This is a genomic window from Brachyspira pilosicoli (genome assembly GCF_036997485.1).
In the GTDB taxonomy this organism is placed as follows: domain Bacteria; phylum Spirochaetota; class Brachyspiria; order Brachyspirales; family Brachyspiraceae; genus Brachyspira; species Brachyspira pilosicoli_C.
In genome coordinates, this window is record NZ_JAWLPU010000001.1 from 461374 (window position 1) to 519044 (window position 57671).

Sequence of the window (57671 nt, forward strand, 5' to 3'; positions counted from 1 at the left end):
AGCAGCTAAGTTGTTTATTAATATGTTTGAAGCACTCATAAGTATGTTATTAATGGAAACAGGTATTCCTATAGAAAATACATTGATAAGTATATCTTTATGCAAAGTAAATTCTTTAAAATGTATTGATAGGAAAGATTTTTTTCTTAGAATATGATAAATGTAGTAAAGAGTAGAACAAGCATTACCTATTATTGTAGCCAAAGCAGCACCAGCAACACCCATATTCATATAAAGAATCATTATAGGGTCTAATACTATATTAACTACTGTACCAATCATCATACCAATCATAGCCTCTTTTGAAGAACCCTCAGCCCTTACAATCTGACCCATAGCCATCTGATTAACTACAAAAGGAGCTCCAAATGCCACTATAATTAAATAATCCTTAGAAAATTGATAAGTATTGCTGCTTGCACCTGATATTTTTAATATGTCTTTCATAAATATCAAGTATACAGCCATAGAAATAAATCCTACTATAATGCTTGCATAAAAAGCAAATGCGGATATCTTTTTTACAGATTCATAATCTTTAGAACCTAATTTTCTGGATATGTAAGAACCGCCTCCTATACCAAATATATTACCGAAAGCCATAAGAAGCAAATATATAGGCATACATAATGATACAGCAGCAACCTGATTAGGGTCCCCAGTTTGTCCTACAAAGAAAGTATCTACCATATTATAAAAAACATTGACTAACATTCCTAATATTGTTGGAAGTGCTAGCGTAATTAGAGCTTTATGTACGGGATAATTTTCAAACAATTCGATTTTTTTATCTGTCATACGTCTGACCTCCTATTATTGATTGTTAAATTATAGATTATACCAAATAAAAAAATATATCAAGCGATAAAAAATGAGATTTTTTAATTTTTTTTGATATTATCATGGTATATTTATATGTAAATTTATAAAATACAAAAAATTATAAAAACTTTAATATAATTAGTATTCTATTAAATTAAAAGTTATTTTTTATATTTTTTTATAAAATTTTCAACTATATCAAACATATCTTTAGTCCAAAACTGCCAACCGCTATGCTCAGCATTTTTTACAGTACAAAATTCATAAACTCTATTTTCTTCTTTTAACTTATCAGCTAAAATTTTACTCTGGCTAAATGGAACAACACTGTCAGTATCCCCATGTGCTAAAAATATTGGCGGCAAATTATTAACTTTTGAAATCTCATAATAAGGGCTTGCCTTTTTTGCTATTTCAGGAAAATCATAAACATTTTTTCTCCCTATTAATATTCCCTCAGGGCTATCAGCATCTCCTGTAGTAGATTTTAAAGGGTCATTTCTCATTTCAAACAAATCTGTAGGAGGATAATATGCAATTATCGCATTCATATAAGGTATAGCATCATCATTATCATTTAAAGGAATTGCCATAAATAAAGCAGTATGTGCTCCTGATGAACTGCCCCAAACAAATGTATTATTAGTATCTACATTATATTTATCAGCATTATTTATCATAAAATTAAGAGCATCCCTCGCATCTTCAATTTGTGCTGGAAAAATAGCTTTATCGCTTGGTCTATATTCAACTATAGAAACAACATATCCTCTTCTAGCAAAATCTCCCATTACTACTAAATTCTGATAAACATTCTGCTTCATCCACCTTGAACCTTGTATAAATAAAACTAATGGATACTTTGAGTTTGTATCATTTCTTTTTAGTTTTGGTGTTAATATTTGAAGAGATAAATCAATTCCGTCTTTATTTGTATAAATAACATTAGGCGTATAATTAACATTAAAGATAGGATTTTTTTCTTCTAATACTATATTGCCTTCTTCATTTGTGTATATTGTAAAGTTATTCATACTATTATTTCCTTCATTTTTAGATGAATTATTACAAGAAACAAAAATTAAACAAAAAATAAAAATCATTAAAATTTTTTTCATTTCAGCTCCTTATGTATATATTTACATGTATATATTTAGATATTACTAAAAAATTTATATTATGTCAAATTTTTATTATATGTATATAATGTTTTAAGTAATATACTAAAAAAATAACTTTTTATTTAACCCTATAATTTTTATCTTTTTATTTCATTTAAAATTAAGAATTCAATTATACTCATTGATTAGTTAATAGATAAAAATGCCAACCCCAATTTTTTAAAAACTAAAAAATTACATACCGCACGCAGAATAAATTTTAAAATATAGATAAAATTATCATTTTCATTATTTTAGGTATAAAAATAAACATAACGTGCGGCAGAATAAATTTATTAATTAATATATTTAGCTAATTTATAATAAAATATAGATTTTGACAGTTTTTATATTTTTTAAAATTACACATTAATGCATTAATTTTTCAGATTAACTATATTATCTTGCAAATTATTCACAAATAAACCTATATGATAACCATCACAAACTCTATGATTAACTTGTATTGAAAGCGGCATTAATATTTTATTAGAATCATTATAATATTTTCCCATAGTAAATATCGGAGGCAAATAATCAAAACAATTATTGATGTTTAAATTAAAACCCTCAAAAGATACCCAAGGGATAGATGATATATTAAATAAATTTTTAATATTACAAGCTTTTGGAGAAAATGATATGCTTGTGCTATAAGTTTTTATATCTTCAATACAATTATTATAAAATAAATTAAAATCATCATTATACTCTGTGTATATAGATGAGAAAGTTTTAGCGTTATTATTAAATATAGTATAGCTTGGATTTACAACATCATAATAACCAAGTTTAGAATCCTCAAAAGACATCTTAAACTCTTTCATATCGTTTACAGTCTTTGATATTAAATATATCATTGTAGGATAAAACTTAAAAGAGCTATTTACTATATTTTGTACTTCCAATTTTACAGTAATACTGTAAGTACATTGGTTAATATTAGAATAATGATAATAATGCTCTTTTCTCTCCCAATTTTCAATATCAATTATATTAAACATTAATTACACATCTCTTTAATTTTTTTATAAAATTATTTTTAAACTATATCTAAAGGCATCTTTCTGTTAGGCTTAGGAAACTCTTTATTTAAAAGCTCTATATCTTCTTTATCTAATACAATATTTTGAGAATTAATATTTTCTAATATATGTTTTTCATTAGAGCTTTTCGGTATAGGCACTCTCTTATCAAAAGACATTATAAAAGCCAATGCTATTTGACTTGATGTAGCATTATGTTTTTTTGCTATATTTTTAATAACATTGTTGTTTAATATATTATTGCCTAAATTCCCAGCCTGTGCTAAAGGACAATAAGCCATTAACACTATATTTCTCTCAAGCATATAAGAAGCCAAATCAAAATCAATACCTCTTGAAGCTAAGTGATATAATACCTGATTAACAGCACATTTATCTGCGTTTTTTATACTCTCAAGCTCTTTCATATCATCAATATCAAAATTAGAGACACCCCAATCTTTTATAAGACCTTCTTTTTTAGCCTCTTCCATACATTCAACTGTCTCTCTTAAAGGAATCCTCCCCCTCCAATGAAGCAAATACATATCCAAATAATCAAGCCCCAAACGATTTAGAGATTTTTTTAAACTAATAAATAAATTATCTCTCCCCGCATTATGAGGATAAACTTTAGAAACTATAAAAAGCTCTTCTCTGTTTATGCTTGCTTTTTTTAAGGCTTCTCCAACTACTATCTCAGCTCCTCCATCTCCATACATCTCTGCAGTATCTATTAGCCTAACTCCGTTTTTTAAAGCATAATATACAGCATTAATTTCTATACTGCTTTTACTCTCGTTCTCTCCCATTTTCCAAGTGCCTATTCCAAATTTAGGCATTTTGTTTGATGATTTTAAAACATAACTCATAATAAAATCCTATATTATTTATATAAAAACCTTTTAATCTTTTTAGTAGGATTCTTTTCAAACTCTTCTTTTTGTATTTCAAAGCTTGATACTCTCGCAAAATCTGGAAGAAGTTTATTAAGATTATTTCTCACTTCCTCTAATTTTGTTTTTATATCTTCATCGTTTAAATCTTTTATTTGCTCAGCATCTAAATATACTAAACCATAAAGTTTATTTTCTCTTTGAACAATTAAAGATTCTAATATATAAGGCATACTATTTAATTTACTTTCAATCTCTTCAGGATAAATATTCTGTCCGCTTGGACCAAGAAGCATATTTTTACTTCTTCCTCTTATAAATATTCTATTTCCCTCTCCAAGTACACCCAAATCATTAGTTCTAAGCCAACCGTCACGGGATAAAACTTCTGCAGTAGCTTTAGGGTTTTTGTAGTACCCAAGCATAACATTTTCACCCTTAACCATAATGTCCCCAACTTCTTCAGGGCTGTTAGAATCAATTTTTATCTCTAATGTGTCTATTATGCATCCGCAGCTTCTTGCCACATGTTTATCCCAAGGAGAATAACTAATAAGAGGTCCGCATTCTGTCATACCATAACCAACAGTAAATTTAAAACCTATATCCATTAAAAACTTTTCAACTTCTTCGTTTAAAGCACTTCCTCCAACTATTACTACATGGAAATTGCCTCCAAATGACTGCGTAAGTTTTTCACAAATTTTATTTTTTAGTATCTTTGATATAAAAGGTAAATTTAATAGATTTTTCATAAGAGGTTTATCTATTGTAGGCTTTAATTTCTTGAAATAAATCTTTTCCAAAATTAAAGGAACCATAAGTATTAAATTTGGTTTTACCTCATCAAAAGCCTTAAGCAAAATATTAGGACTTGGTATGGCACTAAGCATATATATACAAGCCCCTTTAGAGAAAGGAAATAAAAAATCAAACAAACAGCCAAATACATGTGCTAAAGGCAAAAATGAAAGTATATGGTCATTTGATTTTATAGGCATATTCTCTATTGCAAATCTCACATTGGCAGCAAGTGAATTATGATTAAGCATAACACCTTTACTAAAACCTGTAGTACCAGAAGTGTATATTATAGTAGCTAAAGTATCATTTTCAAATATGTTTAATGAAAAAGTCTCTCTGCTGAAATTTTCTAATTGCACATCAAGAATCTCATTATACTCTTCTGTTAAATCATTTTTATGGTCAAATATAGTTAAATTATCCAAATAAAATATTCTATTTAAAAAGCTAAATTTTTCTTTGTCAATCTTTTCTATTATGTGTTTATCCATAAAAAGATATTTAGAGCCAGAATCATTTAGTATAGAAATAATATCATCTTTAGCAAAATCAACGAGTATAGGCACAACCACAGCCCCATAACTTACTATAGACAAATAAGTTAAAGCCCAATTTGCAGAATTAGCGCCGCATAATGCAATTTTATCTCCCTTATATATCTCCATTCTTTTAAATATGGTGTGCATTTTTAATATATGTTTAGCCACATCAGAATATTTTACAAAATTATCCTTACCATAATCACAAAAAGCATTAATATCCCAATTTTCTTTAATAGAGTTTAAAATATACTCAGACAATTTTTCATTAATCATAAACAAATCTCCTTAAAAAATATTAAACTATATTAGCAACATATCTGAACATAAAAACAGCATGACATATATTAGATAAAATTAAAAGAGAATAAAATAGCGGAAGAAATAAAGTATATCTTTTATTAACTTCATACATAGCAAGTCTATAAAACACCATAGCAATATTTAAAAGTAAAAAAGCAGTTAAATAAAGTATAGCCCCATACTCTCCAACCGCTAAAGCAATTTTTTGTATAGCAATAAGCCAAACCCAATTTAGAAGAAAGTAATATATAGTTTCTGTGAAACCTCTCCACCTATAGCTAAACACACTTCTTAAAGTAATTCCAAGTACGCAAAGCCCAGTAATCACTCCAAAAAAGCTCCAGCCCCAACCGTTTTGAAGCGATATTAAACAAGGCGGTATATAAACTCCCCATATCATCATAATAAAAAAAGCATGCGAAAGTATATAAAACACCTTTTTAGCCTTGTTGTTAAAAGGGAAAAAATGATATATAGAATTAATTATATAAAATATTATTAAAAAACTCGAATAAAGAGAAAAAGAAGTAGCTTCTATACCTGTCTCAGAGTTTATTAAAAGCCCTACTAAAACAGCAATAGCTGAGCTTGCACATATTATGCATATAATAGCACATATTCTTGAAACATTTTTTTTTATTAAAACACTCATAATATTCTATCTTATATTTTATTTAAATAAAGTAAATGGTAATTTTTAACTATTTGCTAAAATTGCATTATGTCATTCCAATACCTATCAAAGTATCTATGCATTCCTAATCCAGCAGAAAAATAATTATAAATTTTACTAAAATCTTTTGAAGCCTCTTTAAAAGAAGAATTATTAATATAGCCTTTCTTAGCCATATAAAGCAAACATATAGAAGGCGAACGTGACATACCAAAATTGCAATGAACCAAAACTTTTTTGTCTTTGATTTTTCTATCTATAAAATCTATAGCCCTTTTAATCATAGGAGAGGCATAATCATAAGAAAGACTCGATATATCAAGCAAGTTTAAATACAAATCATCATTGTTTTCATAAAAAGTTTTGTTTCCAACAGAACCATTAACACCTCTTACAAAACAGCTCTGACAAGCATGCACTATAGCACCCTCAAAAACGCTGCAATCATAGTCATTTCCCACATATAAATTATGACAAAGCTCAAACATAAAAATCTCCAATTGTTATACTATATTTTGTCATATAAGCTTTTTTATTCAACTTTTTCCCGCCGCAAAAAGTTGCAAAAAGTGCAATTATTAGAATTTTATATCCTAAAGATATATTATAATCACTTAGGTATATACTATACCAAAAATGAATATATGTCATTAACTTCTACTATATTGTTAACATTAACTATATCATATACATCTGTTTTTATTAGCAAAGTTTTTAAAAAAGGTATTTTTACTATATCGCTGTCTCTGTCACCTATCATAAAAGAAGAAGTTAAATCTATATTATATTTTTTGCAAGCTGTTAAATGCATAGCAGCCTCTGGTTTTCTTAGTACAGAGAGAAGTTTATATTCTTCAACGTTTCCTTTTATATGATATGGGCAGTAATAAAAATCATCTATAACAGCATCATGTTTTTTATATTCTTGATGCAAATAATTATGAACATTCCTCACATCATCATTAGTATAATAGTTGTAAGAAACTCCAGCCTGATTTGTAGTTACTATTGTAATATAATTTTTTTCGTTGGCATATTTTACTATATCTGTAAACTCTTTTTTTATTTTTACTCTCTCAACCTCTCCAATATAACCCACATCTTCCATAAGTACGCCATCTCTATCCAAAAATAAAGCCTTATTAATTTTTTTATTTGCATCTGGAATATATAAAGGTATGCCGTATAAATTATTATTATTAAATGCTTCATCTATAACCAAATTAAAACTTTCATTATACTCAAATACTTTATTATCATACACAATTAAATTTGATATAGAATATCCAGACAAAGGGTTTTGAATATTATCTTTTATTATCTTATAGTTATCGTCTATAGTATATAATTTATTTTCATTATTATTAAAATCAAATGTAAGCCCAACAACTACTGCTTTGCTATTATTTAAATTATTATAAAACGAAAGAAAAAAAGTTTTTATTCTATCATATACTATTTTATCAAAATTACTCATAGCTAATAATATATTATAGTTTAATCAATATTTCAAATTTTGACAAATGAAACAGTAAAATTTAAAAATTGGCTTTTTAAAATATTACTTTTTTTAGTATTTGTTTTAATAAAAATTGACAAGAATAAAAATAAAACTATACTATATATATAAGAAAAAATTTATTTTTTTATAAATCTAAGTAAAAAATCTATCAAAAATAACAATAGTAGGAGATTATCATGGCAACAAAAAAGATGGTTTACTTCTTTGGTAATGGTAAATCTGAAGGAGCTAAAGAGACAAAAGCTCTATTAGGCGGTAAAGGTTTAGGTCTTGCCCAAATGACAGAAAGTAAAGTACCTGTTCCAGCAGGTTTTACAATTACAACAGAAGTATGTGATTATTATTCAAAGAACAAATCATACCCTAAAGGATTAGAAAAAATAGTAGATGAGAACATCAAAAAATTAGAAAAGGCTATGGGAATGGAATTTGGTAATGCAGACAAGCCTCTCCTTGTATCTGTTCGTTCTGGTGCTGCTATATCTATGCCTGGTATGATGGATACAATACTTAATCTTGGTATAAACGAAAATGTGGTTAATGGAATTATTAAAAAAACTAATAATCCAAGATTTGCTTGGGACGCTTATAGAAGATTTATACAAATGTTCGGTGATGTAGCTATGGGTGTTGATCATGACAAATTCGAGGAAATTCTTGATGAGAGAAAAAAAGCTATAGCACCAAAAATCGGAAAAGCTGAAAAAGAAGTTAAAGATACTGATTTGGATGTTGAAGAGTTAAAAGTTGTAGTAGAAAAATATAAAGCTATGTATAAACAAGAAATGGGCGAAGCTTTCCCAGATGACCCTAAAGTACAATTATGGCATGCTATTAATGCTGTATTTAGAAGCTGGAACAACCCAAGAGCCGAAGCTTACAGGAAATTAAATGATATAAGAAATCTTTTAGGTACCGCTGTAAACGTTCAGGCTATGGTATTTGGTAATATGGGAGATACTTCTGCTACTGGTGTATGTTTCTCTCGTAACCCTGCCACTGGTGAAAACAAATTCTACGGAGAGTTTTTAATTAATGCACAAGGTGAAGACGTTGTTGCTGGTATTAGAACACCTCAAGAAATTACATTAGAAGGAAGTAAAGAATGGGCTAAAAATAATGGTATAAGTGAAGAAGATAGAAAAGCTAAATATCCTTCTCTTGAAGAGGTTATGCCTTCTGTTTATAAACAATTAGTAAGCTACAAAAACCAATTAGAAAAATATTACAGCGATATGCAGGATATGGAGTTTACAATACAAGAAGGCAAACTTTATATGCTTCAAACTCGTAATGGTAAGAGAACTGCTGCTGCTGCTGTAAGGATTGCTGTTGAGCTTGCTGAGGCTAAAATCATTTCTAAAGAAGAGGCTTTAATGAGAGTTAATCCTGCTGATTTGGATCAGTTGCTTCACCCTATGTTTGACCCTAATGCTAAAAAGACTGCTAAAGTACTTGCTAAGGGATTAAATGCTTCTCCTGGTGCTGCTGTTGGTAAGGCTGTATTTGCTGCTGAAAGGGCTGAGGCTATGAAAGAGGCTGGAGAATCTGTTGTACTTGTTCGTATAGAAACTAGCCCTGAAGACATTAAGGGAATGAATGCCGCTGAAGGTATATTAACTGCAAGAGGCGGAGCTACTTCACATGCTGCTGTTGTTGCTCGCGGTATGGGTAAATGCTGCGTTGCTGGATGTAGTGAATTAGATATTGATTACAGTCAAAAACTTATGAAAGTTAATGATACTGTAGTTCGTGAAGGCGATTATATTTCTATAGATGGTTCCACTGGTGAGGTAATGCTTGGACAGGTTACTACTAAAGAGGCAGATATGTCTGAAGACTTCAGAAAACTTATGCAGTGGGCTGATGAAATTAGATTAAAAAATAAATTTGAAGTTCATACTAATGCTGATACTCCTAATGATGCACAAATTGCTAGGAAATTCGGTGCTGAAGGTATTGGTTTGTGCCGTACTGAACACATGTTCTTCAATGCTGACAGAATTAAAAGTGTAAGACAGCTTATACTTGTTGCTGAAGAAGTTAAACAATTAAGAGAAAAATTAGAAGAAGCTAAAAAAATTGGCAAAGCTGATTTAGTTGAAGAATTAGAAAGACTTTATAAAGAACCAAGAAAACTTTATGATGATGCTTTAGATAGTTTATTCCCTATGCAAATGGAAGACTTTGTAGGTATATTTACTGCTATGGCTGGTTATCCTGTAACAGTAAGACTTCTTGACCCACCTTTGCATGAGTTTATTCCTCATGAAGATTCTCAATTACAAGAATTATCAAATGAAATGAATGTTCCTTTTGAAAAATTAAGAGCTATTAGAGATTCTCTACATGAGTTTAACCCAATGCTCGGACATAGAGGCTGTCGTCTTGGTATCACTTACCCAGAAATTTATGATATGCAAGCAAGAGCTATTATTGAAGCTGCTGTTAAAGTTAAGAAAAACGGCGTAGATGTTCACCCTGAAATAATGATTCCTCTTGTTGGTACTCTAAAAGAGCTTAAAATGATAAAAGAGAGAATTATCAAAATAGCTGATGAACTATTCTCTAAAGTGGGAGATAAAGTTGCTTATAAAGTTGGTACTATGATAGAAGTTCCAAGAGCTGCTTTGGTTGCTGATAAGATTGCCACAGAAGCTGAGTTCTTCTCATTTGGTACTAATGACTTAACTCAAATGGGCGGCGGTTTCTCAAGAGATGATGCTGGTAAGTTCTTAAAAGACTATGTTGATAAAGAAATATACGAAAAAGATCCTTTCCAATCTTTAGACCAAGAAGGTATTGGAGAATTATTAAAAATTGCTGTTACTAAAGGAAGGGCTGCTAACAAAAAACTTACTGTTGGTATATGCGGTGAGCATGGAGGTGACCCTGCTACTGTTATGTTCTGTTATGATATAGGACTTAACTATGTAAGCTGTTCTCCTTATAGAGTGCCTATTGCTAGACTTGCTGCTGCTCAAGGTATAATTAATGCTTCTGCAAAAAACAAAAAAGTAAGTGTTAAAAAAGAAGTGAAAAAAGCAGCTAAAGCTGTTAAAAAAGAGGTAAAGAAAGAGATTAAAAAAGATGCTAAAAAAGCAGCTTCTACAGTAAAAAAAGCTTCAAAAGATGTAAAAAAAGCAACTAAAGAAATGAAGAAAGTTGCTAAGGCTGTAAAAAATACTGTTAAAAAAGAAGTGAAAAAAGCAGTATCAAAAAAGACAAACTCTAAAAAATAATCTTTTATCTTTATAATTTGTAGCCTGTGTGCCTATAAGCATGCAGGCTTTTTTATTGTATACTAAAAAGTTTATCAATTTTTATTATTGTTCTTTTTCCCGCCTTCGCACCCACAGGCACTTCCTTCGGTCGCCCTGAAGGACTCCTTTCAGTAGCGGTGCGGACTTCGTCAAAGTTTTTGCCCTCGGGCACGCTTCGCGAAAGTGCAAGTACTATAGCTATTATTTTGGGAATATATATAGTTATAATACCTATATTTTGCTAAAAAATGCAGTCTTTTTGGTTCTTTTGGTCACAAAAAGAACTGGGGGCGTGTACCCCATACGGGCACGCTTCGCAGGGGGCAAAGCCGCCACAAATAAAAAATTTAAAATATATTTCATCTTAAAATTTTTCAGTGTATATTGAAACAATAATTTTCTATCAACTTTTTCCAGCCTTACGCGGTGCGGGCTTCGTCAAAGTTTTTGACATTCGGACACGCTTCGCAGGGGACAAAGCCCTGCAAATAACTAAAATAAAAAAGTTAAAAATTTTATTTACAAACGAAAAATATAAAATATAATAAAATAATGAATTATATATCAAACCTACACACACATACCACCTACTGCGATGGTAAAAACACTATAGAAGAAAATATATTATGCGCAATAGAAAAAAACTTTATAAGCTTAGGATTCTCTGGACATTCTTACTTACCGTTTGATAATGCTGCTATGTCTAAAGAAAATACAATTAAATATTTAGAAGACATAAAAAAATTTAAAAATATATATAAAGATAAAATACAAATATATTCTGGAATAGAAGCAGACTACTATTCAAACCTAAATAAAAAAACAGATAGAGAAATGATGTTAGATTATAGAATAGGTTCCGTGCATTTTATAAAAGATGATGACAATAATTATTTTTCTATAGATGCATCAAAACAACACTTTGAAAATACATTAAAACATTTTGGAAATATTAAAGAAATAATATTAAGATATTATAATAATGTAATTAATATGATAAATAATCAAAACCCAGATATTATAGGACATTTAGACTTAATTAGAAAATACAACTTTAATAAAGAATATTTTACAGAAAAAGAAGATTGGTACATAGAAAAGCTTAATGAAGTATTAGAAGTGATAAAAAAATCAAACTCTATAGTAGAAATAAATACGAGAAAAATGAATAAAGATAATTTAAACGCCCACTATCCAAACAGTGATACTATAAAAAAATTATTAAAATTAGATATACCTATTATAATAAATACAGATTCTCATTCTGCAAACGGTATAGATTATTTTTACTATGAAATGATAGAAAAATTAAAAAGTTTAGGCTATAGTAAAATAAAAATGCTTATAGATAATTCGTTTAAAGATATAAGCCTAAATTAATTAAACATATTTCTCCATTTGATTATAAATAATTTCTGCTAAACCAAATGTCTTAGTTTTAGAGAATTCTTTAGCATATTCATCATATAGCATATCTTCAAATATCTCTTCTGCCATACCTCCATCTACAAGTCCGCTTTTATTAACAGTCTTTCTCATCTCTTTAAGCATTTGATTAATCATTAAAGATTCAAAATCTTCAGAAACTTCTCTCAAACGTTTTTTTTGAAACTCTTTATCAGTAACATTTTCTTCAGAAGTATTTTCTACACTAAACTTTGTACCATAATTCTGATACTCTCTTTTAGTATTATTAAGTTTATTTAAATTAGCTGTTCCAATACTTAAATTATATTTATCAGTAATATTCATATACTAATACCTCTATAAAAAACATATACTATGTTATTACTATCGGAAAGTATAAAAATCTTATTAATACAATTTTTTATTACCAAGTTACAATATATTCTGTATAAATATAACCATTACTAATAGACTTAGAAATTTCAACTTTAGTAGAATTAGGATATTTATATCTAAATATATTATTAATTAACTCATCAAAATATATTTCCATCATAGAATCATAATTAGGGAAATAGTATAGATGATAAATAAGCTTTCGTTTCTCAGATTTTACAACTTCTATATTAATATTTTTAAATCTTTTATTACTAAATTTAATAAGCAAATCAGCTAAATTACGGCCCCTATAAAATTTTATTTTTAATTTATTTAAAACACTGCATTTTCTAAAACCATATTTAGCAACATCTCTTATACAATCTTCACTTCCATCATAAAATTCATTCATAATTATATTAATAGGCATAAAAAATGAACTAGATAATACGAATTTCTTTTTAAACTTCACTTTCTTTACATCGCTATATATAATTTTAGCATCTTCAGGCATTTTAGCAATTAAAGCTATAGTTTTTTCTTTACCAAAAGTATCTATCATGAATTTATAAAATCTTTTTACTAATGCATATTTAGCATACGCCCTTTCTCCATCATTAATACTTTTAATCTTTCCAGCAATAACCTCTTCAAAATCTTTAATTATGTATGAAGACATCTCTTTATCTAACGTATCAATAGAATCCCCAGAAATATTCGAAAGAACTTCTATCTCCTTAATCAAATTAAATACATCATTAATACGTTCACTCATATCCTGTGTTTTACTAACTATATCATCTGTATTTTTAGATACTAATTTCATAGCCTCATCATTTTTCTTAGAGAAATCTGATAAATTAACCAAATCATCTTTAGCTACAGATATTCTTCCATGTAAAGATGTATATTGTTCTTTAATATCTTTAATAGCATTAGTAAGACGTTCTATAGAAATATTCATATCTTTTGTACTTATATACTTATCATCTACAACTTTTTTTACTTTAGTCATAGTGTCTACAAAGTTATTTACTTTAGATATCATATTTTCTATAACATTCATTCTCTCTGCCATTTTCTCTATCATTAAGTTCATCTCTTTTTCTATCTCTCTAAGTATTCTATGAGCTTTCTCAGATTGAATATTTGTAGTAGTAGCCAACTTTCTTATCTCTTCAGCAACAACAGCAAAACCCTTTCCCTGTTCACCAGCATGTGCTGCTTCTATTGCTGCATTCATCGCAAGCATATTAGTCTGCTGAGAAATATCTATTGTAGAGTTAACAAACTCTGATATTCCTCTAATAGAAGAAACCAAATTTCTAGTAATATTTTCTGTTTTTAATATTTTATCTTTGCTGTCATTTGATAATGATAACATTACCTCAGATTCATCTTTAGCCTTAGCAACAGATTCTGATACCTCTTCCATATCTTTTTGTATAGATAATGTTAAAGAGTTAATTTGATTTAAACTTATAGCCTGCTCATCAATTTTTATTTGAAGGTCATTAGTCATCTGGTCTATGGATATAAGCTCAGAAAGGTTAGAAGCTATTATCTTATAAATTTCTAAATTACTGCTTTCAACCGCCTTAAACTCATTTTGCTGATAAGATATATTATTTACAATCAAGTTTACAGACTCGGTCATAGAACCAGCAACATTAGAAATATCTGAAGTTTTATTCTTTAATGATGTAATTTGTGCTTTAAATACTAATAAAGTTTTTGATACAGTAGAGAATACATGCTGAACCATATCAAAAAATATAATTATCCAATTGCTTAAATATCCCAAAGAATCTTTAGAGTTTATTTTGGTAATATTAATAAACATATTATTATTAAATACACCCTCTTCAAGTTCATGAGATATTCTATCTAAAGGTTTTAATGATATTGGTATGGTAATATTTAATATAATAATTATTACTACGATAGCAAATATCAATATAACAAAAATAGTATTGTTAGTTTGGTCTAAAACACTTGAGAAATATGAACTAGGTACAAACATAAATAAATTATATAAGCCGCTGCTGAACTGCCTAACAAATATATGATAAGGCACATCATCAATCATTACATTATTTTTTATAATTGTATTTGTAGATATATCCAAATTATTTATAGCGGCATTAAACCAGGTAAAATCATTTACATTACTCAATATATATTTTGGGTTATCATGATATACTATCTTATTATTTCTTGTATCATATATTATTGTATTAAAAGGTCCTGTTTTTACTATATTAGTTAAGACTTCATGTGCTATATCAAGTGAAACATCAGATAAAGACACCCCTATGAGTTTAGAATCATCTGTAGAATATATAGGAGAAGAAAATGATACTACTTTCTGAGGCTTATCCAAATTTTTTAAATATGGAGAAGAATAATAAACATTCTGAGGTCTTTTAGCTTCTCTATTCCAATTATTAGGGAGTGCCAAAGCATAAAACTCTTCATTTACATAATTATCCATAATAGTTCCAAATTGAGGCTCCATTGTGCCGGCATCAGGAACATCATATAGATATAAAGAGTATAAATTCCTTAAATTAGTATTTTCGGATATAACATTAGGTTCAAAATATATACCATTAGCTATAACATGATGCAAATTAAGCTGTGATTTATGAAATCTGTAAATTATATCTCTAAGACTATTTTGAGGATTTTCTACATTACCAACATCATATAACTCATAAGATACTGTAGCTATATCTGATAATGAAACTGTACCAACAGAAGTAGTAGCATATATATTATTAAATGTTGATACTATATCATAAAAATAATTTTGTGTAACTGTCATAGCATTATCATACAATGCTTTTCTATTTGTTGTGCTATTAATAAAAATAGTAGGAGATAGAGACAATGCAACTACTAATATAACAGAAAAAAGTACCTTATTTTTTAAACTCATATATAGAAACCTTATTTTTTTTACTTACAAAATTATTACTTAAATTGTCGGATATTGCAAGTATATTTTTGAGAGCCTTAAATATTTATTTTATATTAATATATATTAATATAAATATTATACCAATTTGTAAAAAACTTCTATTTTTTTACTATTCTCTTTTTAAATAAATTAAAAATAGAAATAAAATCTTCATTCTTTAAAACAACATTAACTATACTATAAATTATAACACCTATAATTATAACAACAAATACTTTTATTATAAAAATTATTCTCGTGCTATTTAAACTATCTCTCAAAATATAAAATCTAAGAGAATAAACTGCCATAGCCATAATAATACTTGAAAATAAAGTTTTAATAGTATTAATTTTACCTTTATTAAGCGAGAAAGACATATTCATTCTCTTCATAAGCAGTATATATAATATAATAAAAGAAACAATATTTGCTATTACGCTTGAAATTGAAATACCTATAATATCAAAATGAAATATATAAACACATAAATAATTGCTAATAGCATTAATAATAAAAGCAAAAAAAGCTATATATACAGGAGTTTTCATATCCTTCATAGCATAAAAAGACTGTACAACAATCCTATAACTAGCAACAAAAAAGAGTGAAATAGATAAATACCTTAAAGCATTAGACACAAGCAAAGTAGATTTTTCTGAAAAAGCACCATATTGAAAAATCATAGCAACAATTTCTTTTCCGAGTATTATAAATCCAAAAGTTGCAGGTATAGTTATTAATGCCACCAATCTCAAAGAATAAGAAAGTGTATCTTTTGCCTCATCATACTTCTCATTGACTATTAATTTGCTTAAAGTTGGAAGCATAACAGTAGCTATACTAACAGCAAAAACCCCCAAAACAAACTCATGTATTCTATTAGCAAAAGTAACAGCCGACACCCTACCCTCTCCAATAGCTCCAGCAAAAGCAGTAGATACAAGCAAATTAATCTGATAAATACTAGCTCCAAATATACCAGGGGCAAATAATTTAATCATCTTTAAAACATAACTATCTCTAAAATTAAAATTAGGCACAAAATTAAAGCCAAGTCTATTAACAAAAGGAATCTGATAAGCAAATTGCACCATTCCGCCAATAAGCACCGCTACAGCAAAAACATAAGACATATTATTAAAAACATTAGGAAGCAAAAAATAAAATATTAATGCCAAAGATATAATAACAATATTAAGAAGTATAGGACTCGCCGCAGATATAGAATAATATCCTCTCACATTCAAAACACCTTGCATCAAAGCGGCAAGTGAAATAAACAAAAGATAAGGAAACATTATTCTTGATAAATCGACAGCCAAACTATAAGCCTCATAACTTGCCGATTTATAAAGCAGCTTTACTAATAAAGGTGAAATTAATATGCCGACAAAAACTATAAATATTAATATCAATGATAATAACGTAAAAACTGCCCTAAAAAAAACTTTAGAAGCCTCTATACCTTTATTTTTTTCAAGGTCAGTAAAAACAGGTATGAAACTTGCAACCATATTGCCTTCAGCAAATAATCGCCTTAAAAGATTCGGAAGTATGAACCCTATAGCAAAAGCATCTGCTATAAATGTTGTACCGAGTAAAATAGCCTGTATCTGGTCGCGTACAAGTCCAAAAATCCTGCTTATAGTAGTTACTACAGACATCTTCAAACTTGACTTTACTATATTTTCTTTGGTATTTATTTTCTCATTTTTCTCTTGCATACAATTATCTCTTTTATCATTACTATCTATAATATAACTATTATTAATTAAAATAAGAAAAATACTGAATTTTTATTGATTAACTATTCTTTTTTATCTTCTTCTTTTTGCAAAGTTTTTTTATCTTTTTTTAAAGCTTTCTTTTCTTCTTTTAGAGCTTTTTTAGCTTCTTTAAAAGCCTGCTTCTCCTCTTTTTTTAATTCTTTAGCTCTAATTTTTTCTCGCTTAGCTTCCATCTTAGCTTCTTTTTTAGATTCTTTTAAGGATTTTTTTTCTTCTTTTTTTAATTCTTTAGCCCTAATTTTTTCTAACTTAGCTTCTCTCTTAGCTTCTTTTTTAGCATTTTTTATAATTCTTTTTTTATTTCTCTTTACAGAAACCTTTTCAAAAAATACTAATATCCAAAACTTTATATAATCAAAATATAAAAATATCCTAAAAATATTTCTTTTAAGATAAAAAGCTTCATCTTTATTTGCTTCAATTATTTTCATGCTTGGAGATTTTTTCTTTCCGCAAAAACAGTCCAAAGGTCTAGACATTGGTACACATAATTTCATACCTAATTTACCCTTGTTTTCATTAAACCAATATAAAGACTTTTTAAAAGGCATATATATAAAAAATACATCTGGATTCATTTTTTTAAACCCAATAAAAGCTTTATACAGTTCCGATTTATTTTTTGTATTTTGATAAGTTCCAAGTATACTAATATCAGGATATATTTTCTTCATTTTTTCGGTGATTGTAAAAAAATACTTCTCTTCATCACCAAATAAAAACATAGTCATTTTTTTTTGCTCTATATAAGACAATGTATCAGAAAATAAATTAAAGTCTTTAATATATTCTAATTCTTCTTTATATATAAATTTATATGCTTTAGAGATGGAAGGATGCGCAGCAATTACCAAAGAAGCATTTTCTATAATATTTTTTAATTTTTTATTAAAACGAACGCTCAATAATTGATGCACATCTAATGTTACTATAAGAACATCATTTCCATCTTTTAGTTGATCTAAAGCAGCATATAAATCATTGTTAAAGGTATCTATTCTAATACCTAACAAAGAATTTTTATTTATCATAAATTATTAAGCCCTAAAAATCATATAGCAAGAGTTCTGCATAACTCTAAATCTATAGGGTCAACTTTAGGAACTTTTTTAACAGCATCAGCTAAAGGAGTATAAGTGTACTCACCCTTCCATATACCAACAGCAACATTTCTCTTACCTTCTAATAATGCCTTAACTGCAATATAACCAAATCTTGCAGCCATAAGACGTTCACGAGAAGTAGGAGAACCGCCTCTTTGCATGTGTCCGAGTATAGTTACACGAGTATCAAAACCTGTTTTACCTTCTATCTGTTTAGCTACCTCCATAGCTCCGCCTGACTCATCACCCTCAGCAACTACTATTATAGAAGATTTTTTACCTCTCTTTTTTGCAGTTTGTAAGTTTTCTACTATTTTATCAATATCAGTAGTTGTCTCTGGAATAAGTATATCTTCAGCACCAGAAGCTATACCAACTTCCAAAGCAATATAACCAGCATGTCTTCCCATAACCTCAACTACAAAACATCTTCCATGGCTAGTAGCTGTATCTCTTAATTTATCTATAGCCTCCATTGCAACATTTACTGCTGTATCATATCCTATAGTATAATCAGTACCGAATATATCGTTATCTATAGTACCAGGTATACCAATAACAGGAAACTCTTCATGGTGATTAGCAAAATCTAATGCACCTTTATAAGTACCATCTCCACCTATAACAACTAAAGCATCTATTCCATTGTATTTCATATTATCAGCTGCTTTTTTCATACCTTCTTCTGTTTGAAACTCTGGAGATCTTGCAGAAAATAAAATTGTACCACCATGGTTAATAATGCCGCCAACAGAACCAGCATTCATTTGATAAACATTATTATACATCAAACCTTGATAACCCTCTCTTATACCAACTACCTCTAAACCATTAGCTATAGCTGTTCTAACAACGCTTCTTATAGCAGGGTTCATTCCTGAAGCATCGCCGCCGCTTGTTAATACCCCTATTTTCTTTATATCAGCCATATTGAAATAACTCCTTATAAAACATATAATATTTTTAACTATATTATTATTTATCTAATTTTTTGTTATATATATTATATATTAATAATAAAAGAATTGATACACAAAAAAAGAAAAAAATTAACATGATAAATTCACAGTACATTGAAATAATTAACATCATAGAAAATAAAAGATGGGATAAACTTAAATATCTACTAAATGATATGCACCCTATAGAAATAGTGGACATAATGCGTATATTAGAAAGCAATAAAGATAAAACTATTCTTTTTAGATTATTGTCCACAGAAAAGTCCGCTTTAGTATTTGCAGAGTTGGATGCTAATGAACAGGAAGAATTAATATCTTCTATGAATGATAAAGAAATAGAAGAATTAATGCATGAAATGAGTCCTGATGACAGAACTTCTCTTTTTGAAGAGCTCCCAGAAGAAATAAATAAAAAAATATTTTCTTTAATGGAAAAAGAAGATTTAGATATCACTAAAAAATTATTAGCATATCCAGAATATAGTGTCGGCCGTATAATGACTACAGAATATATATCTATATCTCCAAACTTCTCTGTAAGTGAAGCTTTAGAATATATTAGAAAATATGGTAAAGATTCTGAAACTTTTGAGGTTATATATATAGTTGATAATAAAAATATATTATTAGGATATATTTTATTAAAAGATTTATTATTTGCTAAAAAAACGGACATAATAGAAAACTTTATGCACACAGACATAATATATCTTTCTGCATATTCAGACCAAGAAGAGGCTGTACTTGTTGGAAGGAAATATGATTTATTATATATACCTGTAGTTGATTCAAAAAATGCTTTAATAGGGATTGTTACTATTGATGATATATTTGATGTCGCTGAAGAAGAAGAAACCGAAGACTTCCACAAATTAGGTGCTATAAGTATAGATGATGACTTTACAGGAAACATCAAACAAGCTCCAATACTAACTTTATACAAAAAAAGAATTACTTGGCTTTTTATATTAGTATTTATAAATATATTTTCTGGATATTTTATAGGTATATTTGAAGAGACTATAAGCAAATATGTTTCTTTAATATTCTTTTTACCCCTTTTAATAGATAGTGCTGGAAATGCGGGTGCTCAATCTTCAACTCTTATAATAAGAAGTTTATCACTTGGAGATGTAAAAAAAAGCGATTGGCTGTTTATGTTTTTTAAAGAGATTGCTATATCTTCTATACTTGGTATTACTATGAGTTTAGCTGTTTCACTTCTTGCTATATTTAGAGGCGGATTAATGATAGCTTTGGTGGTATCATTATCTATGATATGTGTTGTAGTGATAGGAAGTCTTATAGGATTATGTTTGCCTTTTATATTTGTAAAACTAAAAAAAGACCCTACTACAAGCAGTGTGCCTTTAGTAACTTCTATATGTGATATTACAGGTACTTCTATATATTTATTATTAGCAAGCATAATACTCACGAAAATGAATATATAAATACCATATCAAAACAATTTTAAAAATAAAAAAACGAATGTAATATTAAACTATTCCGATAATAATTAAAACTATTTTTAGGAATTTTTACTATGAAAAAATATATAGTTTTAATATTTATATTTGCTGTATGCTCCATATATGCAAACAATTATGACAGTATGATAAAATCAATGCAATTAGAAAATATAGAAGAATTATCAATATCTGACGAAAATTCAACAATTACATTCAATCAATTGGCAGAATATTATGCAAGCATAGTAACTGATAAAAATGCAACCCCTGAACAATTAGAAGCATTAGGAAATATTATAAAATTATGGACAGATACTATAAATCAAAACTTCTCTAAAGAAGAAATATTTACTAAATACAGCACAGTAACATCAACTCTATCATCTATGTCTATACTTTTAATATTAAGAATAGCAATAAAAGATAATAATATACCAACAGAAGAAATGCAAAAAAATATTTACGAATCAATTAATAATAAATTTATACCATCATTTGCGCAATTTAAAAATGACGGCTGGAAAACAGATTTTAATTTTTATGTAATAAATATGTCAGCTGCAGTTTGTAAATGGTATGAAGATAAATCTAAAAAGTTAGACTACCCCAAATTTAAAGTATGGAGAGACGGAGATTTTTAATTAATATATAAATAAAAAAATATTCATGGAGGAATAATATTTATGGAAGCACAAGTTCAAGAGAGAGAAGATGTAATGACTGTTACAGCTAAGGAAGATATTAAAACTTTAATTACAAAGTATAAAGAGCAAAATATTATAACTATCACAAGCAAAAAAATTAAAGCGTTATAAATAGGAAATAAAAGGCAATTATTAAAAATATGGTTGCCTTTTTTTAGTTAAAAACAATAAAATATAAATAATATATTAATAATTGTATTCTAAACTAATTTCAAATACATGCTCTAAAATTTCATTGCTCTTAAAAGGTGTGTAATAATTAAAAGTAAAGCTAAAATTATTATAGTTGATGAGAAACTTAGTATTTAAATCCATTTTATAATTAGGTGAATGAGAGAAATAAGTTATTATATTAAATAAATTATTAAGAAAAGATAAATAAAGCCCTATAGAATAAAATGAATGAATATCCTCATAAAAATATTCCACATAAGGACTAAGTATAAAATCATAACTATAGATAAAAGTATAATTAATTCCCAAAAGACTTTTTATATCATTAAGGCTTTTTCCAATATTATCACTGCTTAAAATATTGTAAGTAACATTTCCGTAAAATTTAAATCCTATATCAAATATATATGAAGCCTCAAAACCAAGCATTAAATTATTTTTCTTTTGTAAATCATAAGTATATTTTGTTATACCCATTAAACCTAAATGAGCAGAAGAATATTTTAAATAATACCAAGAAGTGTAATACTGAGGTTCTTTTAACAAATCCATTGATTTAGTGTCTGTAATGAATCCTATTGAGTGCGTAATATTTCCCTGATAAAAATTAAGCTCGGTATTATATAAAGCCTCATAATCATTATACAATACACTCTCCCCCACAAACATATATTGCCTATTAAAACCTTCACCAAAATGGAATTTCCTCTTTCCTATGTAAAAGGCTAAAATTTCATTTATATAATTAAACTGTATTTCATCAAAATTAAAAGAAATATAAGCATTATTATCATTTTGTTTTATAAGGTTTCCATTATCATAAATAAACTCTCTATTATCTTTGGTATATATTCTAATTGCAGGCTTAAATGAAAAATAAAGATTATTATTAAGATATTCAAAGCCTAAATAAAAATAAGTATTATTACTTAATATTGAATTGGCTATATATTCAGTTTCTTTTAAATCTATATAATTAAAACTATTCTTTATACCGAATTTAGGAGTAATATCAGCAAGTGCTATAGATGATACAGCAAATATAAAAATAATTATTTTAATATATTTCATTTTTTGTATAAAATAAAAACTATTTAAATAAACTAAAAAGCATCTTCATATTCTCACTTCTAAAATATGAGCTCGATGAACTTGAAGGCTCTATTTTTGATATATTGCATATTGTGCTTATATTTGTATTAATAATCAGATTATAAAACTCCATATCTTTAAAATAATTATCTTTTATTTTATATATACCTCTTTTTACCGGCTTTCCGCTATTATCAAAAAAATCTATACTGTAGCCACCAGCAATTTTTTTAAGTGCAGCTTTAGCATAAGGAACGCTTCTATTTTTCTTTACTAAATTTATTTCTTCACTGCTTACAATATTTTCAAGCTTATAATCATCTGTAAAATTAATAGACATCAAATCATTCATATTGGCTGCTCCTGTTACAACATAGCTTCCTGAAATTTTTAAAGGAGAAACCTGATTCTTTGCCTGCACAAAAAAACCCTGATTATTGGCTAAAAAAAGAGTATTATTATTTTTTAAATACATTAATTTATAGTCTTTTCCAACTATCATATCAAAATTATTAACAGTTTTTTTGCCGTCTTTTATATCAGTAAATGTTCCAGACATCTTGTAACTTTTACCATCTCTGTTATAAATCTTTACAAAATCATCAAATATATTCTGACTGTACAAATTAAAAGATAAAATGCTTATTATAAATAAAATTTTAATTATTTTGTTACACATATTTTATTACCTCTATTATAGGCATTCTAATAACCTTTATTATTGGATAAATACCTGCTAATATTGATACAGATAACACCCATGCAAATATTAAAACAGTATCTTTGAATGTTAGTAATAAACTTAAAGGATAACCGTCAGTAGCACCAGGAAATTTCATTATAAAGTTTGAAGCATTAAGTATAGCAGAAGCGCTGTAAGAAATAATTATTGAAATAACAGAACTTAATACTGCCATTATAATAATTTCTAAAAATAAAAGTAAGGTTACATTTTTTATATTTATTCCTAATGCACGCATAGTACCAAACTCATTTAAACGCTCTAAAAAATTTGTTGTGAGCATCTGCATAACTGAAACAAATACTAATATACTTAATATAAATAATGCTATCAAATAATTATTAGTATTCATTTCTATTACAGAAAGTAAAAATGCATTCAAATCCTTCCAATCTTTAGCTTCATAGTTTAAATTATTTTCATTAAAATATTGATTAAGATTATTTTTTATTTCAGTAGCCTTTTTATAATCTTTTAAATATACGAGTAAATTATGAGCATTACCATACTCAAGACCAAATACTTCATATACAGCATTAAGCGGACTATATATTGTAATAGCATCAGCAGAACTGTTATTTAAAGATATTGAGCCTACAGCCATTAAAGAGCCTAAACTTATCCCCTCCCCAAAATCAGTCATCAAATTTAAATAAGGCTCTTCATCATAATTAAGATTAAAAAACTCTCCCAAATCTTTACCAAGAACCATTGTATTAACATCATCATCAAATATAGGAGTTCCTGCCTTTAAAGAAACTGATGACATTATTTTTGAAGGCTTTTCATAAGCATAACCTGAAAAGAATTTACTTTTACTTTCATTGCCTACAAGCCCGCTTATATCAAGTTTTTTCTGATAATCATTAACTTCGCCTATAGTGTCAAGTTGTTTATAAATTACTTCAAAATCATTACTATTAAGCATATTAATTTTTTCGCTTTTTGTATCCCAATAAGATTTATCAGCTATTACAACAGAGCCTCCGCTTGTATTAACACTTATAATAATACCTTCTTTTGTGAAGTTATTATATCCGCTTATCATCATAAGTGAAATAAAAGATACTATAATAAGTATCATATTTAAAATTGTTCTGGTTTTATTATACCAAAGATTATCGAATGCTAATTTTATTATATTCATTTATCCGTTCCATTATGATTATTAATAATATTAATTAATTTTAAGTTTTTTAGATTTATTACTTGTGGTGGCTTTGCCCCACAGCTCTGCGTACTTCGTAACGCCCCCAGTTCTTTTGCGACCAAAGGGAGTACCTTTAGGTATGGCACAAAGAACCAAAAAGACTGCATTTTTAATACTAATAAATTATATACTAACTACATTTAATATGTAATTACTGTATATTAAGTATTACTTCGCCATCTCTCATAATATATTTTTTGTCCGCATAATCTTCTATCAATTCATCATGCGAAATAAAAAATCCTATGCCGTTTCTTTTCTTTATAGTCTCTCTTATATATTCATAAATAAATTTGCTTGTTTCTGTATCCAAATTCGCACTAATCTCATCGCCGAATATATAAGGAGCTTCACTTACCAATGCCCTTGCAATTGCAACTCTCTGTTTCTGCCCTCCTGAAAGCTGTTCCGGTTTCTTCTTTTTTAAATTGTCTATTTTTAAGTTTTCTAATATTTCATTAACTTTTTTATTTATATTAGAAGAACTCTCATTTAAAAATTTAAGAGGCAAAGCAACATTATCAAACACGCTCTGAGTTTTTAAAAGTTCAAGCGACTGCAAAATAAGTCCTATATTTGAAAGCCTAAAACTGCTTCTTTCTCTGTCGCTTAATTTTGAAACTTCATCATTATTCCAATAAACAGAACCCTCTGTAGGAATATCTATGCTTGATAATATATGAAGAAGCGTACTTTTACCAGCCCCAGAAACTCCAGCAACCCATACAATTTCACCGTCTTTTATTTCTAAACTAATATTTTTATTTGCAGCTATATTATAATCTTTAGTTTTATATATTTTTGATATATTTTCACATCTTATCATAATTAAAAATCAGCACCCTCCGCACTCAAAAATCCGTCCTTACCTTTATCATAAGAACTCTTTAATAAATATCCGTAAAAACCTTTAGGATACATTTTTAAAGCTTCGTCTAACTCTTTAAAAGCCTTGTCTGTTTCATTTACTTTCATATATGCCATAGACCTATAAATATAAGCCCTGTAAATCATATAATCTGGTAAATTAGTTGTATCATTTAATGAAGTTATCACAGAATAAAAAGCAGCATTATTATAAAAGCCTAAAGTAGCTATTTGCCACATTCCATATACTTGCTTTGCTCTTATGTTGTTTTTATCTTTTAATAATGCCAAACGAGAATAAGTATACATATCAACTATTACACTATAAGGATATTGATTATTAAAAAAAGCAAGTGAAGTAAAAGAGTTTGCAAAATTGGCATAAGAAGCATAAATATCAGAAGATCCTTTTTTGAAAACTTTATCTTTTTTAAGATTTTTATATATCTCTCCTAAAGTTTTATAGTCCTCTTCAAAAGTTCCGCTTGCAATAGACACATTAGCCCAAAGAGTGTAGCATTCTATACTTAAATGCATTTTCTCTTCTTCGCTTAAATTGCTGTTTTTAACTCTATTTAAAATATCCTTAGCTTCGCTCGTTCTTACAAGTCTTGCTCCTGAATGGTATTCATTATTTTTATTATCTATTTCTTTTAATATAGCATTAGCCTCGCTTGAAATCTCTCCGTATAATCCGCATAAAAAGAAAACGTTAATAAAAATCAAAACAATAACTCTAAACATTTTAATTTCCTTATTTTTATTTATTAAACTCAAGCAATTATATATATTAAAATTTTTAAGTTTATAAAAAGTGTTTTTTATATTTTTATTATTTGTGGGGACTAGCCCCCACACCCCCACTTCTTTTGGTGACCCAAAGAAGCAAAAGGACTGCATTTATATACAAAATATAGGCCTTATTTTATACATATTCCAAACATATAAAGCTAAAAAACTTGCACTTTTTGCAACTTTGACGAAGTCCGCACAGCGAAGGCGGGAAAAAGTTGAATAAAAAACTTCTATGACAAAATATAATTGTTTAGCCATATACTAAAAATTATATCTCATTAATTTATCAAACTTTTTCTAAATAATAAAACTATAAATACTATAGCTTTATATGATTGTAATACATACTAATATATTTAATTATATCTTAATTAAACATTCCTTTTCCTTTAGCATTCATATCGATAACATTCTTTATAAAAGCTCCCTCTGGAAATATATCTTTTGCCATCTTCATATATTTCTCATAATTAGCTTTATCATTATTCTTAAAATAAGCCTGTGAAGTCCATAAATAAACTATATGTTTTTCCCATTTCTCTTTAGCATTGCTTTCTGCTTTTTTAAATATTGGAAGCGATTTATCTATTCCGCCACCTACAAACTCAGGACTATAAGCTGTAAGTATTGCTTTACCTAATAGCGAAGGAAAATGATTAGCATTAATTTTTAAAGCATTATCATATATCTCTCCAGCCTTGCCAGAAAGTTTTACAACCTCATTAAATGAAGAATAATTAATAGCTCCGCTCATCACATCAGCAACAGAAGCCATATAATCAGCATCTTTTTCTGTTAATAATGGAGTATTCTTTTTTATATTATCATTCAATAATTTATAAGATTCCCTTTTACTTTTAGGATTCATATATATTTCCATAAGTAAAATAAGATTCTCATAGGTTTGTTTTTCTGTCTTTCCATAATTGCCGTTTTTTATTTTTTCTATAGCCTTATATAAATCACCCTCTTTATTGGTATTAGCCATATAATAAAGATTATAAAGCTCATTAAAATCTCTGCTGTACGAAAAAGCTGAAAAACTAAAAATCAAAGTTAAAAATAAAACTGTAAAAATCTTTCTCATTATAAACCCTCCTTAAAATACTATAGTGCTGATTATCAAATTCATAACCAAACTATTATTATTATCAACACCGAAAGTCAATTGTAAAGGTGTTGAGCCGTAGAGATTATAGCCTATTCCTCCTCCTACAACATATAATAAGTTGCCTTTATCAATACTGCTTTCAAAATATTTTCCGTATCCTACATTTCCAAAAGCAACTAAGTATATATCATTAAAACCAGAAGGAAGAAATCTCATAAAAAACTTATATTCAAGATGAACAAATGTAAGAAAGTCCATATTTTTAAGATGTGCTTCTAAATTACTTAAAGGCATCATCATAAGAGAGTATAAATACTTAAACCCTATAGAATATTTTTTCTCGCTATTATCAAAATAAGCACTATATCCTATATAAGGCATAATTCCAAGCTCGCCCCAATAATGAAAAAACGAATAAGGCATACTAGCTGAAACATTATAAGAATACTGCTTTTCATTAGGTATAATACTCGCACCCACTCCAGCATTAAACTTTAATTTATTAACTCCGTCATCAACAAATGTAGAACTTAAACCAATATTCTGATTAATCTTAAATATAGAACTTAATCTATAAACCTCTCTCTCAGAAGTTAATATTTTGCCTATATTCATTCCATAATAAATACTTACATTATCAAAAGAATAACCTAATTTTAATTGTCCGTAATATTCCAAATCTTTATAATTGAATGTAGCAAATGGAGGAGTTATTCCTTGTTTGTAATTCAAATCTATAAAAAATCTTCTGTATCTGTATTCCATTCCAGCATTGGCAAATATTCCAAATGATGATTCTGCACCATAGTCAAAACTTATTCCTACACGCGGAACATATACAAAATGTGAATTCTTTTTATATGCATATCCTAAATCAACAGAAAATGGAAACCCAAAATAATTATAACTATAATGAAAACCTGAGTTTACAAAATCATTCTGAGCAAAAAGGAAACTTGACAATATAAAAAATATTAATAGCAATTTCTTCATAAAACGCAACTCACATATATTCAACTATATTAATATTATAACAAAAGTATTATGTCTGTCAATATACTTTGTATAAAATATCAATATTTTTTATCTTTTATATTCAAATATGCTGCTTCTAAACAAATAATAATCTGCAATTATAGAAATAGTCCAATTTAATATACCAACAAAAGGCCACATAAACCACAAATAATTATTATATTTATATGTAATAATATTTACAATAATCATTATCACAGAATAAATTACAACAGCAATAATAGAGTTTTTTAAATTAATTTTATATATATCATAACTATACTTTCTTATTTTAGGCTTTATATTATCAGAGAAATTCCAAAAAGAATAAATCACTACATAAATAAATAATACCAAATAAAAATAAGGCATAGTAAGTTTATAACCTATTTTAGTAGTTTCATTAAAAAAAGTTAAACTATCTACAATCACACCAAAAATAAAAGCTAAAAGAGCTGTAGAAAAAGATGATATTAAAACTGTTAATATTTTTATATATAAATTATGAACAACCTTTGCATCTTTGCTTATATCTTCAAAAACTTCATCAATATCGCCAAGCTCATCTATAGATTTACTGCAAGCCTCTTCATATTTCATTCCATTTTTAACATAATGCTGAACTTTAGAATTAAGCATATCTTTTATTTCATCTAATTGCTCAAGAACTTCTTTAGTATTAGGGTATTTCTTTTTAATATTTTTATAAAACTCATTAATATTCATCATTATTTCCTATTAATATTTTTATCAGAATTTTTAAAAAATCTATAAAAGAAAAATACGGTCAAAGGCCAAGATAAAAAGTATATAATAACAAATACAAACCAAATATGATGCGGAGTAAAAAATATATTAAATATAAATACTGCTATAGATATAATTAAAAAACCTATTATGGAATATTTTAAATTTATTTTATAATCATTATAAGTATATTCTACTGTTTCATATATATTACGCATATTAATAAACTGTATAATTGTAGTTAAAAAAATAACAATAATTCCAGAAATAATAAAAAATATACTTGGAACTAATGAATTATTTACATAAGAGAAAAATGATATATTATTATTTTTTAAAGATATAAAGCATAATAATAAACTTAAAAAAGCCACAGTAAAAATATCAATAATTCCAGCAAATAAATATAATTTAGATTTATTAATAATTTTTGCATCCTTTGATAATTCCTGAAGAAGTGAATCCGCATTTCCAAAAGATTTAAGTGCCTTTTTAAAAGCCTCCTCTTCGCTTTCATTTATATATTCTTCACTTTTCATATACAAATAATTTCTAAGCTCTTCAATTTGCTCTCTAATTTTTTGAGTATTAGGGTATTTATTTTTTAATTCATTACAAAAATCATCTATCATAATATTTTATCTCTACATAAAAACATTTATTCAATATCAAGAAGTTTATCTATTATCTTTTTAGTGAATATCCATATTTCTCTCTCTTCCTGTAAAAACTTTTTGCCTTCTTCTGTAATCTTATAATATTTTCTTCTTCCTCCCTGACTCTCATCTCCCCAATAGCTTTCTATTAATTTTTTACCCTCAAGCCTTCTTATAGCACTATATAAAGTCTGCCCATTAATTTCATATTCTCCATTAGTTTTATCAGTAATTAACTTAGAGAGCTCATAACCGTAAGAATCATTATCTTTCAAAAAATGCAAAACAACAGCATCTATATGACCTCGTATGATATCACTTTCTATATACATTAATTTTTATCCCTAAACTAATTGTAATTTATTTTTTAAAGTAAAATAAATACACAATTTTGTCAATAAGACTTAAGAAATAATTTTTATTTATCAACATATCTGAAAGTGTTAACGGCAAGAATCAAAGCAATTATTAAACAAACTAAAAGAACTGCTAAACCAATAAAATACGACTGAAAATCAAAATAATAAGCTCCCCTAAAAGCATTTAAAAAATATTGAAAAATATTTAATCTGCTTAAAAGCTTCACTACACTTGGAGCATTATATAAAGAATAATATCCGTCACTCAAAAACATAGAGCCCATTAAAATAATATTATATAATATACTCGCAGTTTCATTATTTTTTACCAAACTAGAAACAAAGAAACTTATAAATATATAAAGCAAAGATGCCAATATAATTACAGGTAAAAATAAAAGCACAGAAACAAAAGAAAACTCTAATCTAAAAAACAAAGCACATACAAAAAATACAAATAAACAGCTTATAACAGATATAATCACCCAAGCACAAGAAGAACTTATAATATATTTGTGTAATGGAAGAGGTGTTACTTTAAGTAAATTATATACGCCCCTTCTTCTTTGGGTTAATACATTAAAACTTGTAGTCATAAAAGAATATGCAAGTACGCTCACACAAGTCATAGCAGTAAGTATATGAATAGTATAGCTCTCTGTATTAAATAATATTCCCAATGCTATTATTGTAACTATTGGGAAGAAGATAGACCAAAATATAAGGAAAGGGTCTCTTATAGCTTTTTTTATAGTGAGTTTAAATATAGTTTTCATAATTATTAATAATTAGATTTATGCAAAATTAAAATATTACAAATTAAATACGTGTTTTTCAACTTTTACGAAATCTACACAGCAACCAAATAGAGTACATATTGGTGCATATCCATGGGAAAAAGTTGAACAAATTTAAAAAAATTATTATACACTAATAATTAGTAATATGCAGGTAAACTTTCTCCAAACTATCAAAATTATACTTCTTCAAAAGTTCCTCTTTACTGCCGCTTTCTAATATCTCTCCTTTATATAAAAATACTATTTTACTCGCTATATCTTCTACCTCCTCCAAATCATGAGAAGTAAAAAGTATAGTCTTATTATTTTTAGCAAGTTCTAATATCATATTTTTTATATTATATCTTTCTCTCGGGTCTAAACTCGCAGTAGGTTCATCAAATATAAGTAAATCAGGGTTTTGCATAGTAGCTATCATTATAGCAAGTTTTTTCTGTTCGCCTCCTGAAAGCTTTATAGCTGGAGTTCTTGAATTAAGACTGTATTTATTAAGAATATTTTCTATTTCTTCATCGCTTATCTTAATATCATAAAGAGCTGAAAACATTAATACATTGTCTTTTACATTGTATCCTTCAAAAAAAGGTGTTGATTGCAATTGAAGACCTATATGTTTCTTATAATCTTCTATATTAATTTTTAATTCACCCTTATCAGCTTTTAATATTCCAAGTAATATATTAATTAATGTAGTTTTACCAGAACCGTTTGGACCAACAAGCGCTATTACTTCACCTTTATTTATATCTAAACTTACATCTTTGAGAATGATATTTTTATTAAATTTTTTTTCTATATTTTTAACACTTATTAATACTTCTTCCATTAATACCAACTCTTTTATATAATAAAAAACTATAATTATTAAAACAACATACATTAAAAAATGTCAATGCTGCTTATATATAAAAGCCTGCTGCATCATAACAATGCAGCAGACGTTCTAATTTATTATAAAAAATTATAATAAATTAGTTGTTAGTTGTAGTTGTTATATTAAAACAACAAGAACAACAACAAGAGCAGCAACATCCTCCAGGAGTCAATACCGCAGATTGGCTCTTTAAAGAACATGTTGTGCGTAGTTTTGAAGAATATTTAACCATATAACAACTCCTTTAGATGTATTTATATTAAACTCTTTAATAATTAAAGAGAGTAATACCACTTTAATATATTCCAATATTTTCAAACTGACCAAAGTAGTATATCGTAAAAAAAATATTGGAAAACATTGGTGCAATTAAACTATTTGTATATTCAAAAGAAATAGCATTAATAGCTGTAATAATAAAACAAGAAACTATAAAAATTAAAGCCTCCTTGAAATTATTAAGCCTTAGTATTTCTTCAAAAGAAAATAATAAAGCAACTACAAGAATTATAAAAAATAAATTAAACTCTTGAAATTGATTTTTAATAGATAAATATATTATCCCATTAAAAAATAAACATTTAATTACACTCGCTAATAATATTAAAGTCCACTTTTTATTATTTCTTGAAGAATATAATAAATTAATAGGAGCAGACGATAATATGTTGCTAAATATAACATTTCTTTTTATATTTTTGTCAAATAAACTTATAATTGCTAATATTATTTCAAAGACAGAAATAACTGCAAAAATATTAATAAAAATATAAACAATATATTTTCTTTCTTCAAAAAAATATAACAAAATATTTTGTTTTTGCAAAAAACTAAGAATAATTGCAAATATAATTATAAAAAACCAATATATATAAGTGCTTATATAAATATAAATATCATCATGAGCTTTTTTGGAATAATTCATAAAGTTAAAACATAAATTATTTATAATATTTGTATAATTTAAGAATTTCATTATACTTCCTAATATAAAGCATATTATAATATAAGGTATAAGTTTTAAAAATATCAATTTATATCCTCTCTTTTTTTGCTTAATATATATAAAATCATATTTTGGGAAAAATGAGTAATAGTAGGTATTATCACGCTAAAAGAAGAATATACAAATAACAGAGAATATATTATACCCACAATAAACTTTTGAAATACAGCATTTCTTCCAAAATATATATGATTAATAGAATACATAAAACCTGATATTATGATAACAGTAAAAATATTTAATTCTAATATATTATATAAAATATTAAAGAATACCTGTCTAAAGATAATCTCTTCGCAAATAACACCTATCAATATAATTATAATATCAAAAAAAATATTATTTTTATTTATAATTTCATGAATTGATATTTTTTTTATCCAAAATTTATATTTAATAAAATGAACAATAATAGCTTCAATTATCTCTATAGCAATGCATACAAAAGACATAATAAAAGCTAAAACAATAAAATAAATATTAACATTATAATTAATATTTCCAACATACCCTGTAAAAAATGCCATTATTACAAATAAAAAATAACTTAAAGTATTAGGCAAAATACTGCTTATTTTTCCAAGATTTAATTTAAAAAATACACCAATTAAAGAGGTAGGAAAAGAAACAGCTATTAATACAAGAATAGCACTAAGGTAATGGGTGTGGAAATTCATTGTTTGAAATTCCTCCATTTTTAATTATTCTAGGATGCCTACTATATGGGAAAGCAGGCATAGACATTTGCACAAGCTCTGGAATATAAACACGCATTACATTCAAATCTTTATCAGCTATTTCAGTTGGAGTAATATCCAAATAAACTGCATATTTTGAAATATTATAAAGACCATTAAATAAATATTCCAAATCTTTATCAGTATTTTCTTCAAGATTTTCATATTTTTTTAATTCAATTTTTTCTGTAACTTTGCTGTTTATGAATTTAAGTTTTTTCTCTTTATCATCTAAAGAAGCCCAATAATTAACATTGCTGTCAAGGTTAAGATAAGTTTTTTGATACTTAGTTTCCAAATAATCTGCAGGCATTGATAAAGGGCCATTGATATTTAATGTAAGTATAGCCAAAGCCTCCATAAAGGCTCTGTATATAACTTTTTTAGGATTAAGCCCAGAAGAAGCCCCCACCACAATATATGGACTTTTTTCGCTTTTGTTTATAAGCATCACGGTAAAAACATAGCCTAATTTTTTATCAACAGTATAATCAAACACCCTTATTTTATAATCAATATCTTTTAAAATTGTATTAATAGTCTCATTAAGAATATCATCATCAATAATAACTTCTTTAACCTTGCTTTCTGTATACCATTTTATCATACAAGCATCGCATTCTATAATTTCAGTTATAGCAGATTTTAAAGCCAATTTAATATTTTTATGGCTCGCACTTCCCTTAGAAAATCCTCCTATAAACACTTTTTCATTTTTATCTCTTCGTATTATATGCGATAAAAAGAAATTCTGTGCCGGTACATAATACTCTTTTTCCTTATCAAACAAAGAAGGAAGAAGCACCCAAGACAATATATCATCTTCTGTGATATTTTCTAACATTCCTATGCTGTTTAATTTAGTGCAATCTTCATCGCTGTATATTTTAACATATTCAAAAGGTATTACATTATTAGGATATTTTTCTTTTAATTGATTATAGGAAGCATATTTTAATTTTTCTTCAAAATACAAATTTGCTGTAAATAATGCATATCTCTCAACACCTTCGCCTAACAATCTAATAACAGCTTCATCTCTGTAAATACCATAACCAGAAAGATGATAATTAACTTCAGCATTATCTCCCAATAATATTTTATGATAATCCGGAAGCATAGAGGTACAAGTATTAATATTTTCAGCAATGACAGAATTAGCCTGCATCACAATAATAGAATCCATAATACCAGTCTGATGTCCGCAAATAGAATTGTATTTATTTAAAACATTTTTATGGCTTGGGTAATATTTAATCATAAGTCTTCCATTTCTATATAATTTATTAAAAAATAAAATATTTTCAATTATTTAATCATTTTATTATCACTTTGCTTGAAAACTTTTCTATTATTTCTTTTGAAGAAGTATACATTTCATTATATTTAGCCTTGCTTATATGCCCGCATGCCGCACAGAAAGGCACTCTTAATAAATCCTGTATTTGGATTTCTATAGAAGGTATGTAAACATTAATAACTCTTCCTGATAGTTTGCATTTTCCTATAGTGGCAAATAAAAAAGCTTCATATAACGCAAGCGAAGTAAATGTTTGCAAAATAGGAGTTATATAAGTTTTTTTATTATTTGGTTTTGAATTAATAGTTTGTTTAACAAATTTGTTATAAACTGATAAGCTTTCATTTCTTGCAATCACTCTATTTTCAAAACATTCATAGCATGCTGTTTCTTTTGCTTTTATAGTGGTGATATTCAAAAATGGCCCGTCTAATATTGATATAATCATAGGAATTGATTTTTCGAGTAAAAGCCTATTAATATTTCTAAGTAAATTTAATCTTGGCTTCTCTACACTTACAACTACACAAGATATATCATCAAACAACTTTAATAATTCTTTTTGCTTTTCAATATATTCTATAGCATCAGTAGTATCTGTGAGATTTGCCTTTTCTATTTCTTTTATGTCATCAATATCCATCATAACAATATTCATATATAAATCTTCTGACATTAACTTAGCATAATCTTTTAGCCTCTCACTATCTGTTATAAACATTACTTTATTTTTTTGAACCTTGCTTTCATCTGGTATATCATAAAAATATTCTCCTATAAGCTCATACACCATATTAAGCATAGTGTTCTCATCATACTCTAAAAACCTATTGCCTATAAGCGAAGATATAATTTCATTCAAAAAATCACTGTCTTTTTCATCAAGAGAAAATTTCTTAACTACATTATCAAAAGAAACTAATTTATCATCAAAAAGTTCTTTAGCAATAAATATTAAAGCTTTTTTTACACTCTCTCTCAAATCATTAAGCTCTAAAGAAGCCTCTTCAAAATTCCATATTCCCTTTCTAAATCTAATCTCATCATCAGAATTAAAGAATATGCTCGCATTATCATAAAGTTTAATATTTTTTTTAGCCATTTTTAATAAACCTACCATTTATTTTTTTATAATAACAATTATTTTGAAAGCAAAGTTAAATGTACAACATGATTACTCTGTCCGTCTAAATTTAATAACTCTTCAGATAAAGTTTTATTAAATCCTCCAATATCGCATGCTAAAATACCGCTCGCAGCCGCAGTAAGCTGTATATTTTGTGCAATCTCGCCTGTCTCTATTAATGCAAACTGCAAAGCCATATCCCCATATTTTCTAGTGTTTTCATATATGCTATAAACATAGTAAACAGATAAAGCCGCCTTTCTTAAATCTATCTCCCCTCCAAAAACATTATTTTTATAGTAATTTTCTAAATCATCATCATTAAATAATTTTATCTTTTCAAGCGAATGAGTAAAAGGCATATATTTGTATATACCCTTTTCAAGATTATTTATATTAAGCGCCGCAATATACAAATAAATAGGATAAAGTCCTCCGCCTGAAGGAGCGGTGCGAAGCTTAGACATATATTTATCACCAAAAGTTATAGTGCTGTATTCTTCTTTGTTAAAATTGAAATCAAAATCTCCAGAAATTCCATCTCCGTAATAAAGCAAAGTAGACAAATCGCTTAATGTTAATGGCTTACCATTAAAATCTCTCCTGCTTCTTCTTGACCTTATAACTGAACCTATAGGAGCATTAATATTTTTATATGGAGGAAGTTTTATAGCATTTCCTTTTTTATGAACCTCTTCCTCAAGTAACACTCTATTACTTAAAGCAGCATCTATTGGAAATGATGAATAACTTGTTACATTAAACATTGTTGATAAATCTATTGATGATTTCTTTGAGTTTAATAAATATTCTTCACTTATATTTCTATTTACTTCAGAGTATATTAATCCTCTATAAGAAGATTCTGAAGTTTTTATTCCTATAGTATCAGCATACATAGAAACAGGTATATTTGAAGAAAAATTTACAACACTAAAAAGCAATGGTATCTCTCTTGATTCTAATTCTTCTTTACTTATCTCTATTTTTTTAATATCTTTTTTCTTATTTTTCATAATAGACACATAACATTCCTTTTTTATAAATTATATCTCATATATAATACTAAAAAAAAGTGTTTTGTAAAATTAAAAACAAAATGTAGAAAAAAAGCTAGACTTTAATAAAAAAGCCTAGCCTTAATTAAATAACAATTATCTTTAATTATTATTTCGCGTTAATAGCATCTATTATCTCAGCACACTTCATGTACATTCTAGGAATATGGAAAGGTCCTTTATACATGTTACCTTTTAAGTCTGTAGATATTCTTCCATCTCTATGAAGATAGCCATACCATTCACCGTATTCTGTGTCGATGAATTTTTTAGTGTATTCCTTAACCATATCATGCTTCTCTAAATATTTACTATCTTTAGTAAAGTAATAACAATATAAAGCAGCAATGGCAGCTTCTGTTTGAGGCCACCAGAATTTCATGTCATGGTGATATTCGCTTTTAGGCTTTCCAAGTACGTCCATATATTGAATAATTCCGCCGTACTCTTTGTCCCAGCCCCATTCCCACATCCAGTCAAATATTTTAAGTCCTAAGGCTTTTAATTTTTCATCATGTCCTCTCTCAATAGACTCTCTTAATATAAACCAAGATGATTCTATAGCATGACCTGGGTTTAATAATCTGCCTTCAAAATGGTCTTGCAAAGTGCCGTCAGGATTGCATTGTTCTAATACTGCTTTTTTATCTTCATATAAGAATAACTGAATATTAGAAAGAAGATTATCTATGTATTTATCATAATAATCCTTATTTTCTGGGTCTGCTTTTCTTAACTCCTGAACAGTAGCAAGCATTATCATAGGAGGTCCGAAAGCTATAGTAGGCCTGTTGCCTGCATCAAATTTTGGTATTAAAAGTCCTTCTTTTTGATAGCGGTCTATATTATCAAGTATCTCTCTTGCCTTTTTAGCGTAGCTTTTATCTCCGCTTGCCCTTGAATATGCCGCCATAGCTACTAAGCAGAATGTTTCAGAATAGTAGTATCTTAATCTTTTTATGATGGGCTTACCATCTTCAGTTACTCTGAAATACATCCTCCCGTCACCTGCTTTATCAAAACAGTATTTTTCTAAGAAGTCTATACCAGATTTTGCAGCATCAAGATACTCCTCTCTTTTTTCAAAGTCAGCATAAAGAGTAGAAAGCACCCAAGCAAATCTTCCCTGAAACCATACAGATTTATCGGTTTCTATTAATGCCCCTTTTCTGTCTAATGCAGTGTAGTATCCGCCATGTTTCTTATCAAGTCCGTTTTTAAGCCAAAATGGTATAATATTATCTTTTAACATATGAAGATATTCATTTTTAACTTCGCTTAAATTACTCATAAAAAATCCTTATATCTATTTTTTTATAAATTATATGTTAATATTAACCTATCAATCTTTTAAATCAATAAAATTTTTTTCTTTTTATTAAAATATAGTATTATTTAATATAAAAATGATTATATTATTGAAGGTAATTTTATTTATGGATAGAGATGATTATAAAGAAATCCCAGAAGAAGAAATAGAAATATTAGGTAAAGACGGAATATACAGAAAATATTCAGAATATAAGCAAAAAACTGAAAAGAAAAAAATAGTATATTGGATTCCATTTATTTTAGCTTTAATATATGTATTATCCCCTATTGACATAGTACCAGATAGAATACCAATAGGCAAATTAGATGATATATTTCTGCTATCTATTACGTTTTTTTATGCTATAAAAAAATCTAATTTTGTACGAAACCAATTTTTAAATATGATTATAAAAAATATCATATTATCAACAACTATCACGCTATTTGTTTTAATGGTTATTATATATATAATAGCTTTTCTTATTTAATAGAAAATATATTTTATTATTTTTCAAAATATTATATCAATAGTTTATATAATTATGTATATATTATTATAAAAAAGTATATTTTTTTGATATATTTCTAAAAATATTCATAATAGATATTGATTAAATTATACTTAATTTATACAATATATAGTATAGGAATATACATAAATATTAAAAATCATGAGGAGGAACAGATGAATAAATGTGAAGGTATATTATCTGCTCTAATGACTCCATTTAACAAAAGTGGAAAATTAGATGAAAAAGTATTGAGAAAATACATAAGACATAATATTGACCGTATGAAAGTTAATGGCTTATATGTTGGCGGCTCTACTGGAGAAGGTTTATTAATGTCTAAAGACGAAAGAATGGCTGTATTTGAAATTACAAAAGAGGAAGTTAATGGGAAAATACCTCTAATAGCACATGTAGGTACATTAAATCTTAATGAAGCTTGTGAAATGGCACAAAAGGCAGAAGAATTAGGATATGATTTAATATCAGCTGTTACTCCATATTATTATCCATTTTCATTTAATGACATTAGCAAATATTATAATACTATTTTGAAGGAAACAAAAAAAATTCCTTTGGTAATATATTTTTTGCCAAGTCTATCAAACAACAGTATATCATTAGATGATTTCGGAAAACTTTTTGAAGATAAAAGAGTGATGGGTATCAAATACACTTCATCAGATTTATTCTTATTAGAAAGATTAATACAAAAATTCCCTGATAAAATGATGTGGGCAGGTTTTGACGAATTATTAATAGCTTATGCTTCTTATGGTTTAAGGTCAGGAATTGGTTCTACATACAACATACAAGCTCCTTTAGCAAAAAAAGTAATAGATGCTGTTGAAAATAAAGATTTATCTAAAGCTTTAAAAATACAGCATGATATGAATGATATAATCAAAACTTTATTAAGTGTAGGTATATATCCAGCACTTAAAGAATGTATTGCTTTCTATGATTCTTCAGCAGTTTCTTATTGCAGAGCACCTATGGGTTCAAAACCGCTTGGTAAATCAGAGAAAAAAGTATTAAAAGATATGTTTGATAAATATTTATCTAAACTATAATATATACTCAAGAGTGTTATTTTTAATACAATCTTATTTTAATTAATTTTTTATAAAAGGAATTTATATTATGATATTAAAGCCAATAAAAAGTGAGTTCAATCAGAATTTCCATGATACTATATGGAAAGCTAAAAATTATATTAGAGAGCATTATGAAGAATTAAAAAAATTGCCTAACGGAAAACATTTACTTGACAAAGAAATATGCGAAGGGGCTTTTATCAATGTTACAGAATATGATAACAAAGATAATCCTCCTTGGGAATCACATTTACAATATGTAGATGTTCAAATTATTTTTGAAGGCTCTGAAGATTTTATTATAGCAAACACTTCAACATTAAAACCAAAAACTTATGATGAAGCTTCAGATTATCATGACTGGGAAGGAGAAGGAACTGTTCGTTTAACTTTATCTCAAGGAGAAATGCTTATACTTCTTCCTTATGATGCTCATAGAGTAGGACTTCCGCCAAAAAGCGGTAAAAATCACGTAAAAAAAGCTATAGTTAAAGTTCCATACAAAGCTTAAAAACTATACTTTCTTAAAAATAATTAACTTTTTTATAAACAAATATTTTAATAATAGGAGAAAATTATATGGCTTGGCATTGGTTTGACTGGATAGTCATCGGACTATATTTTGTCGTAATGTTTTTTATTGGTATGTTCTTTGCTAAAAGAACAAAATCTACAGATGATTATTTCAAAGCTGGAGGAAGAGTTCCTGCTTTGGTAACAGCAATGAGTATTTACGCTACTGCTTTATCATCTATTTCGTTTATTGCTATACCTGCTTCTGTTTATAATAACAGCTGGCTGCTTGGTATGGCTCCATTGGGAATCATTTTAATGGTATTATGGGCAGCATACACTTTTGTACCTTTCTTTAGAAGAGTTAATGTTACTACTGCTTATGAATATTTAGGAAGAAGATTTGATAATTCTTTCAGACTTGTTGGTAGTTTAACATTCATACTTTTCCACGTTGTAAGAATGGCTATAGTAATTTATCTTCCTACATTAGCTATACAACAAGTTGTGCCAACATTAAACCCAGTATTAATAACTATTGTAGTATCAATATTCTGTGTTGCTTATACATCTATGGGAGGTATTGAGGCAGTATTATGGTCTGATGCTATACAAACTGTTGTACTTCTTTTGGGTGCTTTCCTAGTAATTATAGTAGGTTTTTCTTCTGCTCCTGAAGGTGTAGGACAAGGCTTTAAACTTTTAGCTGATGACGGTAAAATTATAAGCCCTGATTTCTTCTCTTTAGATTTAGCTAAATCAAGTATTTGGGTTATGATAGTTGGAGGATTCGTAAACTCTATTTATTCTTATGTAGGAAGCCAAGACATAGTTCAAAGATATGCTACAAACAAAGATGAACATGAAGCTAAAAAAAGTTTATTTATGAATGTTCCTTTACTTTGTACTAGTATTGTAATATTTATAGGTATGGGTTCTGCTTTATATATTTACTTCCATTTTAAAGCTACTTTACCAGAAAACATTAACGGTAATGCTATACTTCCATACTTTATAGTAAATGCTTTACCTGTTGGTATATCAGGACTTGTAATTGCTGCTATATTTGCTGCTGCTCAGTCTACAGTATCTTCAAGTTTGAACTCTGTTTCTACTTGTATGACTGCAGATATTTTAGAATATTTCAAATCTGGTATGGAAGATAAAAGCAAACTTAAATTTGCAAGAATTTCAAGCTGGATAGTTGGTATATTTAGTACACTACTTGCTATATACTTCATCTACAATGGTCAAGGCGATATGTTCTTATATTTCCAAGCTATTACTGGTCTTTTGGGCGGTCCTATAGCTGGAGTATTCTTAATTGGTATATTCTTTGATAAAGTAGAATCTAAAGCTGTATGGATTGGTTTTATAGTTTCTGTAATAATTGCATTCTATGTCAGCGACCCTGCTGGTATGCTTACTAAGTTTATACCTGGTTACGTTAAACCAAAAATCTTTGAGTTTATGTTATCATTTATAATTATAGGCTCTAGTGTAATAGTATCTTTTATAGCTTCTTTCTTCTTTGGAAAACCAAGCGAGGAAAAAATAAAAGGTTTAACTTACTCTACTACTATTAAAAATCAAAAATAATAGCGGTGTATTGTGGTTTATTGCAAGGAAATAAAATGAAAAAATTATGTTTGATATTATCTACTATATTTGCTGTTGGATGTTCAAATAATACTAATACTTCTTCTAATAGCAATGCAAATGTATTAGATTCTAAAACTGATAAAAAAATAGTTTGGGAGATGGGCGGACGTTTACCTGCTCAAACTGGAATGGATAAGAATATTGGTACTGCTGGTTTATTATATGGTTCTTTAGAAAACAAATATATTGTTGTTGGAGGAGGTGCTAACTTCCCTGAAGAATCTGTACTTAACGGCGGAGCTAAAAAAACTTATTCTGACATTTATATGCTTGAAGATAAAAACGGAACATTAGAAGTTGTTGAGCATATTAATTGGGAAAACGAATTAGGATATGGGGCTTCTGTAACTGTTACAAATGGGATATACTATATCGGCGGCTCTTCAAACCCTGAAGCTGATGATGATATATTATTTATCACATTAAAAAATAATAAATTAAATGTTGAAAAAATAGGTGATTTACCTTTCACATTACAAAATGGTGTTGCTGTTTATAAAGACAATAAATTATATATTATCACTGGTAAACAAGCAGGAAAAGGAAGCGACAAAGTTTATGAGTATGATTTAGCTACAAAAGAGACTAAAGAATTAGCCCCTGTACCTAATCAAGCAAGCAGAACTCAAGCTGTTGCACAATTACTAAACGGCAATATATATGTGTTTAGCGGCGGAGATGCTACTGCTTATACCGACGGTTATAAATATGATTTTGCTAACAACACTTGGGAGCAAGTTTCTGATGTAGCTCTTAACAATGAAGGAATATCTTTGCTTGGTGCTGTATCAGTTAAACTTAATGAACAAGAAATGCTTGTTATAGGCGGTTTTAACAAAGCTGTTTATGATGATGCTGTTTATAATTTAGGAAATCTTCAAGATCAAGCATTGGCTGATTTTAGAGCTGGTTATTTTGGTGCTGACCCTTATGAATTTGATTGGAACAGCAAAATATTAATTTATAACTGTGAGTCTAATACTTGGAAAGCAATAGGAGAAGTTCCTTTTGATGCTCCTTGCGGAGAGGGTTTAATATTAATAGGAAATAAAATATATTCTATTAATGGAGAAATTAAGCCGGGTGTTAGAACAGACAAAATGTATGTAGGCACTATAATGGCTAAATAAAGATAATTAATAAAATTAGTAATTTATTAAAGGGTTTTATCTATAAAAGGTAAAGCCCTTCTTTTTTTATTAATTTTATTAAAACTATTTTAAACATAATGTAGCCCAGAAAGTAGGAACATTATATTCATGAAGCAGTCCTTCTCCGTTGGTGTCTTCATAAATATCAATTAACTTAAATCCGCACTTTAACTGCCCTCTTATCTGCTCTTCTATGGTGTGAGAAAATTGAATGCCGTCATTTTTACTTAATAACTCATCTAATAATTTTTTATCTTTTAGCGGATTAAAAGGAAGTTTATATTTAATCTCTTTACTATTTTCATCAAATAAAAAATTAATTCCATTATCGAGCCCAGACATAAGCCTTCCGCCTTTTTTTAATACTCTATAACATTCACTCCATACATGAAAAACATTCTCCACATAACAATTAGAAACAGGATGAAAAATCAAATCAAAGCTCTCATCTTCAAAAGGAAATTTTTTTGTCATATCATATTTTATAGCGTTTATATTATAACCTTCTCTCTTTGACACAAATACATCATTATCTATCTGTTTTTGAGAATAATCTATTAATGTGCATTTAGCTCCCAAAGCTGCAAATATTGGCATCTGCTGTCCTCCTCCAGAGGCAAGCCCCAATACATTTTTATTTTCCAAATTTCCAAACCATTCTTTAGGAACATTTTTAGTTGGTGTTAAAAGCATATCCCAATTTCCATTTTTAGCTTCTAAAAACTTCTTATTGGTAATAGGAACACCCCATACCCAACCATCTTCAACCCATTTATCTATAGTTAAAGAATTAATTTCTGTATAATCCATGTAAAACCTTGTTATTAGATTATATTATTGTGTATTTATTGCTTTGTGAAAACTCCGCTCTTGCCGTCTGCTTGAACAGTTGCTGTAGTATTACTTGTAAACACAAGATCAACTGAGAAAGTTTTACCAGCAAATGTTGTGCTTGCAGAATAATGGTCATCGCTATGCTTTGTAATAAGGGCTGCAGAAACACTAATATTATCATATTTCAATGACCCATCAGAATTAATAATAACCGTCTTTCCTATAAGTTCACCTTCAGTACAAACCCAAGTACCTTCATAATTTTTACTTATTCCTAATATATTATCAGTTTTACAGCCTATTATAACAATACTTAAAATAATTAAAAATAATAAAACTAATTTTTTCATTTTTTACAAACTCTCCTTAATTATTATATACTAATACAATAATATATTTATAGCAATTATTTTAAATAGATTTTTTCTGATTTTTAATATATAATGTTTTCAACAATATAAGGAGCTAAGAATTATTATAAATTCTTTTTTAATTTTATTATGATAAACAAAATAAATAAAATGCCTACAGCCCTCACAGGTTTAGCACTTGGCGTAGGCGGTATATTCAACGCTTGGACTATCTTTACAGGAAAAAAATATTTTGCATACATTGGAGCTTTAATATCATCTGTATTAATACTCACAATAATTACAAAAATATTTTCATCTTTCAAAGCATTTATTAAAGATTTAGAGCATCCAGTTGCAGGAAGTACAATACCTACTTTAGATATGGCTATTATGGTAATATCAAGTTCTGTAGTACAATTTATAAGACCGCTTGGTATTGCTATGTGGCTTATAGCTATAGTGATACACACAATATTTGCAATCACTTTTATAGCTCATAGAATAAACTTAAAAGACAGACATAATATGGTGCCTAGCTGGTTTGTTCCGCCTATTGGTATAGTTGTAGCTTCTGTTAGCGGAAGTGCTATGGGTTTTCCTACTTTATCGCAGTATATAGTTTATATAGGCATGGTTATATATATAATAATGTTTCCTTTTATTTTCTATAGAATCATTTTCCATGAACCTTTAGCTGAAGATAAGTTTCCTGCTTTCGCTGTAATGGGAGCACCTGCTAATTTATGTTTATGCGGATATTTAACTGCATTTCAAACATACAACACTGCTATACTTAACTTATTTTTAGCATTAGGCTTAATTACAACATTTAAAGTTTATTTATCTTTAATAAAAGCTTTTAGAATAAAGTTTATACCGTTATTTGCAGCATACACTTTCCCTCTTGCAATAGGTGCACAGGCTCTTTTGAAATTTGCTAATTATTCAAAATCTATGGGTGGAGAATATTATTACATATGGAGATATGTTGCTATAATAGAGCTTATAATTGCTAGTTTGATGATATTATATGTATTTTTAAATATGATGTCTTTTATACATTTCAATGTTATAAAGGATAAGGAATAAAATATAATTGATAGTGTTTTGTTATAATATTTATTTTTTATAAATGTAATAATTATTTTTTACAGTAAAATTATTAAAAAACTAAATTAATAAGTATTTATATTGTTTTGGTCTAATATTACGTATGTAAAATATAATTAATATTGTTCTCTTAACTTGCACTTTTTGCAACTTTTTGCGGCGGGAAAAAGTTGAATAAAAAAACTTATTATATATTTTAAAACTTTTAAATCTATTAATTTTGGTTTTTATATTTTGGGGACTAGTCCCCAAACCCCTACTTCTTTTGGTGACCCAAAGAAGCAAAAAGACTGCATTTTTTAGTCTAAAATAAAGGTGTTATCCTATAGTTTATACATATTCATAATATATTAGCTATAGTACTTGTATTTTCGTGAAGTGTGCCCAAAGGGCAAAAACTTTTTGACGAAGTACGCACAACAGTTGGGCAAAGCCACCACAAATAAAAACTTTAAATTTTTAGTATACTAATTATTCTCTTTTAAATAATTAATAAATCTCTCAGGCAAATACACATTACTATATTCTAATGCCTTTCTAAATAAAGGAGCTATCTCTGATACTTTAAAACCCGCTATGCCGCAGCCTATCTCTGTAACAAGAAATTTTTTGTCTTTGTTTTCTATAGTAAAATCTAAAAACTCATCAACATACTTTTTTATTTCATCAATGCTCATTTTTCCGCTTCTCGTATAATCAACCGTAGGAATAGCAAAAGTTTTACCCTGAAGACCAAAAGCTTTGCCATATATAGCACCCCAATTCATAGCCATTCTTGCAGCTCCTCCTGCATGCATGCCTTCTGTGTTGCTTCCAAATACAAAAACTTCATCTTCTTCTAATTTATCAATATGTTTTGCTGATACTCTCATAAATATAAACCTTAATTAATTATAGCTTCATTAAACCTAAAATCTATTCTATAAGTTAAAGTAGCCTGGTCATGAACAGTTTTTAATATGGCAGCAAGATCAACAAATTTATTAGCAGTAACATATTTGTCTAATATCACCTGAACCTGATAGCCCCTCGGATAAAGTATCAAATCCTTTCCAAAAGCATTTATCTCTGAAATAAGATTATATATATCATAATTATTAGTTTTCAATTCATATAAAACGCTTCTTAAATATTTTGTATAATCGTTTTCTATTTTTTCGTTTGTTGAAGTGATAGTTAAACCTGTAATATAAGGTACATCATAATTATAAATAGATGAATTTCTTATAATATATCCGTCATCAGTAATTTCGTATATACCATTTTGCGACTCTGCTAAAAATAAAGTCTCTCTCTCTTTTATATTAACAATAAGTAAATCTGGAAAAGATATTTTTATGCTCTCTACTTGAAGCCTGATATTTTTTTCTATTCTCTGTTTTATTTCTTTTTTGGGTATAAAAAATAAACTTTTATTATTATAATCGCTCAAATTAGCTTCTTCTATTATAGTAATAGGTGCTATTAATTTAAGCCCTCTTATCTCAACTCTCAAAACTTTCGCTTTGTTGAAAATAAAACCAATACCAATAATAAATATTATTAACAAAAAATATAATACTATTTTCTTTATTAATTTTTTTTGCTTTTGACTTAATTTATTTTTTTGAAGCTTTTTTCTTAATTTGCTTTCATTAAAAGTTTTATTTTTCATATTTAATTTTGGGTTTTAATTTACTTCGCATCCAGCATTAAAGCCTCTTTCTGTTACCATAAGAGAAAGAGTCTCTCCATTATCTGCCAAAAGAAGCATACCATGTGAATTAACACCTCTAAACTTTTTAGGTTTTAAATTAGCAAGATAAAGTACAGTCTTTCCAACCATCTCCTCTGGCTTATAATACTCAGCAATAGAAGAAACAACAACTCTCTGCTCTCCTCCGCCTATATCAACTACAAACTTTAAAAGCTTATCTGCATTTTCAACCTTCTCAGCAACAACTATTGTAGCAGTTAATAATTCTAACTTCTCAAAATCTTCTTTTTCTATATAAGGCTTATGTTTATCTTCTTTAGGAGGATTAACTTCTTTTTTATTTTCTTCAGAAGAAACACCTATCTCTTTTTCTATATCATATCTATTAAATAAAGGCTCTCCTTTTTCTATCTTTATACCAGCCTTTAAAGACCCCCATTTCTTAGCATCTTCCAAAGGAACACTGTCGCCAAGACCTAATCTATTAAATACCTTTTTAGGAGTCTCCACAAAAAATATTTGCAAATAAGCAGTTACTATATAATATGCTTGAAAAGATATATACATAACATTAGCTAAATGGTCTCTTTTAGTTTCATCTTTAGCAAGATTCCAAGGAGCACTCTCTTCAACATATTTGTTTACCATTTTTATAACTTCCCAAATATTGAATAAAGCATCTTGAAACTTAAAAGAATCTAAAGAAGATTCCACATTAGCATCTAATGTAAGCACTGCCTTTTTTAATTCTCTCTCTCTATCAGAATAAACACTCTCAACCTCTTCTGGAAGAACACCGTCAAAATATTTTCCAAGCATTGTAGTAATTCTATGCCATAAATTACCATAATCATTAGCCAAATCGCTATTAATTCTTTTTAAGAAAAGCTCTTGTGAATAGAATCCATCGACACCAAAATTAATCTCTCTCATAAGGAAATATCTTAAAGCATCAACTCCATATTTATCTATTAAAGTATTAGGATCAACAACATTTCCCCTGCTCTTACTCATCTTCTTACCATCATCAAAAAGCACCCAGCCATGGCCAAACACCTTTTTAGGAAGAGGTACATCAAGCATTTTAAGCATTATAGGCCATATAACAGCATGGAAACGAACTATCTCTTTACCAACAAAATGAACATCGCAAGGCCAATATTTTTTATATAACTCATCTTCTTCACTATACCCTAAAGCTGTAATATAGTTTGATAGAGCATCAATCCATACATATATGCTGTGCTCATTATCTATAGGGCAAGGTATACCCCATTTTAACCCCTTACGAGTAACAGCTAAATCTTCAAGACCAGGAAGCAAAAAGTTTTTAAGCATCTCATTTTGTCTCTCTTTAGGCTCTAAAAACTCAGGGTGTTCTTTATAATAATTGATAAGCCAATCTCCAAACTCAGAAAGTTTAAGATAATAACATTCCTCTTCTTTATACTCCAATTCTTTCTCACAATCAGGGCAGTAACATTTTCCATCATCTTTTTTTACAACCTGACTCTCTGTAAAAAACGCCTCGTCGCTTACACAGTAAAGACCTTTATATGAACCTTTGTAAATATATCCTTTATCATAAAGCTGTTTGAATATATTTTGTACTCTTCTTTCATGATAATCATCTGTTGTTCTTATATAATGATTATAATCTATATGAAGTCTTTTCCATAATTTTTTTGTAGCATCTACTATATTATCAACATATTCTTTGGGAGTAGTTTTAGCTTCCTCTGCTTTTCTTTGAATCTTCTCTCCATGTTCATCAGTACCCGTTAAAAAATAAACATCATAACCCATTATTTTTTTATATCTCGCCATAGTGTCTGCCGCTATGGTACAGTAACAATGCCCTATATGTAAATAATCTGAAGGATAATATATTGGAGTTGTGATATAAAATTTTTTGTCTGTCATTTATTATTTCTCCCTAAAACTATGCTTAGACAATTATACTAAAATAAACAGTTTTTGTAAAGCCGTTTTAATATTGAATTATTTATTGATTTTTTATTTTTATGGAACTTTATAAGATAAAAAGCTATATAATTTTTTTATTAAAAAGCAATTATAAAAAATTTTTATATATCATCATTTTCTATATTATATTCATCTTCTTTATTCTCTTCTTCTTCCTCTCCACTATTTTTATTTAATTTTTCTATTCTAATCTTTGTAACAATATTTCCGCTCTTTCCAACAACAGTAAAAGAATAACCATTATATTTTATAGCCTCATTTCTCTTTGGAAGCCTTCCAAGATAAGAAAACAAAAATCCGCCTACAGTATCAGCGTCATCATCTGGTATGTCTGGAAGTATCCCATATTTATTAATCTCATCTATCCTCATCCTAGCATCAACTAAGAAACTTCCATCATCATTACTCTTAACTTCTTCATCATCTTCCTCATCAAACTCATCTCGAATATCTCCTACAATCTCCTCAAGTACATCTTCCATACTAACAATTCCAGAAAATCCGCCGTACTCATCAACTACCATAGCAATATGAATCTGCTTAGTTCTAAAATTCTTCAAAAGCTCCATAAGCGAAATAGATATCGGTACAAAAAAAGCCTTGTGTATTATCTTCTTTAAATTAAAAGTTTTTTCATCTATATCCACCAAATCCTTAACATAAAGTACACCAACTATATCATCTATCCCATCTTTATAAACAGGTATCCTTGAGTTTCTATCTCTATTAAAAGCTTTAATTACCTTCTCATAGCTTGTATCTATATGAAGCATATTTACATCAACTCTCGGTATCATTATATCTTTTACATTTTTACTTTTTAGTTCAATAGTGTTTATTACAATCTCTCTCTCTTCTTCTGTTAATAAACTTAAATTAATATAGTGGCTCTTATCATTATAATTATCTTTATTCTTTTTAACTATCTTTTTTAATATCTTCTTTATTGGCATTATAATTCCCTTTTATATGTTCAAGTATTTTTTTATATAATTCTCTCATTCTTTTATAATTTTTTTTAAGAGATTTTTCTGTATAATTATGATGTATACCCTGTAAATGAAGTATAGAATGAACTATTAATTTTATGACAGTCATCTTTATTTTATCTTCGCTATATCTGTCCAAAACCCACTCATAAGAAATAACAATATCGCCTCCGTCTTTAGCTTCCCCCATAGGAAAAGTTAATACATCTGTGGCTTTGTCTTTATTTCTAAATTGCTTGTTTAGTCCTCTTATGTAATCATCATTAGAAAAAACTAAATTTACTTCCCCATCAATATTTGCAGCTTTTACAGCATGATATAAAAAATACCTATAAATATTTAGATTAATATCATAATCAGTGTTATTAAAAACATTAACCTTTTTCATACTATTTCTTTACTTTGTCTTTATTAATAGCTTCTTTTTTAGTATTGATATTTTTAATAAATCTTTCTTTTGTTTTTGAAACTTTTTTAGTATCTGTTTTAGTATTTTTCTCAGTATTTTCTGCTTTTTCGTTTTTATTATTATTATCTTTGCCTACATCTTTTGGAAGCTCTGGATATTTTATTCTCTCATGTAATGAAATTAAAATCTTTTGTAAGCTTATTCTTTTAATAGTTTCAATATCTTGCAATGTAAGCCCGCTGTCATTTAATTCACCCTCTGTCATTTTACTTTTTACTATGCTGTCTATGAGTGATGCTAATTTTTCTTTAGTAGGACTATCTATAGTTCTGCTTGCTGCTTCTATAGAATCTAATATCATTAAAATAGCTGTAATTTTAGATTGAGGTTTGGGACCTCCATAAGTAAATAAACTTACATCTATATCAGGGTCTTCTTTTAGAGCATCTGCATAGAAATATTTTATTAAACTTGTTCCATGATGTTCTTTTATAGCAGCTATTATTTCTTTTGGAAGTCTATATTTTTTTGCTATCTCAACTCCAAAACGAACATGTGATTTTACTATTGCAGCAGATAAAGTTGGCTTTAATTTATTATGTCTGTTATCATCTCTATTTGTATTTTCTATAAAATATAACGGATTTTCTATTTTACCTATATCATGATAATATGCTGATACGCAGGCCAACCTTCCATCTTCCCCAATCTCATCGGCTATAGTTTCTACCAAATTAGCCATATTAATAGAATGGTGATAAGTACCCGGAGCATTGATTTGAAGCTGTCTTAAAAGAGGATTGTTTAAGTCTGCCAATTCCTGAAGTCTAAATATAGTAGCCGTCTCAAGTAAATACTCACAAATAGGAAGAATAATCATAACGAGTATTGCTTGTATTAAACCGCTTGCAAAAGCAAATACAAATATCATATAATTAAAATTAAAATCATCTTTAATAAATGCATTAATTAATGACACTATACTTAAAGATACCCCTATTTGAATACCTAACCATAAAACCCCATTTCTGCTATTAATCTTTTTTGTAGCAATAGAAGTTATCATAGATATTACAAATAGTGAGAAAAACTCATACACATCAGCTTGAACCATATTAGCAGCTAAAAGAGTAATACATACAGTTACAATAGCTGAAATCCCCCTTCTTGCCCCAAGCAAAGTATTAAGCATAGAAAACATTGGTATAAAAGTGTATATATAAAAAGGTATATTTATAAGTTTATCCGATACATAATTGCTTATAAAATATGCTATAGAAATAATAAGCAAATATTCAAGTGAAAATAAAATAAAATTTTTAAAATTAGTATAAAACTCTATCTTGTATTTAAAAATGATGTATCCTACAAAACTGAATAACATCAATATAAATAACCCCTGACCTATTAAATTTCTTATATTATACTCAAAAAAACTATTATTATCTAAAATATATTTTAAAAGCTTTACCTTATCCTCTGTAACCCTTTCACCCTCTTCTAATATTGGAAAACCAGCCTTTATTGTTGTATATATAGGGTCCACAGATAATTGAATCTTATTTATCTCCTCTTGAGTTTTTTCTGAATTATAAATTAAATTATCTACCAAAAAAACATTTATTATAGAAGATATTGTATTAATATGAAATACATTCAAATCATTATATCTATTTCCTAAAATAGAGCTAATTTCATTTTTTAAATTCTCTAAAAAGAATATTCTATTTTTTGCCGCTATTCTCTCTTCAACAACATAATCATTATACTTATAAATAAATATACCATTATTAAGTATCAATCTTAAAGTTTCAGGAGTTAAATTTCTTTTGGATATTATTCCAACTTCAAATAAACTCTTAAGTGTATCTATAACTTTTGACTCATATCCAATATTATCTTTATTAACAATAGCATTAGAAAAAATTGTCTTATTAATATTTAAATTATATTCGGATATTACAGCATCATATATCTCATCAAAAGAAACATTATTCGTATCAAAACTTCTAATAAAGTTAAACATATTACTAACTTTTAATAATGATTCTTTTTCTATACTCTCTGGCATTTCAAATATAGGCCTTACATTAGCCTGTAAATATGTTATTAATCTTTGAGTTTCTTCTACATTTTTATATTTTATATTACTTTTAGCAATCAAAGGCTCTTTTACTGTTTCGCCTATAGACGGTATTGTAATTTTTTGCACATAAGTTGGAAATACTAAAACTAATGTTATTATATACAAAATTACTGCTATTAACAATTGAAATATTCTCTCCATATTGAGAGTTTTATTGATTATAGATTTAATAATTTTTTTATTCGTGTTCATAATAAATTTTATCCAATAGTCTTACTCTTTTATATTATCAGCATTATCATAAGCTTCTAATATTTTGGTAACTAACCTATGCCTTATCACATCTTTTTTATCAAAATGATGAAAAGCTATTCCTTCTATATTGTTTAATATTTTAATAGAATGCTCCAGTCCAGATTTTACATTTTTTGGCAAATCGCTTTGAGTAATATCTCCTGTAATAACAGCCTTAGACTTCTCTCCTATTCTGCTTAAAAACATCTTCATCTGAGCAACTGTAGTGTTTTGTGCCTCATCAAGTATTATAAAAGCCCTGCTTAAAGTTCTTCCCCTCATATAAGCTAAAGGAGCTACTTCTATTTTATTCTCTTCTGTATATCTTAATATTATATCACTAGACAAAAGACTATACAAGGCATCATATACAGGTCTCATATACGGTGAAATCTTTTCTTTGAAATCTCCAGGCAAATATCCCAAACTCTCACCCGCCTCAACAACAGGTCTTGTTATTATCATACGCTCAATCTTATTTTCTGCAAGCAAACTTATACCATAAGCAACAGATAGAAATGTTTTTCCAGTACCTGCCGCACCCGTAGAAAATACTATATCATTAAAAATCATCTTCTCTAAATATTCACCCTGAGATATAGTTTTCATTTCTATGTTTCTTCCAAGATACGGAAGCTTTATACGCATATTAATTAAAGAACTCTCACGCTCTTTAAATACATTATCAGATATATTAATAACCTTTTCTAAAGAAATTTCGGTATTAGAAATATACATGTCTTTAAGTATATATATCACTTTTAGAGTATCTTCTATATTTGAATAATTACCCTCTATAGTTAATTCATTTCCTTTTGGATATATTGAAACATTAAATTTATTCTCTAAAGCTTGAAGATTTTTATCCTCTGCACCGCAAATGGAAATATACGCATCATAATCTTTAAACTTTACTTTATTGTCTAATCTCTTTTTATTTATTTTTTTATCCTTTAATTTTTATTGTATTATAATATAGTACAAAAAAATTGATTATTGTCAATATTACATATATTAAAATTTCATACAAGTAGAAAACATATCGTATTAAATCTCTATTAATTTTTTCAACTATATCATAGCAGCATTATATATAATAGTAGAATCTTAATTTGAAGCCTAATATATTTTTTATCTAATTTTACAAAAATTATTATATTCTCTTAATTTTAGTTTGGATTTATATAAAATTAGTTATTTATTATAAAAATCATAAAATTATTTTTAGTTTTAACTTTAATAATAATTAATAATACTTTTTTATAATTCGTATTATAATTTTGTTTAAAACATTTATTTATAATAATTAAGATTATAAAAATTTATGATTTTTTAGACCAAAAAATAATATAATATACATCTTGTTCAAACAAAAAAAAATTAACTATTTTTAATTATTGATTTTTATACCTATATATAATATAATTATTATGTTTATTCAAACTAAAAGAAATATAACTTATTTTTAATAATCAAATAAATAATTTTTTAAGAGGAACTAATATGCGTTTTAAAAGTGCCTATAATGGAATATTAACAAAAGACGATATCGGCAAAGAAGTAAAATTAGCCGGTTGGGTGTTAAGAAGAAGAGATCATGGCGGAGTAATATTCGTAGATTTAAGAGACAGAACAGGTTTTGTACAAATTGTATTCAATCCTGAAATCAGCAAAGAAGCACATAATGACGCTCAAGATTTGAGAAGCGAATATGTTATTAGTGTTGAAGGTAAAATAAGAGCAAGAAGTCCTGAAATGGTTAACCCTAAAATTCCTACTGGTGAAATTGAGGTTATGGTTGAAAAAATGGAGCTTCTTAATACTTCTGAAACTCCTCCTTTCTTACTTGAAGATGATATTGATACTGGCGAAGATATAAGATTAAAATACAGATACTTAGATTTAAGAAGAAATAAAGTATTTAATAACTTATATAAAAGATTCCAAATCACTAATGCTTTCAGAAAACATTTAGCTGATAATGGTTTTATAGATGTTGAAACTCCTATATTAAATAAAAGTACTCCTGAAGGTGCAAGAGACTTCTTAGTTCCTTCAAGATTAAATGCTGGAGATTTCTATGCATTGCCTCAATCTCCTCAAATATTCAAACAAATACTTATGATAGGCGGTTTTGAAAGATACTATCAAGTAGCTAAATGTTTCCGCGATGAGGACTTAAGAGCTGACAGACAGCCTGAATTTACTCAAGTTGATATTGAAACTTCTTTCCTTAATACTGATGAATTCTTATCTATTATGGAAAGTATTACTGCTAATATAGTTAAAGATGTTTACGGAATAGATATCCCTACTCCATTCCCTAGATTAAATTATTATGATGCTATGGAAATGTACGGAAGCGATAAGCCTGATACGAGATTTGAATTAAAACTTATCAATGTTGAAGATGCTGTTAGAGGCTGTGATTTTGCAGTATTCAAAAATGCTTTAGATAATAAATTTATAATAAGATGTTTGAATGCTAAAGGCGGGGTTGATAAATTAAGCAGAAAAGATATTGACGACTTTACTAAATATGTTGGTATATTTGGTGCTAAAGGTCTTGCTTGGATGAGAGTTACTGAAAACGGACTTGAGTCTAACATCGTTAAATTCTTCTCTGAAGAAAATCAAAAGAAAATTTTAGAAGTTACAAAATCAGAAAAAGGCGACTTATTATTTTTTGTTGCTGACACTCCAAAAGTTACATTCGATGCTTTAGGTAATTTAAGATTAAGAGTTGCTGAGAAATTAAATTTAATAGATAAAGACAAATTAAACTTCTTATGGGTAGTAGAGTTTCCATTATTTGAATATGATCACAAAGAAAAGAGAATATCCGCTACTCACCACCCATTCACTGCCCCAGTACCTGAAGATGTTGCTATACTTGAAAGCGAGCCTCTAAAAGTGAGAAGCGATACTTATGACTTAGTATTAAACGGCAATGAAATAGGCGGCGGTGGTCAGCGTATTTATGATAGTAAGATACAAGCTACTATATTCAAACTTTTAGGCATAGATGAAGAGAAAGCTAAAATAAGATTCGGATTCTTACTTGATGCTTTAAAATATGGTGCTCCTCCTATGTGCGGTATGGCTTTTGGTATAGACAGAGTTATAATGTTATTACAAAAACAAGACAGCATAAGAGAAGTTATAGCATTCCCTAAAACTCAGAAGGGACAATGTTTGATGAGCAGCTGTCCTTCTACTGTTGATGCCGACCAATTAGAAGAGCTTCATTTGAAAGTTGAAGAATAATTTATAAATAAGTTATAAATATAAAGCCTCTTAAAGTTATAAGGGGCTTTTATTTTTTTAAATTTGTTCTAATTCCCCACCCTTTATGCTTTTTTATTTTATCTGTTATTTCTATTTTTTATTTCTTTATTGTTGTATTAGAATTTATAGCACCCACCCAAGCAGATTTTTAATTTAAAAATTTCATAACGCACGCTGAGCCAAATAAAAAATATAGTGAAATTAAAAATGCAACTCTTTTTATATTAAAAAATCTGCTCACCGTGCGGTAAACTAATTTAAAAATCTAATTAATACTTGGGCGGGGGTGCTTTTATTATTTGAGTTTGAAATATAAATGAAGTTATAATTTTAAATATACAATAAAGAATAAAGGGCGGGGATTCTGAATAAATTGTTCATTTTTATTTAATATACATTTAATTGTATAAAAATATTTAAAATAAAATATAGCCAAAAAAGATATATAAAAACAAATAGGAATATAATATTTTATTATTATATTCTTATTTGTATATACGTATAAAGATTTTATAAATTAATGCTTATAAATCTGCAGGCTCTCTCTGCAGCATCTTCTATTAGTGCTTTAGAATTTTTTATAGCTTCCTCAAGAGGCATAGCTCTTTTTAAAGCAGGCATAATAGATACAATTCCCATATCATAAACTGCCTCAGCTCCATCTCTTATATCACCTACTATAGCAATTACAGGAGTATTAGAAGCTCTTCTTGCAACACCTACAGGCACTTTACCTTTTTTTGTCTGACCGTCAATAGCACCTTCACCAGTTATAATAAGAGAAGCATCTTTTATTTGTTCCTCAAAATCTATAATATCAAGCACAGCATCAATACCGCTTTTTAATTGAGCATTACAAAAGGCAACAAGACCGCCTCCAAGCCCTCCAGCAGCACCTGATCCTTCTATATAGTCTATTTCTTTATT

Annotated in this window: 53 protein-coding genes (2 of these 53 only partly in view); 12 read left to right on the forward strand and 41 right to left on the reverse strand. The window is 27.7% G+C overall.

Annotated features, from left to right (window positions below):
- The 8 genes from R4I97_RS01980 to R4I97_RS02015 form a co-directional block, all read right to left on the reverse strand.
- On the reverse strand, positions 1–798 hold the 5' portion of the coding sequence (locus R4I97_RS01980) for an MATE family efflux transporter (protein WP_335783462.1). The gene continues 603 nt to the left of window position 1, outside the view; only the first 798 of its 1401 coding nucleotides appear in the window; it begins with the start codon at positions 796–798; the stop codon falls past the left edge of the window.
- Positions 799–983: 185 nt separating this feature from the next.
- Positions 984–1940: an alpha/beta hydrolase gene (locus R4I97_RS01985; RefSeq protein WP_335783463.1), complete on the reverse strand. Its 957-nt coding sequence runs from the start codon at positions 1938–1940 to the stop codon at positions 984–986.
- A gap of 419 nt (positions 1941–2359) precedes the next feature.
- A complete protein-coding gene (locus R4I97_RS01990; protein ID WP_335783464.1) occupies positions 2360–2986 on the reverse strand; it encodes a CatA-like O-acetyltransferase in 627 nt (208 codons plus the stop codon).
- Positions 2987–3024: 38 nt separating this feature from the next.
- Positions 3025–3879 (reverse strand): aldo/keto reductase, encoded by an 855-nt coding sequence (locus R4I97_RS01995; RefSeq protein ID WP_335783465.1) that lies wholly within the window; start codon positions 3877–3879, stop codon positions 3025–3027.
- Positions 3880–3893: 14 nt separating this feature from the next.
- Positions 3894–5522, reverse strand: coding sequence for an AMP-binding protein (locus tag R4I97_RS02000; protein ID WP_335783466.1), 1629 nt, complete (start codon positions 5520–5522; stop codon positions 3894–3896).
- A gap of 22 nt (positions 5523–5544) precedes the next feature.
- Positions 5545–6201: a hemolysin III family protein gene (locus R4I97_RS02005; RefSeq protein WP_335783467.1), complete on the reverse strand. Its 657-nt coding sequence runs from the start codon at positions 6199–6201 to the stop codon at positions 5545–5547.
- Between the two features lie 56 nt (positions 6202–6257).
- Positions 6258–6710: a dual specificity protein phosphatase family protein gene (locus R4I97_RS02010; RefSeq protein ID WP_335783468.1), complete on the reverse strand. Its 453-nt coding sequence runs from the start codon at positions 6708–6710 to the stop codon at positions 6258–6260.
- A gap of 137 nt (positions 6711–6847) precedes the next feature.
- Positions 6848–7699, reverse strand: a complete 852-nt coding sequence (locus R4I97_RS02015; RefSeq protein ID WP_335783469.1) for an HAD-IIIA family hydrolase — start codon at positions 7697–7699, stop codon at positions 6848–6850.
- Between the two features lie 221 nt (positions 7700–7920).
- Between R4I97_RS02015 and ppdK the strand changes: the two genes are divergently transcribed.
- Together ppdK and R4I97_RS02025 are read left to right on the forward strand one after the other, a co-directional pair.
- Positions 7921–10986, forward strand: coding sequence for a pyruvate, phosphate dikinase (ppdK, locus tag R4I97_RS02020; protein ID WP_335783470.1), 3066 nt, complete (start codon positions 7921–7923; stop codon positions 10984–10986).
- A 573-nt stretch (positions 10987–11559) separates the two neighbouring features.
- Entirely contained in the window at positions 11560–12387 is an 828-nt protein-coding gene (locus R4I97_RS02025; RefSeq protein WP_335783471.1) for a histidinol-phosphatase, read from the forward strand.
- On the opposite strand, the gene R4I97_RS02030 is transcribed toward R4I97_RS02025, so the two are convergent.
- From R4I97_RS02030 to pfkA, 5 genes are all read right to left on the reverse strand, one after another.
- Positions 12388–12759, reverse strand: coding sequence for a rod-binding protein (locus R4I97_RS02030; protein ID WP_335783472.1), 372 nt, complete (start codon positions 12757–12759; stop codon positions 12388–12390).
- A 79-nt stretch (positions 12760–12838) separates the two neighbouring features.
- Positions 12839–15733, reverse strand: a complete 2895-nt coding sequence (locus tag R4I97_RS02035; RefSeq protein WP_335783473.1) for a methyl-accepting chemotaxis protein — start codon at positions 15731–15733, stop codon at positions 12839–12841.
- A gap of 140 nt (positions 15734–15873) precedes the next feature.
- A complete protein-coding gene (gene murJ / locus R4I97_RS02040) occupies positions 15874–17481 on the reverse strand; it encodes a murein biosynthesis integral membrane protein MurJ (protein ID WP_335783474.1) in 1608 nt (535 codons plus the stop codon).
- Between the two features lie 83 nt (positions 17482–17564).
- A complete protein-coding gene (locus R4I97_RS02045; RefSeq protein ID WP_335783475.1) occupies positions 17565–18575 on the reverse strand; it encodes a WecB/TagA/CpsF family glycosyltransferase in 1011 nt (336 codons plus the stop codon).
- Between the two features lie 20 nt (positions 18576–18595).
- Positions 18596–19576, reverse strand: coding sequence for a 6-phosphofructokinase (pfkA, locus tag R4I97_RS02050; protein WP_335783476.1), 981 nt, complete (start codon positions 19574–19576; stop codon positions 18596–18598).
- A 125-nt stretch (positions 19577–19701) separates the two neighbouring features.
- On the opposite strand from pfkA, the gene mgtE reads away from it, so the two are divergent.
- The 3 genes from mgtE to R4I97_RS02065 all read left to right on the forward strand — a co-directional run bounded on the left by mgtE (position 19702) and on the right by R4I97_RS02065 (position 21896).
- Positions 19702–21063, forward strand: a complete 1362-nt coding sequence (mgtE, locus tag R4I97_RS02055) for a magnesium transporter (RefSeq protein ID WP_335783477.1) — start codon at positions 19702–19704, stop codon at positions 21061–21063.
- 92 nt (positions 21064–21155) lie between these two features.
- Positions 21156–21722: a hypothetical protein gene (locus tag R4I97_RS02060; protein ID WP_335783478.1), complete on the forward strand. Its 567-nt coding sequence runs from the start codon at positions 21156–21158 to the stop codon at positions 21720–21722.
- A gap of 42 nt (positions 21723–21764) precedes the next feature.
- Positions 21765–21896, forward strand: a complete 132-nt coding sequence (locus tag R4I97_RS02065; RefSeq protein WP_335783479.1) for a hypothetical protein — start codon at positions 21765–21767, stop codon at positions 21894–21896.
- Between the two features lie 75 nt (positions 21897–21971).
- On the opposite strand, the gene R4I97_RS02070 is transcribed toward R4I97_RS02065, so the two are convergent.
- The 18 genes from R4I97_RS02070 to R4I97_RS02155 form a co-directional block, all read right to left on the reverse strand.
- Positions 21972–23030 carry a hypothetical protein gene (locus tag R4I97_RS02070; protein WP_335783480.1) on the reverse strand — a complete coding sequence of 353 codons (1059 nt, stop codon included), beginning with the start codon at positions 23028–23030 and terminating at the stop codon, positions 21972–21974.
- 19 nt (positions 23031–23049) lie between these two features.
- Entirely contained in the window at positions 23050–23730 is a 681-nt protein-coding gene (locus tag R4I97_RS02075) for a hypothetical protein (RefSeq protein WP_335783481.1), read from the reverse strand.
- Positions 23723–24940: an ABC transporter permease gene (locus R4I97_RS02080; protein ID WP_335783482.1), complete on the reverse strand. Its 1218-nt coding sequence runs from the start codon at positions 24938–24940 to the stop codon at positions 23723–23725. Before R4I97_RS02080 ends, R4I97_RS02075 begins: the two co-directional genes overlap by 8 nt.
- A 214-nt stretch (positions 24941–25154) precedes the next feature.
- Positions 25155–25829 (reverse strand): ABC transporter ATP-binding protein, encoded by a 675-nt coding sequence (locus R4I97_RS02085; RefSeq protein ID WP_335783483.1) that lies wholly within the window; start codon positions 25827–25829, stop codon positions 25155–25157.
- 2 nt (positions 25830–25831) lie between these two features.
- Positions 25832–26614, reverse strand: a complete 783-nt coding sequence (locus R4I97_RS02090) for a hypothetical protein (RefSeq protein WP_335783484.1) — start codon at positions 26612–26614, stop codon at positions 25832–25834.
- 418 nt (positions 26615–27032) lie between these two features.
- On the reverse strand, positions 27033–27755 hold the full coding sequence (locus tag R4I97_RS02095) for a hypothetical protein (protein WP_335784050.1): 723 nt from the start codon (positions 27753–27755) through the stop codon (positions 27033–27035).
- Between the two features lie 9 nt (positions 27756–27764).
- Entirely contained in the window at positions 27765–28769 is a 1005-nt protein-coding gene (locus R4I97_RS02100; RefSeq protein ID WP_335783485.1) for a hypothetical protein, read from the reverse strand.
- Positions 28770–28859: 90 nt separating this feature from the next.
- Positions 28860–29516, reverse strand: a complete 657-nt coding sequence (locus R4I97_RS02105; RefSeq protein ID WP_335784051.1) for a permease prefix domain 1-containing protein — start codon at positions 29514–29516, stop codon at positions 28860–28862.
- Between the two features lie 2 nt (positions 29517–29518).
- Positions 29519–30169: a permease prefix domain 1-containing protein gene (locus R4I97_RS02110; protein ID WP_335783486.1), complete on the reverse strand. Its 651-nt coding sequence runs from the start codon at positions 30167–30169 to the stop codon at positions 29519–29521.
- Between the two features lie 26 nt (positions 30170–30195).
- Positions 30196–30525: a PadR family transcriptional regulator gene (locus tag R4I97_RS02115; protein ID WP_335783487.1), complete on the reverse strand. Its 330-nt coding sequence runs from the start codon at positions 30523–30525 to the stop codon at positions 30196–30198.
- Between the two features lie 86 nt (positions 30526–30611).
- On the reverse strand, positions 30612–31328 hold the full coding sequence (locus R4I97_RS02120; protein ID WP_335783488.1) for an ABC transporter permease: 717 nt from the start codon (positions 31326–31328) through the stop codon (positions 30612–30614).
- 154 nt (positions 31329–31482) lie between these two features.
- Entirely contained in the window at positions 31483–32178 is a 696-nt protein-coding gene (locus R4I97_RS02125; protein ID WP_335783489.1) for an ABC transporter ATP-binding protein, read from the reverse strand.
- 343 nt (positions 32179–32521) lie between these two features.
- Positions 32522–33259 (reverse strand): hypothetical protein, encoded by a 738-nt coding sequence (locus R4I97_RS02130; protein ID WP_335783490.1) that lies wholly within the window; start codon positions 33257–33259, stop codon positions 32522–32524.
- The gene (locus R4I97_RS02135; RefSeq protein ID WP_335783491.1) at positions 33256–33909 is read right to left on the reverse strand and encodes a CPBP family intramembrane glutamic endopeptidase; all 654 of its coding nucleotides are present in this window, start codon (positions 33907–33909) and stop codon (positions 33256–33258) included. Before R4I97_RS02135 ends, R4I97_RS02130 begins: the two co-directional genes overlap by 4 nt.
- Positions 33884–35230 (reverse strand): YcaO-like family protein, encoded by a 1347-nt coding sequence (locus R4I97_RS02140; protein ID WP_335783492.1) that lies wholly within the window; start codon positions 35228–35230, stop codon positions 33884–33886. Before R4I97_RS02140 ends, R4I97_RS02135 begins: the two co-directional genes overlap by 26 nt.
- A gap of 55 nt (positions 35231–35285) precedes the next feature.
- Positions 35286–36371 carry a streptolysin associated protein SagC gene (locus R4I97_RS02145; RefSeq protein ID WP_335783493.1) on the reverse strand — a complete coding sequence of 362 codons (1086 nt, stop codon included), beginning with the start codon at positions 36369–36371 and terminating at the stop codon, positions 35286–35288.
- Positions 36372–36409: 38 nt separating this feature from the next.
- Positions 36410–37420: a SagB/ThcOx family dehydrogenase gene (locus tag R4I97_RS02150; protein WP_335783494.1), complete on the reverse strand. Its 1011-nt coding sequence runs from the start codon at positions 37418–37420 to the stop codon at positions 36410–36412.
- A 142-nt stretch (positions 37421–37562) separates the two neighbouring features.
- Entirely contained in the window at positions 37563–38744 is a 1182-nt protein-coding gene (locus R4I97_RS02155; RefSeq protein WP_335783495.1) for an AGE family epimerase/isomerase, read from the reverse strand.
- Between the two features lie 145 nt (positions 38745–38889).
- Here R4I97_RS02155 and R4I97_RS02160 point away from each other — a divergent pair, with 145 nt between their 5' ends.
- The 5 genes from R4I97_RS02160 to R4I97_RS02180 all read left to right on the forward strand — a co-directional run bounded on the left by R4I97_RS02160 (position 38890) and on the right by R4I97_RS02180 (position 43678).
- On the forward strand, positions 38890–39255 hold the full coding sequence (locus tag R4I97_RS02160; RefSeq protein ID WP_335783496.1) for a DUF1232 domain-containing protein: 366 nt from the start codon (positions 38890–38892) through the stop codon (positions 39253–39255).
- A 197-nt stretch (positions 39256–39452) separates the two neighbouring features.
- Positions 39453–40349, forward strand: a complete 897-nt coding sequence (locus tag R4I97_RS02165; protein ID WP_335783497.1) for an N-acetylneuraminate lyase — start codon at positions 39453–39455, stop codon at positions 40347–40349.
- A 70-nt stretch (positions 40350–40419) separates the two neighbouring features.
- A complete protein-coding gene (locus tag R4I97_RS02170; protein WP_335783498.1) occupies positions 40420–40884 on the forward strand; it encodes a YhcH/YjgK/YiaL family protein in 465 nt (154 codons plus the stop codon).
- 68 nt (positions 40885–40952) lie between these two features.
- Entirely contained in the window at positions 40953–42485 is a 1533-nt protein-coding gene (locus R4I97_RS02175; protein ID WP_335783499.1) for a sodium:solute symporter, read from the forward strand.
- 35 nt (positions 42486–42520) lie between these two features.
- Positions 42521–43678, forward strand: a complete 1158-nt coding sequence (locus R4I97_RS02180) for a cyclically-permuted mutarotase family protein (protein ID WP_335783500.1) — start codon at positions 42521–42523, stop codon at positions 43676–43678.
- Positions 43679–43762: 84 nt separating this feature from the next.
- Here the strand turns inward: R4I97_RS02180 and R4I97_RS02185 are convergent, their stop codons facing one another.
- Together R4I97_RS02185 and R4I97_RS02190 are read right to left on the reverse strand one after the other, a co-directional pair.
- Positions 43763–44509: a class I SAM-dependent methyltransferase gene (locus tag R4I97_RS02185; protein WP_335783501.1), complete on the reverse strand. Its 747-nt coding sequence runs from the start codon at positions 44507–44509 to the stop codon at positions 43763–43765.
- A 35-nt stretch (positions 44510–44544) separates the two neighbouring features.
- Positions 44545–44883, reverse strand: coding sequence for a hypothetical protein (locus tag R4I97_RS02190; RefSeq protein WP_335783502.1), 339 nt, complete (start codon positions 44881–44883; stop codon positions 44545–44547).
- Between the two features lie 150 nt (positions 44884–45033).
- Here R4I97_RS02190 and R4I97_RS02195 point away from each other — a divergent pair, with 150 nt between their 5' ends.
- On the forward strand, positions 45034–45975 hold the full coding sequence (locus R4I97_RS02195; protein ID WP_335783503.1) for a TDT family transporter: 942 nt from the start codon (positions 45034–45036) through the stop codon (positions 45973–45975).
- A 488-nt stretch (positions 45976–46463) separates the two neighbouring features.
- Here the strand turns inward: R4I97_RS02195 and R4I97_RS02200 are convergent, their stop codons facing one another.
- From R4I97_RS02200 to R4I97_RS02230, 7 genes are all read right to left on the reverse strand, one after another.
- Positions 46464–46868 carry a hypothetical protein gene (locus R4I97_RS02200; RefSeq protein ID WP_335783504.1) on the reverse strand — a complete coding sequence of 135 codons (405 nt, stop codon included), beginning with the start codon at positions 46866–46868 and terminating at the stop codon, positions 46464–46466.
- Between the two features lie 11 nt (positions 46869–46879).
- Positions 46880–47650, reverse strand: coding sequence for a cell division protein FtsQ/DivIB (locus R4I97_RS02205; RefSeq protein WP_335783505.1), 771 nt, complete (start codon positions 47648–47650; stop codon positions 46880–46882).
- 15 nt (positions 47651–47665) lie between these two features.
- The gene (metG, locus tag R4I97_RS02210) at positions 47666–49615 is read right to left on the reverse strand and encodes a methionine--tRNA ligase (protein WP_335783506.1); all 1950 of its coding nucleotides are present in this window, start codon (positions 49613–49615) and stop codon (positions 47666–47668) included.
- A 164-nt stretch (positions 49616–49779) separates the two neighbouring features.
- A complete protein-coding gene (tlyC, locus tag R4I97_RS02215) occupies positions 49780–50631 on the reverse strand; it encodes a hemolysin C (protein WP_335783507.1) in 852 nt (283 codons plus the stop codon).
- Positions 50597–51055: an rRNA maturation RNase YbeY gene (gene ybeY / locus R4I97_RS02220; protein WP_335783508.1), complete on the reverse strand. Its 459-nt coding sequence runs from the start codon at positions 51053–51055 to the stop codon at positions 50597–50599. Before ybeY ends, tlyC begins: the two co-directional genes overlap by 35 nt.
- Position 51056: 1 nt before the next feature.
- The gene (locus R4I97_RS02225; protein ID WP_335783509.1) at positions 51057–53414 is read right to left on the reverse strand and encodes an HDIG domain-containing metalloprotein; all 2358 of its coding nucleotides are present in this window, start codon (positions 53412–53414) and stop codon (positions 51057–51059) included.
- A 21-nt stretch (positions 53415–53435) separates the two neighbouring features.
- Positions 53436–54215, reverse strand: coding sequence for a PhoH family protein (locus R4I97_RS02230; RefSeq protein ID WP_335783510.1), 780 nt, complete (start codon positions 54213–54215; stop codon positions 53436–53438).
- Positions 54216–54959: 744 nt separating this feature from the next.
- On the opposite strand from R4I97_RS02230, the gene aspS reads away from it, so the two are divergent.
- Positions 54960–56723, forward strand: coding sequence for an aspartate--tRNA ligase (gene aspS, locus R4I97_RS02235; protein WP_335783511.1), 1764 nt, complete (start codon positions 54960–54962; stop codon positions 56721–56723).
- A 531-nt stretch (positions 56724–57254) separates the two neighbouring features.
- Here the strand turns inward: aspS and R4I97_RS02240 are convergent.
- Positions 57255–57671, reverse strand: partial view of a glycerate kinase gene (locus R4I97_RS02240; RefSeq protein WP_335783512.1) — the end only. The gene runs 711 nt beyond the window's last position; only the last 417 of its 1128 coding nucleotides appear in the window; its start codon lies beyond the right edge, outside the window; the stop codon is at positions 57255–57257.

Coding starts and splice junctions, on each gene's coding strand:
- R4I97_RS01985 (WP_335783463.1), bottom strand. CDS start 1,940: ATGAAAAAAATTTTAATGATTTTTATTTTTTGTTTAATTTTTGTTTCT.
- R4I97_RS01990 (WP_335783464.1), bottom strand. CDS start 2,986: ATGTTTAATATAATTGATATTGAAAATTGGGAGAGAAAAGAGCATTAT.
- R4I97_RS01995 (WP_335783465.1), bottom strand. CDS start 3,879: ATGAGTTATGTTTTAAAATCATCAAACAAAATGCCTAAATTTGGAATA.
- R4I97_RS02000 (WP_335783466.1), bottom strand. CDS start 5,522: ATGATTAATGAAAAATTGTCTGAGTATATTTTAAACTCTATTAAAGAA.
- R4I97_RS02005 (WP_335783467.1), bottom strand. CDS start 6,201: ATGAGTGTTTTAATAAAAAAAAATGTTTCAAGAATATGTGCTATTATA.
- R4I97_RS02010 (WP_335783468.1), bottom strand. CDS start 6,710: ATGTTTGAGCTTTGTCATAATTTATATGTGGGAAATGACTATGATTGC.
- R4I97_RS02015 (WP_335783469.1), bottom strand. CDS start 7,699: ATGAGTAATTTTGATAAAATAGTATATGATAGAATAAAAACTTTTTTT.
- ppdK (WP_335783470.1), top strand. CDS start 7,921: ATGGCAACAAAAAAGATGGTTTACTTCTTTGGTAATGGTAAATCTGAA.
- R4I97_RS02025 (WP_335783471.1), top strand. CDS start 11,560: ATGAATTATATATCAAACCTACACACACATACCACCTACTGCGATGGT.
- R4I97_RS02030 (WP_335783472.1), bottom strand. CDS start 12,759: ATGAATATTACTGATAAATATAATTTAAGTATTGGAACAGCTAATTTA.
- R4I97_RS02035 (WP_335783473.1), bottom strand. CDS start 15,733: ATGAGTTTAAAAAATAAGGTACTTTTTTCTGTTATATTAGTAGTTGCA.
- murJ (WP_335783474.1), bottom strand. CDS start 17,481: ATGCAAGAGAAAAATGAGAAAATAAATACCAAAGAAAATATAGTAAAG.
- R4I97_RS02045 (WP_335783475.1), bottom strand. CDS start 18,575: ATGATAAATAAAAATTCTTTGTTAGGTATTAGAATAGATACCTTTAAC.
- pfkA (WP_335783476.1), bottom strand. CDS start 19,576: ATGGCTGATATAAAGAAAATAGGGGTATTAACAAGCGGCGGCGATGCT.
- mgtE (WP_335783477.1), top strand. CDS start 19,702: ATGATAAATTCACAGTACATTGAAATAATTAACATCATAGAAAATAAA.
- R4I97_RS02060 (WP_335783478.1), top strand. CDS start 21,156: ATGAAAAAATATATAGTTTTAATATTTATATTTGCTGTATGCTCCATA.
- R4I97_RS02065 (WP_335783479.1), top strand. CDS start 21,765: ATGGAAGCACAAGTTCAAGAGAGAGAAGATGTAATGACTGTTACAGCT.
- R4I97_RS02070 (WP_335783480.1), bottom strand. CDS start 23,030: ATGAAATATATTAAAATAATTATTTTTATATTTGCTGTATCATCTATA.
- R4I97_RS02075 (WP_335783481.1), bottom strand. CDS start 23,730: ATGTGTAACAAAATAATTAAAATTTTATTTATAATAAGCATTTTATCT.
- R4I97_RS02080 (WP_335783482.1), bottom strand. CDS start 24,940: ATGAATATAATAAAATTAGCATTCGATAATCTTTGGTATAATAAAACC.
- R4I97_RS02085 (WP_335783483.1), bottom strand. CDS start 25,829: ATGATAAGATGTGAAAATATATCAAAAATATATAAAACTAAAGATTAT.
- R4I97_RS02090 (WP_335783484.1), bottom strand. CDS start 26,614: ATGTTTAGAGTTATTGTTTTGATTTTTATTAACGTTTTCTTTTTATGC.
- R4I97_RS02100 (WP_335783485.1), bottom strand. CDS start 28,769: ATGAAGAAATTGCTATTAATATTTTTTATATTGTCAAGTTTCCTTTTT.
- R4I97_RS02105 (WP_335784051.1), bottom strand. CDS start 29,516: ATGAATATTAATGAGTTTTATAAAAATATTAAAAAGAAATACCCTAAT.
- R4I97_RS02110 (WP_335783486.1), bottom strand. CDS start 30,169: ATGATAGATGATTTTTGTAATGAATTAAAAAATAAATACCCTAATACT.
- R4I97_RS02115 (WP_335783487.1), bottom strand. CDS start 30,525: ATGTATATAGAAAGTGATATCATACGAGGTCATATAGATGCTGTTGTT.
- R4I97_RS02120 (WP_335783488.1), bottom strand. CDS start 31,328: ATGAAAACTATATTTAAACTCACTATAAAAAAAGCTATAAGAGACCCT.
- R4I97_RS02125 (WP_335783489.1), bottom strand. CDS start 32,178: ATGGAAGAAGTATTAATAAGTGTTAAAAATATAGAAAAAAAATTTAAT.
- R4I97_RS02135 (WP_335783491.1), bottom strand. CDS start 33,909: ATGAATTTCCACACCCATTACCTTAGTGCTATTCTTGTATTAATAGCT.
- R4I97_RS02140 (WP_335783492.1), bottom strand. CDS start 35,230: ATGATTAAATATTACCCAAGCCATAAAAATGTTTTAAATAAATACAAT.
- R4I97_RS02145 (WP_335783493.1), bottom strand. CDS start 36,371: ATGGCTAAAAAAAATATTAAACTTTATGATAATGCGAGCATATTCTTT.
- R4I97_RS02155 (WP_335783495.1), bottom strand. CDS start 38,744: ATGAGTAATTTAAGCGAAGTTAAAAATGAATATCTTCATATGTTAAAA.
- R4I97_RS02160 (WP_335783496.1), top strand. CDS start 38,890: ATGGATAGAGATGATTATAAAGAAATCCCAGAAGAAGAAATAGAAATA.
- R4I97_RS02165 (WP_335783497.1), top strand. CDS start 39,453: ATGAATAAATGTGAAGGTATATTATCTGCTCTAATGACTCCATTTAAC.
- R4I97_RS02170 (WP_335783498.1), top strand. CDS start 40,420: ATGATATTAAAGCCAATAAAAAGTGAGTTCAATCAGAATTTCCATGAT.
- R4I97_RS02175 (WP_335783499.1), top strand. CDS start 40,953: ATGGCTTGGCATTGGTTTGACTGGATAGTCATCGGACTATATTTTGTC.
- R4I97_RS02180 (WP_335783500.1), top strand. CDS start 42,521: ATGAAAAAATTATGTTTGATATTATCTACTATATTTGCTGTTGGATGT.
- R4I97_RS02185 (WP_335783501.1), bottom strand. CDS start 44,509: ATGGATTATACAGAAATTAATTCTTTAACTATAGATAAATGGGTTGAA.
- R4I97_RS02190 (WP_335783502.1), bottom strand. CDS start 44,883: ATGAAAAAATTAGTTTTATTATTTTTAATTATTTTAAGTATTGTTATA.
- R4I97_RS02195 (WP_335783503.1), top strand. CDS start 45,034: ATGATAAACAAAATAAATAAAATGCCTACAGCCCTCACAGGTTTAGCA.
- R4I97_RS02200 (WP_335783504.1), bottom strand. CDS start 46,868: ATGAGAGTATCAGCAAAACATATTGATAAATTAGAAGAAGATGAAGTT.
- R4I97_RS02205 (WP_335783505.1), bottom strand. CDS start 47,650: ATGAAAAATAAAACTTTTAATGAAAGCAAATTAAGAAAAAAGCTTCAA.
- metG (WP_335783506.1), bottom strand. CDS start 49,615: ATGACAGACAAAAAATTTTATATCACAACTCCAATATATTATCCTTCA.
- tlyC (WP_335783507.1), bottom strand. CDS start 50,631: ATGCCAATAAAGAAGATATTAAAAAAGATAGTTAAAAAGAATAAAGAT.
- ybeY (WP_335783508.1), bottom strand. CDS start 51,055: ATGAAAAAGGTTAATGTTTTTAATAACACTGATTATGATATTAATCTA.
- R4I97_RS02225 (WP_335783509.1), bottom strand. CDS start 53,414: ATGAACACGAATAAAAAAATTATTAAATCTATAATCAATAAAACTCTC.
- aspS (WP_335783511.1), top strand. CDS start 54,960: ATGCGTTTTAAAAGTGCCTATAATGGAATATTAACAAAAGACGATATC.